At 72.4% G+C, this 44,775-nt stretch carries 40 protein-coding genes (1 of these 40 only partly in view); 20 read left to right on the plus strand and 20 right to left on the minus strand.

The genetic code is table 11. The features are described from left to right. The 3 genes in view from J2X36_RS13090 to J2X36_RS13100 are tightly spaced (each overlapping or abutting the next) and all read right to left on the minus strand, a layout consistent with a single transcriptional unit that may run on beyond the window. Positions 1-313, minus strand: the 5' portion of a protein-coding gene (locus J2X36_RS13090; protein ID WP_310350228.1) for a substrate-binding domain-containing protein. The gene continues 530 nt to the left of window position 1, outside the view; the window shows 313 of its 843 coding nt (coding positions 1-313); it begins with the start codon at positions 311-313; its stop codon lies beyond the left edge, outside the window. Beyond that, complete coding sequence (locus tag J2X36_RS13095) at positions 286-1,011, minus strand: ATP-binding cassette domain-containing protein (protein ID WP_310350231.1); 726 nt, start codon at positions 1,009-1,011, stop codon at positions 286-288. The genes J2X36_RS13090 and J2X36_RS13095 overlap by 28 nt, the downstream gene beginning before the upstream one ends. Next, complete coding sequence (locus J2X36_RS13100) at positions 1,008-1,703, minus strand: ABC transporter permease (protein ID WP_132254343.1); 696 nt, start codon at positions 1,701-1,703, stop codon at positions 1,008-1,010. Before J2X36_RS13100 ends, J2X36_RS13095 begins: the two co-directional genes overlap by 4 nt. 71 nt (positions 1,704-1,774) lie before the next feature. Between J2X36_RS13100 and J2X36_RS13105 the strand changes: the two genes are divergently transcribed. Beyond that, positions 1,775-2,761 (plus strand): helix-turn-helix transcriptional regulator, encoded by a 987-nt coding sequence (locus J2X36_RS13105; protein ID WP_310350234.1) that lies wholly within the window; start codon positions 1,775-1,777, stop codon positions 2,759-2,761. Positions 2,762-2,782: 21 nt separating this feature from the next. Here J2X36_RS13105 and glp read toward each other — a convergent pair whose 3' ends face one another. The 4 genes from glp to J2X36_RS13125 are packed head-to-tail and all read right to left on the minus strand — an operon-like array spanning position 2,783 to position 7,665. After that, positions 2,783-4,036, minus strand: a complete 1,254-nt coding sequence (glp, locus tag J2X36_RS13110) for a gephyrin-like molybdotransferase Glp (RefSeq protein WP_310350237.1) — start codon at positions 4,034-4,036, stop codon at positions 2,783-2,785. Beyond that, complete coding sequence (mobB, locus tag J2X36_RS13115; RefSeq protein ID WP_310350340.1) at positions 4,020-4,559, minus strand: molybdopterin-guanine dinucleotide biosynthesis protein B; 540 nt, start codon at positions 4,557-4,559, stop codon at positions 4,020-4,022. Before mobB ends, glp begins: the two co-directional genes overlap by 17 nt. A 14-nt stretch (positions 4,560-4,573) precedes the next feature. Further along, complete coding sequence (locus J2X36_RS13120; protein ID WP_310350240.1) at positions 4,574-6,565, minus strand: molybdopterin biosynthesis protein; 1,992 nt, start codon at positions 6,563-6,565, stop codon at positions 4,574-4,576. Next, entirely contained in the window at positions 6,562-7,665 is a 1,104-nt protein-coding gene (locus J2X36_RS13125) for a molybdopterin-binding protein (RefSeq protein ID WP_310350243.1), read from the minus strand. The genes J2X36_RS13120 and J2X36_RS13125 overlap by 4 nt, the downstream gene beginning before the upstream one ends. 198 nt (positions 7,666-7,863) lie before the next feature. On the opposite strand from J2X36_RS13125, the gene J2X36_RS13130 reads away from it, so the two are divergent. Then, positions 7,864-9,141, plus strand: a complete 1,278-nt coding sequence (locus J2X36_RS13130; RefSeq protein WP_310350246.1) for a c-type cytochrome — start codon at positions 7,864-7,866, stop codon at positions 9,139-9,141. 14 nt (positions 9,142-9,155) lie between these two features. Here the strand turns inward: J2X36_RS13130 and J2X36_RS13135 are convergent, their stop codons facing one another. After that, complete coding sequence (locus tag J2X36_RS13135) at positions 9,156-11,153, minus strand: 4Fe-4S binding protein (RefSeq protein ID WP_310350342.1); 1,998 nt, start codon at positions 11,151-11,153, stop codon at positions 9,156-9,158. A 159-nt stretch (positions 11,154-11,312) separates the two neighbouring features. Between J2X36_RS13135 and J2X36_RS13140 the strand changes: the two genes are divergently transcribed. The 12 genes from J2X36_RS13140 to J2X36_RS13195 all read left to right on the plus strand — a co-directional run bounded on the left by J2X36_RS13140 (position 11,313) and on the right by J2X36_RS13195 (position 21,402). Continuing rightward, positions 11,313-12,068 (plus strand): biotin/lipoate--protein ligase family protein, encoded by a 756-nt coding sequence (locus tag J2X36_RS13140; protein WP_310350248.1) that lies wholly within the window; start codon positions 11,313-11,315, stop codon positions 12,066-12,068. Continuing rightward, on the plus strand, positions 12,065-12,625 hold the full coding sequence (locus J2X36_RS13145) for a DUF6505 family protein (protein ID WP_310350251.1): 561 nt from the start codon (positions 12,065-12,067) through the stop codon (positions 12,623-12,625). The genes J2X36_RS13140 and J2X36_RS13145 overlap by 4 nt, the downstream gene beginning before the upstream one ends. Then, entirely contained in the window at positions 12,622-13,626 is a 1,005-nt protein-coding gene (locus J2X36_RS13150; protein WP_310350254.1) for a DUF6352 family protein, read from the plus strand. Before J2X36_RS13145 ends, J2X36_RS13150 begins: the two co-directional genes overlap by 4 nt. Before the next feature lie 20 nt (positions 13,627-13,646). Further along, positions 13,647-14,156, plus strand: a complete 510-nt coding sequence (locus tag J2X36_RS13155) for a DUF3305 domain-containing protein (RefSeq protein WP_310350257.1) — start codon at positions 13,647-13,649, stop codon at positions 14,154-14,156. Then, entirely contained in the window at positions 14,153-14,815 is a 663-nt protein-coding gene (locus J2X36_RS13160) for a DUF3306 domain-containing protein (RefSeq protein ID WP_310350260.1), read from the plus strand. Before J2X36_RS13155 ends, J2X36_RS13160 begins: the two co-directional genes overlap by 4 nt. Positions 14,816-14,958: 143 nt before the next feature. Continuing rightward, entirely contained in the window at positions 14,959-15,543 is a 585-nt protein-coding gene (locus tag J2X36_RS13165; protein WP_132254354.1) for a molecular chaperone, read from the plus strand. A 68-nt stretch (positions 15,544-15,611) separates the two neighbouring features. Continuing rightward, on the plus strand, positions 15,612-15,830 hold the full coding sequence (locus J2X36_RS13170) for a formate dehydrogenase (RefSeq protein ID WP_109891547.1): 219 nt from the start codon (positions 15,612-15,614) through the stop codon (positions 15,828-15,830). 7 nt (positions 15,831-15,837) lie between these two features. Then, complete coding sequence (locus J2X36_RS13175) at positions 15,838-18,780, plus strand: formate dehydrogenase subunit alpha (protein WP_310350265.1); 2,943 nt, start codon at positions 15,838-15,840, stop codon at positions 18,778-18,780. Between the two features lie 15 nt (positions 18,781-18,795). After that, positions 18,796-19,392 (plus strand): formate dehydrogenase FDH3 subunit beta, encoded by a 597-nt coding sequence (gene fdh3B, locus J2X36_RS13180; protein ID WP_109891549.1) that lies wholly within the window; start codon positions 18,796-18,798, stop codon positions 19,390-19,392. A 51-nt stretch (positions 19,393-19,443) separates the two neighbouring features. Then, positions 19,444-20,484 (plus strand): formate dehydrogenase subunit gamma, encoded by a 1,041-nt coding sequence (locus tag J2X36_RS13185; protein ID WP_310350269.1) that lies wholly within the window; start codon positions 19,444-19,446, stop codon positions 20,482-20,484. Between the two features lie 49 nt (positions 20,485-20,533). Further along, entirely contained in the window at positions 20,534-20,755 is a 222-nt protein-coding gene (locus J2X36_RS13190) for a hypothetical protein (RefSeq protein WP_132254357.1), read from the plus strand. Positions 20,756-20,796: 41 nt separating this feature from the next. Beyond that, on the plus strand, positions 20,797-21,402 hold the full coding sequence (locus tag J2X36_RS13195; protein WP_310350272.1) for a hypothetical protein: 606 nt from the start codon (positions 20,797-20,799) through the stop codon (positions 21,400-21,402). A 42-nt stretch (positions 21,403-21,444) separates the two neighbouring features. Here J2X36_RS13195 and J2X36_RS13200 read toward each other — a convergent pair whose 3' ends face one another. From J2X36_RS13200 to J2X36_RS13215, 4 genes are all read right to left on the minus strand, one after another. After that, positions 21,445-23,007, minus strand: coding sequence for a formyl transferase (locus tag J2X36_RS13200; RefSeq protein ID WP_310350275.1), 1,563 nt, complete (start codon positions 23,005-23,007; stop codon positions 21,445-21,447). Between the two features lie 104 nt (positions 23,008-23,111). Next, positions 23,112-24,278 (minus strand): acyltransferase, encoded by a 1,167-nt coding sequence (locus tag J2X36_RS13205; RefSeq protein ID WP_310350279.1) that lies wholly within the window; start codon positions 24,276-24,278, stop codon positions 23,112-23,114. Positions 24,279-24,334: 56 nt separating this feature from the next. After that, positions 24,335-25,609 (minus strand): cellulase family glycosylhydrolase, encoded by a 1,275-nt coding sequence (locus J2X36_RS13210; RefSeq protein WP_310350282.1) that lies wholly within the window; start codon positions 25,607-25,609, stop codon positions 24,335-24,337. Continuing rightward, positions 25,606-26,880 carry a VpsF family polysaccharide biosynthesis protein gene (locus J2X36_RS13215; RefSeq protein WP_132254362.1) on the minus strand — a complete coding sequence of 425 codons (1,275 nt, stop codon included), beginning with the start codon at positions 26,878-26,880 and terminating at the stop codon, positions 25,606-25,608. The genes J2X36_RS13210 and J2X36_RS13215 overlap by 4 nt, the downstream gene beginning before the upstream one ends. A gap of 231 nt (positions 26,881-27,111) precedes the next feature. Between J2X36_RS13215 and J2X36_RS13220 the strand changes: the two genes are divergently transcribed. From J2X36_RS13220 to J2X36_RS13230, 3 genes are read left to right on the plus strand one after another with little or no spacing between them, the layout of a single operon-like run. Then, complete coding sequence (locus J2X36_RS13220) at positions 27,112-28,272, plus strand: glycosyltransferase family 4 protein (protein ID WP_310350286.1); 1,161 nt, start codon at positions 27,112-27,114, stop codon at positions 28,270-28,272. Positions 28,273-28,307: 35 nt separating this feature from the next. After that, positions 28,308-30,212, plus strand: coding sequence for an asparagine synthase (glutamine-hydrolyzing) (gene asnB / locus J2X36_RS13225; protein WP_310350289.1), 1,905 nt, complete (start codon positions 28,308-28,310; stop codon positions 30,210-30,212). 1 nt (position 30,213) lies between these two features. After that, positions 30,214-31,287 carry a glycosyltransferase gene (locus J2X36_RS13230; RefSeq protein ID WP_310350292.1) on the plus strand — a complete coding sequence of 358 codons (1,074 nt, stop codon included), beginning with the start codon at positions 30,214-30,216 and terminating at the stop codon, positions 31,285-31,287. An 8-nt stretch (positions 31,288-31,295) separates the two neighbouring features. On the opposite strand, the gene J2X36_RS13235 is transcribed toward J2X36_RS13230, so the two are convergent. From J2X36_RS13235 to wecB, 4 genes are read right to left on the minus strand one after another with little or no spacing between them, the layout of a single operon-like run. Next, a complete protein-coding gene (locus tag J2X36_RS13235) occupies positions 31,296-32,774 on the minus strand; it encodes a lipopolysaccharide biosynthesis protein (RefSeq protein ID WP_310350295.1) in 1,479 nt (492 codons plus the stop codon). Continuing rightward, on the minus strand, positions 32,771-33,553 hold the full coding sequence (locus tag J2X36_RS13240) for a WecB/TagA/CpsF family glycosyltransferase (RefSeq protein WP_310350297.1): 783 nt from the start codon (positions 33,551-33,553) through the stop codon (positions 32,771-32,773). The genes J2X36_RS13235 and J2X36_RS13240 overlap by 4 nt, the downstream gene beginning before the upstream one ends. A 24-nt stretch (positions 33,554-33,577) precedes the next feature. Next, positions 33,578-34,846, minus strand: a complete 1,269-nt coding sequence (wecC, locus tag J2X36_RS13245) for a UDP-N-acetyl-D-mannosamine dehydrogenase (RefSeq protein WP_310350298.1) — start codon at positions 34,844-34,846, stop codon at positions 33,578-33,580. A gap of 46 nt (positions 34,847-34,892) precedes the next feature. After that, positions 34,893-36,104 (minus strand): non-hydrolyzing UDP-N-acetylglucosamine 2-epimerase, encoded by a 1,212-nt coding sequence (gene wecB / locus J2X36_RS13250; RefSeq protein WP_310350301.1) that lies wholly within the window; start codon positions 36,102-36,104, stop codon positions 34,893-34,895. A 157-nt stretch (positions 36,105-36,261) separates the two neighbouring features. On the opposite strand from wecB, the gene J2X36_RS13255 reads away from it, so the two are divergent. Beyond that, positions 36,262-38,328, plus strand: coding sequence for a heparinase II/III-family protein (locus tag J2X36_RS13255; RefSeq protein WP_310350304.1), 2,067 nt, complete (start codon positions 36,262-36,264; stop codon positions 38,326-38,328). A 291-nt stretch (positions 38,329-38,619) separates the two neighbouring features. Next, on the plus strand, positions 38,620-40,089 hold the full coding sequence (locus tag J2X36_RS13260; RefSeq protein ID WP_310350306.1) for a GumC family protein: 1,470 nt from the start codon (positions 38,620-38,622) through the stop codon (positions 40,087-40,089). A gap of 305 nt (positions 40,090-40,394) precedes the next feature. On the opposite strand, the gene J2X36_RS13265 is transcribed toward J2X36_RS13260, so the two are convergent. Continuing rightward, entirely contained in the window at positions 40,395-40,967 is a 573-nt protein-coding gene (locus J2X36_RS13265) for a DsbA family protein (RefSeq protein WP_310350309.1), read from the minus strand. Between the two features lie 129 nt (positions 40,968-41,096). Beyond that, the gene (locus tag J2X36_RS13270; RefSeq protein WP_310350312.1) at positions 41,097-42,197 is read right to left on the minus strand and encodes an NADH:flavin oxidoreductase; all 1,101 of its coding nucleotides are present in this window, start codon (positions 42,195-42,197) and stop codon (positions 41,097-41,099) included. A 111-nt stretch (positions 42,198-42,308) separates the two neighbouring features. Between J2X36_RS13270 and J2X36_RS13275 the strand changes: the two genes are divergently transcribed. After that, complete coding sequence (locus J2X36_RS13275; RefSeq protein WP_310350315.1) at positions 42,309-43,229, plus strand: LysR family transcriptional regulator; 921 nt, start codon at positions 42,309-42,311, stop codon at positions 43,227-43,229. 109 nt (positions 43,230-43,338) lie between these two features. Here the strand turns inward: J2X36_RS13275 and J2X36_RS13280 are convergent, their stop codons facing one another. Together J2X36_RS13280 and J2X36_RS13285 are read right to left on the minus strand one after the other, a co-directional pair. Then, positions 43,339-44,244, minus strand: coding sequence for an acyl-CoA acyltransferase (locus J2X36_RS13280; protein ID WP_310350318.1), 906 nt, complete (start codon positions 44,242-44,244; stop codon positions 43,339-43,341). A 27-nt stretch (positions 44,245-44,271) separates the two neighbouring features. Next, positions 44,272-44,541, minus strand: a complete 270-nt coding sequence (locus J2X36_RS13285; RefSeq protein ID WP_310350320.1) for a hypothetical protein — start codon at positions 44,539-44,541, stop codon at positions 44,272-44,274. Between the last annotated feature and the right edge of the window lie 234 nt (positions 44,542-44,775).

Genomic DNA, 44,775 nt, shown 5'->3' on the forward strand with positions numbered 1-44,775 from the left:
GCCGCTTCGTGCCGAAGCCCTCCGCGACGAACTTCTCCTCCGCCGCCCTGTCGTGGACGAACACGACGTCCGCGTCGCCGCGGCGGCCGACGTCGAGGGCCTGGCCGGTGCCCAAAGCCACGATCTTGACGCCGATGCCCGTCTTCTCGGTGAAGCGCGGCAGCAGGTGCTTGAACAGGCCCGACTGCTCGGTCGACGTGGTCGAGGCGACCGTGATCGTCTGCGGCTCGGCCCATGCCGGCCCGGCAAGTCCCGGCCCGGCGAGGAGGGCGGCGAGGCCGAGGCTCAGGAGGCTGCGGCGAAGGATGTCCATGGAAGTTCTCCCTTGAGATAGGCGCGGGCTTCCGCGGTGCGGGGCGAGAAGAGGACCTGGCGGGTCGGGCCGTGCTCGACGGCACGGCCCGCGGCGAGGACGAGCACGTCGTCGGCGAGCCGCGCGACCTGCCCGAGATTGTGCGAGACGAGGACGACCTTGGTGCCGCCTCGGGCCATCTCGGAGACGAGCGCCTCGATCGTCTCGGTCGCCGCCGGGTCGAGGCTCGCCGTGGGCTCGTCGAGGAGGAGGAGTTGCGGCTGCGTCGCCCAGGCACGGGCGAGGGCGAGGCGCTGCTGCTCGCCACCGGACAGCTTCGTCGCCGGGTCGCCGGCGCGCCCCTGCAGGCCGACCCGGGCCAGCGCCGCCTCGATGCGCGCCGCCCGCGCCGCCCGGCCGAGGCCCAGCGGGTCGAGGGCGAGGCCGATGTTGCGGGCCAGGCTCGCGCGCACCAGGGCCGGGCGCTGGAACACGAAGGCGCGCCGCGCCGAACCGTCCGCCCCGATGCGGATCGTGCCCGCGCTCGGCGCCAGCAGGCCGTCGATCAGGCGCAGCGTCACGCTCTTGCCGGCGCCGTTCGGCCCGATCACGGCGGTGATGCCGGCGCCCCCGATCGTCGCGTCGAGGCGATCGAGGATGGTCCGACCGCCGACGCGGTAGACGAGCCCGTCGAGGCGGATCGGAACGGACACCCTCATCCGTAGGCCCTCGCCGCGTAGCTCCGCAGGAGGGAGGCCGCCGCGTTCACGGCGACGACGAGGGCCATCAGGACGAGGCCGAGGGCGAGCGCGAGCGCGAGGTCGCCCTTCTGGGTCTCCAGCGAGATCGCCGTCGTCATGGTCCGGGTGAAGCCGTCGATGTTGCCGCCGACGACGAGCACGGCCCCGATCTCGGAGATCGCCCGCCCGAAGGCGGCGAGCACCGCCGTCAGCAGCGAGAAGCGCACGTCGAAGATCAGGATGCCCGCCCTGCGCCACGCGGAGAGGCGGAGCGAGCGCAACTGCTCGCCGAGATGCGCCTCCGCGTCGGCGACGATCTGCCGGGTGAGGGCGGCGATGAGCGGCGTCACCAGCACGCTCTGGGCGGCCACCATCGCGGCGGGGGTGAACAGCAGCCCGAAGGGCCCGAAGGGGCCGGAGCGCGAGAGCAGCAGGTAGATCACGAGCCCGACGATGACCGGCGGCAGGCCCATCGACGCGTTCATCAGGCCGACGACGCCCTGGCGTCCCGGGAAATGCGCGACGGCGACGAGGGCGCCGAGCGGGATGCCGACCGCGCAGCCGATCAGCACCGCCGAGACGCTCACCCGCAGCGACAGCCAAGCGATGGCCACGACCTCCCGGTCGAGGCTCGCGAGACGCGAGAAGGTGTCGGTCAGGGTCTCGTACATCGTCGATGCTGCGCGCTTCCCCTCCTCATGCTAACGGTGGCGCCGCGAATTCAATAGGAAAGCGCTTGCATATGTCGGCCGCCCTGCATCTCGCCGGGACGATCGGGCTGGGTCACGGCACGGTCCCGCTGGAGGCAGCCTTTCGGCTGCTCGACGCGCTCGCCGGGGAGAAGTCTCTGCAGGGGGCGGCCCGCCGCCTCGGGATCTCCTATCGCTGCGCCTGGGGACGGATCGGGACCATCGAGGCGGCGTGCGGGCAGGCCGTTGCGGTGAAGACGAAGGGGCACGGCTCGCTGCTCACCCCGTTCGGCAGCGCGCTCCTCGCCGCGATCGCCGACGCCTACGCCGAGACCGAAGCGGCGCTCGAGGAGGCCCGGCTGCGCCTCGACCGGCGGCTCGGCGCGCTCGCCGCCCCGCTCGCCGCGCCCCTGCGCCTCGCCGCGAGCCACGACACGCTCCTCACGGGCGTGCTCGCCGGCCGCCCCGACATCGAGACCTCGGTCGCGGGCAGCGCCGAGGCCCTGGCGAAGCTCGCGGCCGGCAGCGTCGACGCGGCGGGCTTCCATTTCGGCGCCCGCGAGGCCCGTCCGGATTCGCCCTTCGCGGCCCTCTTCGCGGACCCGGACCGCAGGATCGTGCCCCTCTTCCTGCGCGAGCAGGGGCTGATGCTCGCGCGCGGCAACCCGCTCGGCCTGTCCGGGATCGCCGACATCGCGGCCACGGGCGCGCGCTTCGTCAACCGGCAGCGGGGGGCCGGCACGCGGCTCTGGTTCGAGCGGCTCTGCCGCGAGGCGGCTGTCCCCGCCGAGGCGATCCGGGGCATCGAGACGGAGGAATTCACCCATCAGGCGGTCGCCGCGATCATCGCCTCGGGCGCGGCCGATGTCGGCATGGGCACCCGCGCCGTCGCCGCCCGCTTCGGCCTCGGCTTCCTGCCGCTCGGCGAGGAGACGTATTTCCTGGCGACCCGGGCGGGCTTCGAGCACCCGGCGCTCGCGCCCCTCGTCGAGGCGGTCCGGGAGCGGGCCGGGGACGAGCTCGGCTACGGGCCGGCCTGAGCCATCAGGGCGCGGCCGGTCTCACAGCAGCGCGGCGTGGGGATGGAACAGGATCGTGTCGCCCTCCGCGACGCCCCGCGCGTCGTCCGCGAGTTCGGCCAGGCCGTCGCTTCCCGTCAGCGAGGTGATCACGCCCGCCCCCTCGCGGGGAAACTTCACGGCCTCGACCGTCCCATCGGCCGCGCGGCGCAGGTTGACCCGCACGAATTCCCGCCGGCCCGTCTTCTTGCGGTAGGCGAAGGCGGCCCGCACGGGCAGGCCGAGGGGGCGCTCGTAGGTGGCGCCGCCGAGCCGGGCGAGGAGGGGGCGGACCACGAACAGGAGCGTCACGTAGACGGCGACCGGGTTGCCGGGCAGCCCCACGAACGGCGTCCCGCCGACGACGCCCATCGCCACGGGCCGGCCCGGCTTGATCGCGAGGCGCCAGAAGACGAGGCGTCCCGCCGCCTCGACGGCGGCCTTCACATGGTCCTCCTCGCCCGTCGAGACGCCGCCCGAGGTGAGGATGAGATCGTGATCCGCGGCCGCCCGCGCGATGTTCGCGATCAACGTCCCGCCCTCGTCGCGGAGGATCCCGAGATCATCGACCTCGACCCCGAGGCGCGTCAGCAGGGCGGCCAGCATGACCCGGTTCGAATCGTGGATCGCGCCGGGTCCCAGGGCCTCGCCCAGGGCGATCAGCTCGTTGCCGGTCGAGAACAGCGCCACCTTCAGGCGGCGCCGCACCCGGATCCCGGCATGACCCGTCGCGGCGGCGAGCGCCAGATCCTGCGGCGTCAGGCGCCTGCCCGCGGGAATCGCGACGGCGCCCCGGGCCAGATCCTCGCCGGCCGGCCGGCTGTTGGCGCCCCGCTTCAGGCCCGCCGGCAGCACGACGCCATCCCCCTCGAGCCGGACGTCCTCCTGCATGAACACGGTGTCGGCGTCGGCCGGCATCGGCGCCCCCGTGAAGATGCGGACGGCAGCGCCCGCGGCGCTGACGGCCTCGGCGGACGCGCCCGCCGCGAGGCGCCCGCGCAAGGGGAGCCGCGTCTCGCCGTCCGGGGCGAGATCGTCGTAGCGCACGGCGTAGCCGTCCACCGCCGAGTTCCGGAAGGGCGGCAGGTCGATCCGCGCCGTGACGTCTCCGGCGGCGATGCGCCCGTCGGCGAGGCCGAGGGGGATCGTCTCGGACGCCTCGATCGCGGGAAGGCGCTCGCCGATGAGGGCGACGGCGTCCTCGATCGTCATGAGCGGGCCGCCGAAGGCGAAGCAATCGTCAGTCAGCTGCGCCATGGGAGTCCAGCCTTTCCAGGACGCTGCCGATCGGCTCCGCCAGCCGCAGGACGAGCTCGGCGATGGCCTCGACATCGTCGAGCCGCGCGACGGGCCGCCCCGCATCGGGGAAGGGCGCGTCGCTCGCGACCGCGACGATGCGGGCATCGCCAGGGTGCAGGGGGGCCCGCCCGTTCGCCGCCCGGAAGATCTCGAGCTTCGGGTGGCTCTCGCGCTTGAAGCCCTCCACCAGCACGATGTCGCAGGGGCTGAGGCGCCGCAGCAGGGCGGCGAGGCTCGCCTCGGGCGCGTCGCCGAGCTCGTGGATCTGCGCCCAGCGCCGGGACGAGGCGATGATGACCTCGCTCGCCCCGACCTCGCGGTGAACGAAGGAATCCTTGCCCGGCCGGTCGATCTCGAAGGCGTGGTGGGCGTGCTTCAGGGTCGCGACGCGCAGGCCCCGGCCGGTCAGTGCCGGGATCAGCTTCGTCAGGAGCGTCGTCTTGCCGGCTCCGCTCCAGCCGGCGAGCCCGATCACGCGCATGTCCCGCTCCGCCATCACGCGCTCCCGTCCGTCGCGAAGCCGAGATCGCGCAGGGCCGCGCCCGTCTCGGGCTCGGCAAGGAGGGCGAGGAAGGCCGCCAGCGCAGGCTCGGCGGCCCGGTCCGTCCGGTAGGCGAGGTCGTAATGCTCCTCGGTCACGGGCAGGAAGCCGAGGCCGTAGGCGCGCGCCACGCCCTCGATCGCCACCCCACAATCGGCCCGGCCCTGCGCCACCGCCGCCGCGACGGCGTTGTGCGAGCGGGGCTGGTTCCAGTAGCCCGCCGGGCGGGCGCCTTTCAGGAGGCCGTCGATCAGGAGGCGCGTGCCCGAGCCGGTGTTGCGGTTGACCATCACGGCGGTGTCGTCCTCGGCAAGGGCCGCAACGGCGTCCTCGGCGGAAAGCCCGGCGAAGCGGGGATCGCCCTCGCGGAACAAGACCCCCTGCATCCGCCGCCAGCCCGGCGCGAGGCTCATGCCGGGCGCGAGGAAGGGCGCGTTGTAGCGGCCGCTCGCGGGATCGAGGAGGTGCATCGCGGCGAGGTCGCACTCGCCCCGCTTCAGAGCCGCGAGCCCTCCGGCCGAGCCGACCCAGATCGTCCGGGCGCGATAGCCCCGCTCCGCGAGGAGGCCGACGACGCGGTCGAGCCCGAGGCAGTGGCTGCCGACGATGGTGAGGTCGGGCGGCTTCACGCCCGCGCCGAGGCGGGTCACGGTCACGGCCTCGCCCGCCTCGAGCCCGGCGCGGTTCGCCGCCACGGGGAAGAACCCGTCGGCCTGCGAGAAGGCGGTGACCGAGCCCGACCCCTTCGGCAGGGGCAGCGCGACCAAGCCGTCCCCGGCCCGCGCCAGCGAGGCCATCACGAATTCCATGCGGCCGAGCTCGGACGGGACCCGCTGCGGGACGCGGGCCGCGACGCTCGCCTCCTCGCGCGGCGCCAAGCCGGCGAGCGCGCGCACCAGCGGCACCACGAATTCGTGGAAGGTGAACATCGCGGAGGTGGGGAAGCCCGGCAGCACCACGATCGCCTTGGTGCCGATTGCCGCGAGGCAGAGCGGCTTGCCGGGCTTCAGCGCGACGCCGTGGACGAGGATACCGGGTTCGCCGAGGCGCGAGAGGATGCGGTGCGAGACGTCGCCCGCACCCTTGGAGGTGCCGCCGGAGAGGACGACGAGATCGGCCTCATCGAGGCTCCGCCGGATCGCGTCCGCGAGCTGCGCCTCGTCGTCCGGCACGATGCCGCCCGCCATCGGGAGGCCGCCATTCTCGGTCACGGAGGCCGCGACGATGGCCCCGTTCGAATCGTAGATCGCGGCCGGCCTCAGGGGCTCGCCGGGCGCCACCAGCTCGTCCCCGGTGGAGAGCACGGCGACGCGCGGGCGCCGCACCACGGGCACGCGATCGAGCCCGCAGGCGGCGAGCATGCCGATCTCGCGCGCGGTCATGGTAACGCCCCGGCGCAGCACGGTCTCGCCCAGAGCCATGTCGGCGCCGGCATAGCCGACGAACTGGCCGGGGGCCGAGGCCCTGGCGATCTCGATGGACGGGCCATCCGCGGCCTCGACGAACTCCGTCGTCTCGACCATCAGGATCGCGTCCGCGCCGCGCGGGATGACGCCGCCGGTGGCGATCGGCGTTGCCGTGCCGGCCGCGACGGCGAGGTTCGGCGCGGTGCCGCAGGCCAGGATCTCGGCATTGAGGCGCAGCCGCACCGGGCTGCCGTCCCGCGCCGCCTCGGTATCGGCGGCGCGCACGGCGAAGCCGTCGACGAGGGAGCGGTCGAAGGGCGGCACGTCGATCGGGGAGGCGACGTCCTCGGCAAGCACACGCCCGAGGGCTTCGGCAAGCGGCACGCACTCGGCCGGGAGGGCGGTGTGGGGCACGGCCGCGCGGAACCGGGCGACCGCCTCCTCCCGGGACAGCACGCTCAGGAACTGCTCCTGGCGCGCGACCTGGGACAGGCGCTTCAGGAACGCGGCTCGGGTCTCGCTCTGCGGCGCGTCACTCACAGCGGCATGATCTCGACGGAGGTCCCCTCCGGATAGCCCTCCCGCTCGGGCGGGACCAGGATCGCGCCTCGTGCCAGGAGAAGCCGGTGCAGGGCAAGCTCGGCCGAGCCGAGCGGATCGACCCCGCCCGCCCCCTCGGCGACGAACACGATCTCGGAGAGCCCGATCGCGGAGGAGACCTTGCGCAGGAGAGGCGCGGCGCGCGCCGGCTCGGGCACTGCGCCGGTGAGGGCGCGCAGGAGCGGGCGTGCGAGGACGAGGAAGGCGGCGAGCATCGCCTCGGGCGCACCGGGCAGGAGCAGAACGGGCCGCCCCTCCGCGCGGCCGAAGCCCGCGCTCTCGCCGGGGCGGAGCGCAAGCCCGTGCGCGGCAAGCCGGCCCGCCCGCGCGAGCGAGGCCGCGGCGTGATCCTCCCGGCCGAAGCCGGTGCCGCCGACGACGAGGCAGAGATCGGCCGTCTCCGCCACCAGCGCGGCGTCGAGAGCCTCGGGTCCTCGTGCAGGAGCGACGATCCCCGACACGGCGGCGCCTGCCCGCTCGACGAGGCTGCGGAGCGTTGCCGCGCGGGCCTCGCCGCCCGACCTCGCGAGCACGATCGCCACGCGCGGCAGCCGAACCCTCACGGGGTCGGAGGCGGCCTTTGCCAGCGCGTGGACCGGGCGGATGCGTTGGCCGGCCGCGAGGATCAGGCTGCCGGCCTCAAGGTCGCCGGCCGCGAGCCGCGTCCCCGCACCGGCCGGCGCGTCCGCGACGATCTCGGCGATGGGTGCCGAAGCCTCGATCGCCTCGGGCGGCAGCACCGTGTCGGTCCCGTCCGGCAGGGTCTCGCCGGCCTCGACCCAGGCCGGGGGCGCAGCGAGGGCGACCGGCGCGTAGGCCGAGGCGCCGACCGCGTCGTCGGCTCGCACGGCCCATCCGTCGCGCAGAGCGGTGCGCCGCGCCGGGCGGTCGGCCGCGGCCGGAACGTCCTCGGCGGCGACGCGGCCGACCGCGTCCGCCAGGGGAAGCGTCGTCGGCGCGACCGGCTCGACGCCGCGCAGCAGGATTCCCAGTCCCTCGGACAGCGGCATCAGGGCCGAGGAGGCCGTTCGCTCCGTCATGGCCGGCCCGAGCGATCGAACTCGCCCGCCCCGCGATGAGACCCGCACATGGTCCTGTTCCCGGCTGCGGCTGTGGGTCCCTCACGTCGCCGATCGCGGCGCCGTGATCAAGGCCCTGCGCCGATCCGGCACGGGAGACAGCCGGAATGGCCGCGTCTATGGTCGCCCGTCCCCGTTGCCAGCCGCCGCGAAGGAACCGTGAGACGCGTCGCAGCCCTCCTCGCCCTGACGCTCCTCACCGGCGCGCCCGCCCAGGCGCAGCTGCGCGGGCACGGCGGCCCGGTCCGCGCACTCGCGGTCTCGCAGGACGGGCGCGTCGCCGTGTCCGGCAGCTTCGACCAATCCGCGATCCTGTGGGCGATCGAGGAGGGCACGGCGCGGCGGGTGATGCGCTTCCACGAGGGTGCGGTGAACGCGGTGCTCGCCCTCGCGGACGGCCGTCTCGTCACCGGCGGCGAGGATGGGAAGATCGCCCTCTGGCAGCCCGGAGCGGCCCAACCCGCCGCGATCTTTGCTGAACACCAAGGCCCCGTCGTCGGGCTCGCCGTCTCGCCGGACGGGACCCGGCTCGCCTCCGCCTCGTGGGACGGCACCGCGCGCCTGCGCCCGCTCGGCGGCGGGACGGCCCAGGTCTTCGAGGGCCACAAGGGCAACGTCAACGGCGTCGCCTTCACGAAGGACGGCCGCCTCGCCACGGCGGGCTACGACGCCACCCTGCGGATCTGGCCGATCGAGGGCTCGGACCCGCCCCGCATCGTCACCGTGCCGACGCCCCTCAACGCGCTCGTCGTCGCGCCCGACGGGGAGATCGCGGCGGGCGGCGCCGACAGCACGGTCCGGCTGTTCTCGGCGGACGGGGCGGAGCGCGCCACGGTCGAGATCGGCCCGAGCCCGGTCATCGCGCTGGCGCTCTCGCCGGACGGCGGCCGCATCGCGGCGGCGACGGTCGTGGGGGCCGTGGCCGTGATCGACCGCCGGGCGGCAAGACCCCTGTTCAACCTCGTGGGGCCCGGCCTGCCGGTCTGGTCGCTCGCCTTCCGCTCCGATGCCGAACTCGTCACCGGGGGCGGCGACCGGCTGATCCGGCGCTGGGACATGCGGACCGGCGAGCCGATCGGGGGCTTGGCGATGGCCCGGCCGCACGACGACCTCGCGGCCTTTGCCGGGGACCGGGGCGCCGAGGTGTTCCGCGCCTGCGCCGCCTGCCACAGCCTGACGCCGGACGGGGGCAACCGCGCCGGGCCGACCCTGAGCGGCGTGTTCGGCCGGCGCATCGCCACCGCGGCGGGCTACAATTTCTCCGAACCGCTCAAGAAGCTCGATATCGTCTGGAACGCGGAGACCATCGCGCGGCTCTTCGAGATCGGCCCCGCCCGCTTTACGCCGGGGACGAAGATGCCCGAGCAGACGGTCAACAGCGCGGCCGACCGAGAGGCGCTGGTCCGCTTCCTGGAGCGGGCCACCGCGGCGCCCTGAGGCGCCGACCTGCCTTAGACCGGCTGCCCGTCCCGCGCCGCGCGCTCGCGCAGGTAATCCTCGCTGGTCCGCGTCGGGGCGCGCTCGGGCCCGGCATGCGGGTCGAAGCCTTCGTTGAGCGCGGCCTCCACGCGGCAATCCTCGCACATCATCAGCGAGCGGACCCGGGCCTCGCCGGCGGGGCCGGCGAACATCCAGTGGCTGCCGCGCAGCTTCTCGATCACCCGCTCGATGGTGCTGCGCGTGCCGAAGCCCTTGCCGCAGGTGATGCAGTCGAAGGGCTCCTCCTGCTTCACGATCCGGCGCGGCTCGGCCCAGGCCGCGAAATCGATCCGGGGCTGGAGCGTGATCACGTCCTCCGGGCAGGTCGCGGCGCAGAGGCCGCACTGCACGCAGAGGCTCTCCTCGAAGGCGAGCAGGGGCCGGTCCGCGCTGTCCGAGAGAGCACTCGTCGGGCAGGCTCCGACGCAGGCGAGGCAGAGCGTGCAGGCCTCCGTGCGGAACGCGAGCCCGCCGAAGGGCGCACCGGCCGCGAGCGGCACCGCGTCGACGGGGCTCGGCGCCGCGACCTGCAGCTCCCGGAAGCTCGTGCGGAGCACGCCGCGCTTGTCGCCGGCCGGCAGGAAGCCCGCTGGCCTCGGCGCGGGCGTGCCCAGGGAGACCGCGCGCAGGGCCTCTCCGAGGGTGTCCGGATCGTCCGTCTCGATCGTCGAGACGAGGCCCCCTCCGGCCGGGTCGTAGCCGAGCGCGTGGAGAACGCTGTTCGTGAGGTCGAGGGTGCGGTGCAGGCTCGCGATATCGTGCTTCGGCCGGGCGCGCAGGAGGAGGCGCGCGCCGACCGCCCCGTAGGCGAAGAGCGCCGCGAACACTTCGGGGCCGATCTGCGTCACCTCGTTCACGCGCACGGGCAGGACATGGGCGGGGAGGCCCTCCCCGTAGCGCGACAGGGCGTGGATCAGAGGCTCGCCATGGTCGCCGTCGTGGAACAGAACGACCGCCTCGCTGCCCCCCGCCGCCCGGTACGCGCTCGTCAGGGTGCGCAGGCGCCGCAGAAGGGAATCGGCCGGCGGCAGGGCGTAGGAGGCCGCGCCTGTCGGGCAGAGCGCGGCGCAGGAGCCGCAGCCCGCGCAGATATAGGGGTCGATGGCGACGTGGTCGCCGTTCGGGCTGATGGCCCCGGTCGGGCAGACCTCGAGGCAGCGGGTGCAGCCGGTGATGCGCGAGCGCGAATGCGCGCAGAGATCGGCCCGGAAGTCGATGAAGCGCGCCTTGTCGAAGGTGCCGACGAGGTGCGAGGCCTCGAACAGGAGGGCCTCGACCGCCTTCGGGTCGCGCGGGTCCGCCCGCAGGTAGCCGCTGCGGGTCTCGTGAGCGGGAAACAGCGGCACCCCGCCGGTCAGGTCGATGACGAGGTCGCAGGTCGAGGTCGCGCCGTTGCGGGCCGCGCCGAAGGCGAGGGCCGCCCGGGAGGACGGCACCGGCAGCGCGTAATCGTCGATCCGCAGCTCGAAGGCGCCGAGGTGGCCCTTCGCCGACGAGATCGTGCCGCGGAGGATCGGGAAATCCGCCCGCAGGGGCGGCGCCACCGATTCCGGCCGGGACAGGAGCACGGTGATGTCGAGGTGGTCGGCGAGCCGCCGAGCCGCCTCGATCGCCGTCTCGTCGCGGCCGTAGACGAGGGCGACGCCCGCGCTCTCCATGCTGACCAGCGGTGCCTCGGGCTGCGGCTCGGCCGCGGCTGCCAGAAGGGCGGCCATCTTCGGGCCGGCGATGGGCCCTTCAGCCGACCAGCCGGCCATCTCGCGGATGTTGGCGAAGGCGACGCGGTCGGCGGCGCCGGCCTCCTCGGCGATCTCCTCGAAGAGCGGCGCCTGGAACGTGCACGACACGGTGACCGGGCCGCCGGCCTCGATGGCCTGCCGGTACCGGTCGAGGTCGCGCCCGCAGAGCTGGTCCGCCGTCGCGAGCGTGCCGCCGCAGCCCTTGCCGAGCGCAGCCCCATCGAGCGACATCGTCTTCTCGCAGGAACAGGCGATCACCGAACGGTCGGACACTGTGTCATCCCCGAATCCGGAGGCCCGTGGCCTCCGCGCGCTTGCAGCGGCTTCTTATACTCGAATAGGTCCAAACTGCGATTGAACAGATGGGCGCAAGGCTTGCGCGACGCCACGATGACGAACCACGCCGCGATGTCACAGGGGAGGGGGCTCGACCTGCCGCCGCTATTCTCGGACGTCGCCATCGATGCGGCCGAGCGCGTCCACGCCGAGGCCTGCCGGCTCGCGAGCGCCGAGGCCGCCGGCACCATCGTGCACGCGCTCGACGGGGATTACCCGGCCTTCGCCGTGGTGCTGGCGCCCGAGGAGCCACTGGCCGGCGCGCGCCGCGCCTTCCTCGCCGGCATGGTGGCGCTGGGCGAGGCTGTCGGGGCGCACGCGCCGCCGGAGCGGGCCGTGCGCTTCGCGTGGCCCGACGCGATCCTCTTCAACGAGGCGCGGATCGGCGGCGGGCGCCTCGCCTGGCCGGCGGATTGTCCAGAAGACGCGATCCCGGACTGGCTCGTCTTCTCCTGCATGCTGATCGGCTCGAAGCGCGCCGCGGGCGATCCGGGCCTGACACCGGAGACGACCTCGCTGGAGGAGGAGGGGTTCGAGGTCGAGGATCGGGCGGTCTTCGTCGAGGGCTTCGCGCGCTATCTCATGCGGGCCTTCGAGACGTGGTCCGATCGCGGCTTCGGCGTGCTCGCGCACGCCTACCGCGAGGAACTGATCCCGAACCTGTCGGGCGCCGACCAGCGCATCGATCCCGCGGGCGACCTTCTGACCGAAGACCCGGCCTTGCTCGGCGGCTGGCGACGGGACGGCCTCGCCGCGGGCCTGCGCACGCCGACCTGGCTCGAGCCCGCGACCGGGAGGCCCCGCCTGTGAGCCCGATCAAGCTGCCGCGAACGCTCCGCCTCGACCCGTCGGACACCTTCGTCTTCGCGCATCCCGCCGAGCCCGGCGAGTGGGCGGTCACCGGCTCCTTCCTGTTCTTCGACGCGGATCCCGAGGCCCTGCCGCCGAAGGAGCGGGCGGCGTTCCGCTCGGGCTTTCTCGGCGTGACCTCGTTCGGCTTCTCGACCCTCGTCGTCGTGAGCGAGGCGAGCGAGGCCGAGCGCGAGGCGGCCGTCGCCGCCCTCGCACGCCACATCCGGGAGAAGCTCGGCGCGCCGAGCGAGGCCGCCGCGCGCGCGGCGGCCGAGGAGGAGATCGCGGTGGCGGCCTCCCTCTGCGGGCCGGCCATCGGCACGGTGATCGCGCTCAACCGCAGCGTCGAGGGCGGCGAGCTGAAGGAGCGTTTCCGGACGCTGCAGCGGCGGGAGGGCGTGCCCGGCGCCGACCGGCTGCACGCGCATTCGCGCGCCTTCACCTTCGTCGAGACCGATGACGAGCCCGAGGAGAGCGTCGACCTCGTGCGCCTGATGGGGACGGATCCGCGATGACCGAATTCTGGGTGTCCAGCGGCCACCATCTCGCCGGCCGCACGGAGGCCGGCGGCCTCGCCGTGACGGACGAGCTTCTCCTCGCCTATCTCGCGCGGCCGGAACTGGTGCCGCCGCCGGAGGCCTGCCCTGCGGAGCGGGCGCTGCACGCCGCCCTCCTCGCCGATCCGCGCCGTCCCGTGGCGGCCGCGGAGGTGGCTTCGCTCGCCGACGCGGACGCCGTGGAGAACTGGCAGGTGGTCCTCGCCTTCCGCGACAGGCTCCTGAGGGCGCGCTCGATCGAGGCGGCCTATCTCGACCTCGTCCGGAACGGGCTCGCCGGGACGCCGGGCCTGTTCCTGAACCAGCTCGTCCACCTCATCCTGAGGAACGCGCTGGACGGCTGCGAGGACCCCTACACCCTGCGCGGGGCCGAACTCTTCTTCCGGCCGCAGCGGGTCTCGCTCTCGGGCGAGGCGACCGTGCTGGCCGATGCCGAGATCATCGAGGCGCGGGAGGCCGGCGCCTCGGCCTCGCCGCTGATGGCGATGTTCGGTGCCGAGCCGGCGGCCGAGCTCGACGTGATGACCGACGAGAACGCCTGGACCTACTGGAGCCGGTCCGACGCCTTCACCATGGCCCTCAACATCTCGGAGAACCCGCGCAGCCGCGACGGGCTCGCCCGGGCGATCGAGGCGTGGCTGCGCCATCTCCTGGCGCTCGAGGCGAAGGTCGAGCCGCTCGCCCGGATCGAGGAGCGGGACTGGCGCTGGTTCGTCGGCCTCGACGCGGAGGCGACCCGGATCGGCAACGCGCTCTGGCGCGGCGAGGCCGTCGAGCCGGAAGCCCTGACCCGGGTCGTCGCGTTGTTCCGCATGACGATCGCCGACACGGCGCGGATGGAGCGGGACGTCGCCGGCCACCCCATCTATCTTCTGCTCGCCATGAGCCCGGACAAGCGCGTGACCCTGAAGCCCCAGAACCTGGTCGCCGGTCTGCCCCTCGCCGGCGCGGTCGTCTGAGGCATGGGGGAGGAGGCCTGATGCCGAAGGATCGTTTCGCCGTCGGCGTGATCGTCGCCCGGCGCAAGCTCAAGAGCCCCTGGGCCGATCATCAGTGGCTGCCGGTCGCCGCCCTGCCGGACGTGCCGGAGACCGAGCCCTGGACCCTCCTCGCCTCCGCCGAGGGCGAGGACAGGTTCTATGCGGGCGCCCACGAGGTCGGCCTGCACATCAGCGAGACCGGGCATTACCGCGACAATCTCGTCTCCGGGCGGCCCTCGCTCTGGGTCGCCCTGCGGCACGTCGCGGGCGACGCCTACGAGGTCGCCGCGGTCACCGCCGACCCCTACGAGGGCGAGGCGATGGCCGAGGGCATCGGCGAGATCGTCGAGCCCGTGGCGATGCCGGAGGCGATCCAGGCCGTCGTCGCGGAGTTCGTGGCGGCCTTCCACATCGAGCGGACCTTCGAGAAGCGCAAGCGCGACCGGGCCGACCCGGAGGCTCTGGCGCGCGGCGCCGTCGGCGGCCAGCGCGGAGGAGGCACCGAATGAGCGGCGCGGACTTCCTCGCGCGCTGGTCGCGTCGCAAGCGGGAGACGCGCACCGAGCCCGTCGTGCCGAGACCCGAGGATTCGCCGCCGGACGCGGCTGCAGCGCCCGCGCCGGCCGAGGAGGCCGCGCTGACCGAGGAGGAGATCGCCGCGCTGCCCTCGCTCGACACGTTGACGGCCGGGACGGACCTTGCGCCGTTCCTGCGCAAGGGCGTGCCGGCGCTGCTCCGCAAGGCCGCCCTGCGGCGGATGTGGTCCCTCGACCCCGCGATCCGCGACTACGTCAGCGAGGCACGGGAATACGCCTACGACTGGAACGTCGCGGGCGGCGTCCCGGGCACCGGCCCCCTGCTGCCGACCGACGACGTGAAGGCCATGCTCGGCCGGATCTTCGGGGACAGGCCGGATGGCGAGCCCGACGCGCCACCGGCGCCGGCCGGCGAGGCCGGGCTGCCCGATCCTGGAATGGATGATTCGGCGCCCGATCCCGAGGGCGAAGCGGCTCCGCCCGCAGCGATTGCATCCGATAACGCGGTCGATCGCACGTTGCTGCCCGAGCACGCGCAAGCCCCCGCGGAGCCCATCGAAGACTCGACTGTGAGACAGAATCCGCAATCTCTCACGCGGGTGCGACGCCATGGGGGTGCGATTCCGATTTGAACTGCTCAAAAGTGAGATTGCGGGCCGTTCGAACGCGTTTATAATGTGCACAATGAATTCGGTCCGCGGGGAGCGCCTGCGGGTTGAGGAGCAAGATGCTGTCGGGTGCGTTGGGTCAGGGCGTTGCCGAAGGGGGAATCGGCATGGCTGCAACGGTCGACGAGATCGATCTGCTCCGCTCGCGCCAATACGACCTCCTCGCCACGCTGGTCGGCCGCGTCCCCTGTGCCCGGGTGCTGGGGCAGGTCGGCGGGCTCTCTGGCGACGGGACCACGCTCGGCCGTGCGCTGGGCCGGCTCGGGGCCGCGGCGCGGGAGGCCGATCCGCGGGCGATCGAGCGGGACCATTTCGAGACCTTCATCGGGGTCGGGCGGGGCCGCCTCCTTCCTTACGCCTCCTACTACCTGACCGGCTTCCTGAACGAGCGCCCGCTCGCCCGGGTGCGCGAGGACTTCGCGGCGCTCGGGATCGAGCGGAGCGAGTCCACGAGCGAGCCGGAGGATCACGTCGCGATCCTCCTCGAGGTGATGGCGGGTCTCGCCTCCGGGCGGGTCGAGGCGGAGCCCGGCGCCGAGGCGCGTTTCTTCGCGCGCCACCTGCAGCCGTGGGCGCCCCGCCTCTTCGCGGATCTCGCGGAGCAGGCGGACACGGAATTCTACCGGGCTCTGGGCGAGCTCGGCCGGATCTTCCTGGAGATCGAGGCCGAAGCCTTCGCCATGGATGCCTGAGCGCGCGCCGGGAACGAGCCGGCCTGCGCGAGTGATGAGACGATGAGAGACAGTCGGGAGTGACGAGAATGGCCCAGGAGAAGAAAGGCGAGATCGGTCGCCGCCAGTTCTTCCGCACGCTCGGCGGCGGCTCGGCCGTCGCGGCGGCGGGCCTGCTGTCGCCGATCTCGACGAACGAGGCCCAGGCCTACGATCCAGGGTCCGAGGAGACCAAGGCGCGGTATCGGGAGACCGACCACGTCAAGGCCTTCTACCGGACGAACGGCTACGAGACGCTGAAGAAGTGAGATCGCGATGCTGATCAAGCGCAAGAGCGGCGAGGCGAGCCGCACGAAACATCAGGCCGTCGCCGCCGGTCTCGCCGCAGGGGTCCTCGACCGCCGCGCCTTCCTGCGGAAGTCCGGCCTCGCGGCGGGCGGCCTCGCCGCCGCGGGCTCGATCCAGCTCGGCGCGGTGCGCCGGGCGCAAGCCGCGGGCTCGGCCGTGAGCGGGGCCGAGGTGACGATCAAGAAGAACATCTGCACCCACTGCTCGGTCGGCTGCACGGTGACGGCCGAGGTGGTCAACGGCGTCTGGGTCGGCCAGGAGCCGTCCTACGCGAGCCCGATCAACCGCGGCACGCACTGCGCCAAGGGCGCGGCGATCCGCGAGCTCGTTCACGGCGAGCGCCGGCTCAAGTACCCGATGAAGCTCGTCGGCGGCCAGTGGACCAAGGTCTCCTGGGAGCAGGCGATCGACGAGATCGGCGACAAGATCACGGCCATCCGCGAGAAGTCGGGCTCCGATTCCGTCTACTGGCTCGGCTCGGCCAAGTTCACGAACGAGGCTTCCTACCTGTTCCGCAAGCTCGGCGCCTTCTGGGGCACGAACTCGGTCGACCACCAGGCGCGCATCTGCCACTCGACCACGGTGGCGGGCGTGGCCAACACCTGGGGCTACGGCGCCCAGACCAACTCCTACAACGACATCCGCAATGCCAAGACCATGATCATCATGGGCGGCAATCCGGCGGAGGCGCACCCGATCTCCATGCAGCACGTGCTGTCGGGCAAGGAGATCAACCGCGCGAACATGATCGTCATCGATCCGCGCTTCACCCGCACCGCCGCGCACGCCACCGAGTACGTGCGCATCCGCTCCGGCACCGACATCCCGGTGATCTGGGGCATGCTCTGGCACATCTTCCAGAACGGCTGGGAGGACAAGGAATTCATCCGCCAGCGCGTCTACGCGATGGACGACGTCCGCAAGGAAGTCGCCAAGTGGACGCCGGACGAGGTCGAGCGCGTCTCCGGCGTGCCGGGCGAGCAGCTCCGCCGCGTCGCCGAGATCTTCTCCAAGGAGAAGCCCGCGACCCTGATCTGGTGCATGGGCGCGACCCAGCACACGGTCGGCACCGCGAACGTGCGCGCCTTCTGCATCCTGTGCCTCGCCACCGGCAATGTCGGCAAGCCGGGCACGGGCGCCAACATCTTCCGCGGCCACACCAACGTGCAGGGCGCCACCGATCTCGGACTCGATGTGACGACGCTGCCGCTCTATTACGGCCTCGTCGAGGGCGCCTGGAAGCACTGGGCCCGGGTCTGGGACGTCGAGTACGAGTGGCTGCAGTCGCGCTTCGATGAGATTCCGGCCAAGGGCGGCCGCAAGGCCCGCACCCGCAAGGAGAACATGGAGGCGCCGGGCATCACCTCGACGCGCTGGTTCGATGCGGTGAACCTGCCCGACGACCAGATCGACCAGAGGAGCCCGATCAAGGCGATGATGGTGTTCGGCCACGGCGGCAACACCGTCACCCGCCTGCCGGACGCCATCGCCGGCATGAACAAGCTCGAGCTGCTCGTCGTCGCCGACCCGCACCCGACCACCTTCGCGGCGCTCGATGCGCGGCAGGACAACACCTACCTGCTGCCCATCTGCACGACGCTTGAGTGCGACGGCTCGCGCACCGCCTCGAACCGCTCGATCCAGTGGGGCGAGACGATCGTGAAGCCGGCCTTCGAGTCGAAATCCGACTACGAGGTCATCTACCGGCTCGCGACGAAGCTCGGCTTCGCCGACAAGATGTTCAAGGGCATCAAGGTCGAGAACGGCGTTCCGTCTGCCGAGGACGTCCTGCGCGAGATCAACCGCGGCGGCTGGTCGACGGGCTATTGCGGGCAGAGCCCCGAGCGCCTCAAGGCGCACATGAAGAACCAGCACAAGTTCGACCTCGTGACGCTGCGCGCGCCCAAGGACGATCCGGAGGTCGGCGGCGACTATTACGGTCTGCCCTGGCCCTGCTGGGGCAAGCCGGAGATCCGCCACCCCGGCTCCCACATCCTCTACAACACCAACCTGCACGTGAAGGACGGCGGCGGCTGCTTCCGCGCCCGCTTCGGCGTGGAGCGCAACGGCCAGACGCTGCTCGCCGAGGATTCCTTCAGCAAGGGCTCGGACCTGACCGACGGGTATCCCGAGTTCACGATGGGCGTCTTCAAGAAGCTCGGCTGGGACAAGGACCTGACGGCCGAGGAGATGGCCGTGATCACCAAGATCGGCGGCAACAACATCGACGCGGTGAGCTGGGCGACCGACCTGTCGGGCGGAATCCAGCGTGTCTGCCTCGATCACGGCGTCGTGCCCTACGGCAACGGCAAGGCCCGGGCGAATGCCTGGAACCTGCCGGACCCGGTGCCGGTCCACCGCGAGCCGATCTACACGCCGCGGCCCGACCTCGTGGCGAAGTATCCGACCCGGCCGGACGACCGGCAGTTCCGCATGCCCAATATCGGCTTCTCGGTGCAGAAGGCCGCGGTGGACCGGGAGGTCGCCAAGAACTTCCCGATCATCCTGACCTCGGGCCGGCTCGTCGAGTACGAGGGCGGCGGCGAGGAGACGCGCTCGAACCCGTGGCTCGCCGAGCTCCAGCAGGAGATGTTCGTCGAGATCAACACGAAGGACGCGGCCGACCGCGGCATCAAGGACGGCCAGTGGGTTTGGGTGTCGGGTCCCGAGGACGGCACGCAGACCAAGGTGAAGGCGCTCGTGACGGACCGCGTCGGCAAGGGCGTGGCCTTCATGCCCTTCCACTTCTCCGGCTGGTACCAGGGCAAGGACATGCGCCAGTACTACCCGGCGGGCACCGACCCGGTGGTCCTCGGCGAGAGCGTGAACACCATCACCACCTACGGTTTCGATCCTGTGACCGGCATGCAGGAGCCGAAAGCCACCCTCTGTCAGATCCGGGCGGCGTAAGAGGACGACATCGCCATGGCACGCATGAAGTTTCTCTGCGACGCGGACCGCTGCATCGAGTGCAACGCCTGCGTCACCGCCTGCAAGAACGAGCACGAAGTGCCGTGGGGCATCAACCGCCGCCGCGTGGTGACGCTCAACGACGGCAAGCCGGGCGAACGCTCGGTCTCGATGGCCTGCATGCACTGCACGGACGCGCCCTGCGCCTCCGTCTGCCCCGTCAACTGCTTCTACACCACGGCGGACGCCGTGGTGCTGCACTCCAAGGACCTCTGCATCGGCTGCGGCTACTGCTTCTACGCCTGCCCCTTCGGAGCGCCGCAATATCCGCGCGTCGGCAATTTCGGCTCGCGCGGCAAGATGGACAAGTGCACCTACTGCGCGGGCGGCCCCGAGCCCGACCTCTCGACCATCGAGTACGAGAAGTACGGCTCGAACCGCCTCGCCGAGGGCAAGCTGCCGCTCTGCGCCGAGATGTGCTCGACCAAGGCGCTGCTGGCCGGCGACGGCGAGATGATCGCCCAGATCTACAAGGAGCGCGTGATCAAGCGCGGCTACGGCTCGGGCGCGTGGGGCTGGAAGACGGCCTATCGCGAGACCGTGGCCATCTGACCGGTCGATCCGGCCGGTCTCACAGCGCGAGGACGAGGGAAGGGTAGGGCAATGCGGCGGCAAACGACGCGGATCAGGACATTCGTCGCGGCAACGATGCTCGCGGGCCTCGCGGGCACCGCCGCTCTGCCGGCGCTCGCGCAGCAATCGGCTCCGCCGACGACGACCCCGACGACGGCGCCGAACCCGACCGCGGATTCGGTCAATGAGGACATGCTGTTCAAGCAGGGTCCGAAGATCGGCGGCCGCATCTCGATTCCCGATCAGAAGGCGGCGAACCTGATCCAGCCGCAGGGGCGGGAATGGCGCGGCTTCCACGAGACCTGGATGCCCTGGATCGGCGCCGCCGCCATCCTCGGCATGGTCGCGCTTCTGGGGCTGTTCTACTTCACCCGCGGCCGCATCCGCATGGAGCACAGCGAGGAATCGGGCCGCAAGATCCTGCGCTTCAACGGGTTCGAGCGGTTCACGCACTGGATGACGGCGACCTGCTTCATCATCCTGGCGCTGTCGGGCCTGAACTACATCTTCGGCAAGCGCCTGCTGATGCCGGTGATCGGGCCGGACGCCTTCGCCACGCTCTCGCAATGGGCGAAGTACGCGCACGTCTACCTCGCATGGCCCTTCATGCTCGGCATCGTCTTCATGTTCGTCGTCTGGCTGCGGGACAACATCCCGAACCGGATCGACCTGCAGTGGATCAAGGCGGGCGGCGGCTTCATCGGTAAGGGCCACCCCCATGCCGAGCGCTTCAATGCCGGCCAGAAGGTCGTGTTCTGGATGGTGGCGGGCTTCGGCACCGCGATGGGCGTCACGGGCCTGATGATGCTGTTCCCCTTCGCGGCGACCGACATCAACGGGATGCAGATCATGCAGGGCATCCACTCGCTGATCGGGGTCGCGTTCATCGCGGCGATCCTGGCGCACATCTACATCGGCTCGCTCGGCATGGAGGGCGCCTACGACGCGATGGGCAGCGGCAAGGTCGATCTGGCCTGGGCGCGCGCGCACCACGACCTCTGGGTCGAGAAGGAGCAGGCCCGCACCGCGAGCGGCCCGCAATTGCGGACCCATCACGCGCCGGCCGAGTAACCGAGACGGGCATTCGCATGCCGGCCTGAGGCCGGGACGGGAGACCACCATGAAAGCGTTCGCTGTCGCCGTCATCTGCGCCGTGGCGATCGGCATCGCCGCCTCGTACATCCTGTCGAGCAGCCAGCGCTTCGCGTGGCAGGCTTTCTCGACCTCGTCGGCCCGGGTGTCGCAGCCCGGCACGAACCTCGTCGGTCCGCGCTGGACCGGCGACGCGACGGGTCCGCACGACGCGGTGGCGGGCGAGACCACGGCGCCGAAGCGCTCCTGAGCGTTGGCGGCCTCACGGAACGAACAAGAAGGACGGAGACGATGAAGGGCCTGCACCTCGCCACTCTCGCGGCCGCCGCGATCCTCGTGCCCGCAGCCGCGTCGGCGCAGGCCGGGTCGGGCAAGCCGGCGAATCTGTGCCAGGAACTCGTCGCCTACGTGCATCCGCCCGCACCCGCGCAGGCGCCGGCCGCGCCGGCGGCCGGTCAGCCGGCTGCGGGGCAGCCAAATTCGGGGCAGCCAAGTGCGGGCCAGCCGACATCCGCCGTGCAGGCACCGGCTCCGGGCCAGCAATCCGGGGGCCCCTCGGCAGCCGCGGGCGAGACGCAGCAGAAATCCGGCATGAGCGGCCCCGTGGCCCAGAACGGGCCCGGCGCCTCCGGCCCGCAGGGCGCCGCGCAGGCCGATGCCAAGGCGACGGCTCCGCAAGCGGCCGCCCCGGCGACGCCCGCCGCGCCGGCCGCCCCGCCGCCGCCCCTGAAGCCGACGCCGGAGATGATCGAGCGGGTCGACGCGGCCGCGCGCGACAACAGCATCGCGGCCTGCCGCGACGCCGCCCGGGCCATGCGGGTCGCCGGCATCCCGATGCCCGCGCCGCTCCTCGCGCTTTCGGCCCTCGACCCGAAATTCTTCACGCCCGCCCAGTAAGGCCAGAGCCGCGGCGGGCGGCCCCCTGACGGCGCGGGCCGCTCACCGCACCACGTCGATCACCTCGTAGCCGTGCCCGAAATTGAGGGTGTGCAACCCCAGCCCCTCGACCGGGGCACGGGGCTCGATCGTCGTGACCCGCGTCTGCGCATAGGCGTCCGCCGAGAGGGTCTCGACGGTGCAGAGCGAGAGCGCACCGCCGTAGCTCCGCGAGCAATCCTGCGCCGGCCGCCACAGCTTCCCGCCGAGGCGGAAGAGATTTCCGGCGGGCCGCGCCGAGGTCGCGTCGATGAGGGCGGGATCGATCGGGGCGGGCCGCCAGGGGCCGGCAAGGTCGGGAGCCGTGTAGAGGCGGAGCGTGTCGTTGCGCGAGCCGTGGCGCTCGCGCACCGCGGCGAACATCCACCAGACGCCGTCCTGGCAGTGGAGGGTCGCGTCGGAGGCGTCGACGCCGTCCACCAGCACGGCGACCTTCTCCCAGATGTCCGGCACGCGCACGGCCCGGTAGAGGCAGATCTGGCGGCTGTTGCAGCTCTCCGGCACCATCCAATGGGCGCCGGCATGCTCGATCACGTGGGGGTAGGAGAGGTGGTGCGCCTCCTCCAGCACGGGCCGAACCTGCGAGATCCGGCCCGCCTCGTCGAGGGTGCCGACCGAGATCAGCCCCTTGCGCGTGCCGAACGGGAATTCCTCCATGATCACGTAGGTCGTCCCCCCGGCGGCGAGCAGGAAGGGATCGGCGTAGAAGCGCTGCCCGTCATCCGGCAGGAAGGCGTAGCCCGCCTCCGGCAGCTTGAGGGTCCGGGCGAGGAGATCCGCGTCCCGGGTGCGGCGGGCGCCGACCCGCCAGCGGGGCGCCTCGCGGCTGAGCTTCGTCAGCGTTCGCGCGATCTTGGTCCGCACGGCCCGCGCGGCGAAGGCCGCGAGGTCGGCCGGGACGACGGCGCGCCCGGCGGGCGCATCGTGTGGCCCAGCATCCGCCGTGCCCTCCCGCACCGCCCTGAGGCAGAGGCCGAGCAGCACGCCGAAGGCATTGTCGAGCCGCTCCGTGAGGACGGGGCGACCGGCGATCTCCGGACGCGCAGTCTCCGCGCGGGCGGCACCGTCGATCGAGAGGCTGAGGCGCGCCGGCTGCATCACGCGGTCGAGCAGCACGTCCTCGTCGGCGCTGCCGTCGTAGAGCGGGCGCAAGCTCGGCCGATCCGCTTGCGCCGGAACACCGGACAGGTCGAGCACCAGATCGGCGGGCTCAGCGGGCGAGGCGAGGGGGCAGACGCGCCGGATCGCGTCGGCCGAGACGGGTTCGGCGGCCCGCTCGCCGCGCAGGCGGAAGACGAGCCGCTCGAGATCGAGAAGGAGGCTCAGCCCGGCGGGGAGGGGGCGGCCCCGCGCCGACAGGTCGAGGGCGACACGATACCGGCCGGTCGCCGCGATCTCGTCGAGGAGCCAGAGGTGCCAGCGCCAGAGCCGACGGGGATCGAGGCGGATGACGAGCCGCGCCGCCGGTGCCGCGTCGGCCGCCTCACCCGGAGCTTCGTCCTGCACCACGCTCCGATCCGCGCGCCCGTGCCCGGCATCCTCCCCGCCCGTCCCGCCATCCGCCATCGTCCGTCCCCTCGGGTGCCCCCCGCCTCGGTCCGCCGCCGCGGCATCGGGGAACCCTCGTTCGAAGCTTGGGCCGCCACCCGCCGCCATCTCAGCCGAATCCGTCACGCGGCCCCCCGGTTGAGGGCCGGCCCCGATGCGGAATGATCGAGGGGATTTTCCTGCGCGCTCACATGCGAGCCGAAACGTCGCCTGAGGGCGAAGAACGGGCGCTCGACGAGGCGATAGGAGAGCTCGGCGAAGGCGAAGGAGAGCATCCAGCCGACGGCCATCGCCGCCGCGAAGCGCCAGCCCGCGCCGGGCAGGAGCGCCTCGCCGGCGGCCAGGCCCGCGAGGTGCCAGAGGTAGAGCGCGTAGCTGAGGCGCCCGATGCGGAGGGCGACCGGCCCGTCGAGAAGCGCCTTCAGCCGGGACCAGCCCGGCGCGACGGTGCCCGCGAGCACGAGCGGCACGAGCGCGATCTCCTGGATCGTGTAGCGCAGGGTGTTCCGGAACAGCTCGTCGCGGATCAGGAAGCTCGCGAGGATCGCGCCGGCCCCCGCGGCGACGATCGCGGGCCGCGTGGCGGCGGCCACGAAGCGCGCGCCGGAGGGCGAGCGCCACGCGAGCGCGGTCACCGCCCCGAACAGGATCGCGTCGATCCGGCACTCGGTTGCCATGCCCGTATAGGCGGTGGCGATCTCGGGATGCCGGAGGCAGACGAGGACGCGCACGACGAGCGAGAGGGCGCAGAGCGCGAGCAGGCCGGGAATGGCGACGGCGCGGCGCCGGAGCAGCAGGGGCAGGAGGAGCGGGTAGACGAGGTAGAAATGCTCCTCGACGGCGAGCGACCAGAGCTGCCCGCCCAGCCCCTGCATCAGCTCCTTGTGGAAGATCGACAGGTAGTTGGCGAGGTAGGCGAGCGCCCCGATCACCCCGAGCGGGTGCAGCGCGTGGCCCCCGGCCACCCAGACCGCGCCGGTGATCGCGATGAAGACGACGAGGGGCGGGTAGAGCCGCAGGAAGCGGCGCATGTAGAACGCGCCCGTCGCGATGCCGCCCGTGCGCGACCGCTCCTCGAGAAGGAGGCTCGTGATCAGGAAGCCGCTGACGAAGAAGAAGATCGTCACCCCGAACACGCCCGGGATCACGTTCTGAAGCCCGGAATGCGAGGCCATCACGAGGAGGATGCTGACGGCGCGGAACCCGTCGAGCCCCGGGATGCGCAGGCCCGTCTCGCCGCCCGCGCGCGGGCCGGCGCGGTTGTGGCCTTCGGGGCGGGTCGAGGGCATGGACGCGGTTCCTGCGCGGGACCCCGGCGGCCGACCGTGCGGGGCAGGGGGGCGGGTCATCGCGGCGCCCCCGCGCCCGCCTGCGGATCGGTCCTGAGGCCGAGGGCGCGCAAGGTCGTGCGGTCGAGGACCGAGCCGCCATCCTCGGCGACGAGCGACATGCCGCCGTAGCCGCCTAGCGCCCAGAAGGCCCAGCCGAACGAGCGCTGGTCGGCGAGGTCGCGGATGTCGCGCAGCCACGTCTCGTAGGAGAGCGGGTCGGAGGCGCGATAGGGCCCGTAGGTCCGGGTCGCGCCGAACTCGCCGAGAAAGATGCGGTCGCCGGGAATCGCGTTGCGGCGCGCCCACTCGCCGACCTGATCGAAGGCCTGCGCGATCCGGGACCGGTCGAACCCCTCGGCCAGATAGGCGCGCACCTGCGCCTGGGCCTGCGCCAGGGCCGCGCGGCGCCGGGTGGGATCGAGGCTCGCGTCGCCCTCGACGTTGCCGCGCACCACGTCGAGGACGATCGGCGCCGGCACGCTGGCGGCCGGATAGGGCATCTCGGAGAGGTAGCGCCACATCTCGGAGCCCTTGGAGTCCGAGACGACGCCCTGGTGGGTGAACGGGTAGGGCTCGTAGAAGTGGAAGGAGTAGAGGACGCGGCTCCCGCGGAACGGCGCGGGGTCGAGGGCGATGAGCCCGAACCGGTCGCCGCCATGCGCTCCCGTCAGCACGACGAGGAGGTCCGGCGCCTCCCCGCGGATCGTGGCGTGAAGGCGCTCGCACATCGTCTGCCAGCGCCGGACCGACGAGGAATCGTAGCCGTAGGGCGGCTCGTTCATGGGCTCGAAGGCGACGGCGGCGCTGCCGAGCCCGCCGAGCAGGCGCGCGGTGCGGCGGACGAGCTCGACGTAGCGCAGGAAGATCGGGTCCTCCGTCGAGCGCAGCCAATTCACCGGGTCGTAGCGGGGCACCTGCGTGTTCGGGTGGAGATCGACCACCACGGCGAGGCCGGCCGAGAGGAACCGCCGCACGGTCGCCGTCAGCCGCGCGTCGAGGGCGTCGCGCGCGGCTCCTTCGAGCTGAAGGAAGGGGCCGGGATCGAGGGTGAGACGGACGAAGTCGAAGCCCGCGGCGGCGACGTTGCGGATCACCGCGTCCGACAGCGCGTAGGATTCGCCCGAGAAGGGCTCGGCCGCGTAGCGCGTGCGGTCCGCCGGGTCGAGGCGGCCCCAGTTCAGCATCGTGTGGACGCCGACTCCGCGCCGGAAGCCCGTCCCGGGAGAGGCCGCGCCAACGGCCGGCGCGAAGCCCGCGAGGAGGGCGAGGGCGAGGAGAAGCGCCCTCATGGCCGCAAGCCCGCTGCGCCGGGGCGGAGCCGCGGGGCCGCGGCGGGGTGGAAGGCGATGGCCAGCGACAGGATCAGGAAGACCGACGGCGTCTTGCTCGACAGGCCGTTGTTGCTGAGCGCGGCCGCGAAGAAGATCACCGTCCCGAGGATCGCGCTGCCCTGGGCGCCCCGCAGGATCGTCACGACGAGGCGCCCGAGCATCAGGGCGAAGAAGCCCGCGCCGATGAGCCCGAACTGGACGATGAGCACGACGACGGAGCTCTCGATATAGGGCAGCTTGAACTGCTCGAAGGCGAGCTTGCGCACGGCCTCGATGTCGCCGCCGAGGAGAAGCTCGTTCCACGAGAGGTAGGAGAGCACGCCGTAGACGTCGACGCGCGCCCTCGCATTGCCGTCCGCCATGCCCTCCGAGAACCGGTCGAGCGCCCCGGCCGCGACGAGGGCGCCGAGGAGGACCGGGCCGACGAGCAGCACGCCGAGGATGACGAGGACGCGGCGCTCCTGGCGGCGCCCGGCCGGCAGGCCGGCGCCGATGCCGGCGACGAGGAGGGCGACGGCGCCGAGGCTCGCGAGCAGCGTGGCGGTGCGCGCGCCCGACGCGACGCAGCCCACGAGCAGCAGCGCGCAGGCGGCGAACCGGAGCCGCCGGGACCAGGGTGTGGCTGCGGCGAAGCCGATCCCGGCCGCGCACCACATGCCGAGCTCGAGCGGGTGCGAGGACAGGCCGGTCGGCCGGAACACCGCCTCGCTCTCGACGAAGGGCATCAGCCGGAACCGGAGCACGAATTCGACGATGGCGAGGGCCGCGCAGGCGAGCAGGTAGCAGACGAGGGCTTGCCCGATGCCCCGCCGCCAGGGCGCGGGGAAGACGAACATCAGCGCGAGCGTCGCCAGGGTGACGTAGGTGTCGAGCACGTAGCCGACCGAGGCGCTGCGCCCCGTCACCGTGGCGAAGGCGAGCAGGCCGGTGCAGGCCGCGCAGAAGGCGAGGAGCGCCCGCACCACCCGCAGCTCCCAGGCCGTCAGGTCGATGCGCTGCGTGAGGAGGCTCGCCGCCCCGACCGCGAGGAAGCCCCAGAAGGTGGGGTGGATCTTCTCGACGATCGAGCCGCCGTCGCCCGTGTAGCTCATCACGAGGTCGACGAGCAGCGGGTTCAGGGCCACGCGCGCCAGCACGAGCACCGCGAAGGCCAGGAACAGGGCCGACAATAGCGGGGTCGCCCGCGCTGCCGAGGGCAGGACACCGGCCGGGCCGATGGCGGTCACCATCTCTCCCTCACGCTCACGCGCCATTCTCGTTTCGCCCGCTAACACGAGGGAAACATGAAGAGGTTAAGATGTGCCGATTATCCACAATCCCGAACCTTCCTCGCCAGATGGCGATTGCTGTGCTCTAATCTGGAGTGCTGCACTCCGCACCTGCGGACAGCACATTCCGTCCGCTGAACGCGACGATTGTCTTGCCTGGCCGTCGCATCCCCTGAGCCGGAGATCCCTCCCATGCCGCCGTCCGGCCAAGCGACCGGTCCTCTGCGCGTGCTCTGCGTGACGCCGACCGGGCCGGACGGGCGGGGCGGCATCGACCGGCTCTACAGCTACCTGCGCATCGGCGAGGCTCCCTGCTGGTCGGGCATCGACCTGCGGTTCGTCGCCTCCCGCGGGCCGGTCGAGGGCGCGCTCTGGCCGCTCGCCTTCCCGAGGCATCTCGCCGGCATCGCGTGGCGCCTCGCGCGGTTTCGTCCCCACATCGTGCACCTCAACTTCGCCAATCGCGGCAGCGCGTGGCGAAAAGTCGTGATCCTGCATCTCGCCAAGCTCTTTGGCGCGCGCGTGGCCGCCCATCTCCACGACGCGGTGCCGGAGGCCGGCATCCGGAGCGGGAGCGTCGAGGGGCGCCTGTTCCTCGCGATCTGCCGGGGCGCCGACCGCCTCCTCGTGCTCGGGCGCCCGACCGCCGATCTCGTCGCCCGCCACGGCGTGGCACCGGAGCGGATCCGCGTCCTCCTCAACGGCACCCCGGATTTCGCCGACGCCGCCCCCCTGCCGAAGGGCGGGGCGGCGGGAGGCCCCGTCGAGATCCTGCTCGCCGGCCGGCTCGGCCCGCGCAAGGGCGCGGCCATCCTCATCGAGGCCCTGGCGCTGCTGGCCGCCCGCGGCGTCGACGGCTGGCATTGCACGATCGCGGGGGACGGCGACGTCGAGACCTACGCATCGCTCGCGCGCGAGCGGGGCCTCGAAGACCGCATCCGCTTCACGGGATGGCTCGACTCGCCCGCCGTGCACGATCTGATGCGCCGGGCCGACATCGTGGCGCTGCCCTCGCTCGTGGAGGCGCTGCCGCTCAGCCTCATCGAGGGGGCCTGCGCGGGCGCGGCGCTCCTGGCGACCGACATCAGCAACACGTCCGAGATCGTCGTCGACGGGGTGAACGGTCACCTCCTGCCGCGCGACCCAGCCGCCTTCGCCGACGCGATCGCGGGCTGCCTGTCCGACCGCGCGCGGCTCGGCCGCCTGCAGGTCGCCGCCCGCCGCCATTTTCTCGACGCCTTCACGATCGAGGCGTTCGAGACGGACCTGTGCCGGATCTACACGGATCTCGCCGGGAGGGCCGGCACGCGCGGTGCAGCGTCGGCGGAACTTGCGGTCGGCGAGCGCGCCTGAGGGAGCGGGTCGCCCCACTTCGGGACGGGCAGGGCATGTGCGGCATCGTGGGCTGGATCGTCGAGGCGGCGCGCGCCCCCGGAGAGGGGGCGCTGGCGGCGCTCGCCGAGGACATCCGCCACCGCGGACCGGACGGGTCCGGCTTCTGGCGGTCCGCGACGGCGGACGGCCGGCACGAGGTCGCCTTCGGCCATCGCCGGCTGTCGATCATCGATCTCGGCGGCGGCCACCAGCCGATGTCCTCGGCCGATGATGCGGTCACCGTCACCTTCAACGGCGAGATCTACAATTACGTGGAGCTGCGCGAGGAGCTACGCGCCCGCGGGCACGCCTTCCGCACCGAATCCGACACCGAGGTCCTGATCGAGGCCTACCGGGCCTGGGGCGAGGATTGCGTCGCGCGGTTCCGCGGCATGTTCGCCTTCGCCCTGTTCGACCGGGCGCGCCAGAGCGTGCTCATCGCCCGCGACGCCTTCGGCAAGAAGCCGCTCTTCCTCGCCGAATCGCCGGGGCGCATCGCCTTCGCCTCCGAGATCCCGGCGCTGCTGGGCCTGCCGGGAACGGATCGCACCCTCGACTGGGACGCCCTCGACGCCTACCTCGTCGACCGCTACGTGCCGGGCCCGGCGACCTTCTTCTCCGGCATCCGCAAGCTGCCGCCGGGCTGCCTCGGGATCTGGGCGAAGGGGCGGCTCGACGTGCGCCGCTACTTCACGCCCCCCTTCGCCGAGACGGCGCCCGACATCACGGATTTCGGCGAGGCCGTGCGCCTGTTCGAGGCGGCCTTCGACGAGGCGGTGCGCATCCGCATGCGCAGCGACGCGCCCTTCGGCGCCTTCCTGTCCGGCGGCCTCGATTCCTCGGCCGTCGTCGCCACGATGGCGCGCCACGCCCGCGGCCGCCTGCGGACCTTCTCGGTCGGCTTCGCCGAGGCCGCCTATTCCGAACTCGACCACGCGCGCGCCGTCGCCGACCTGTTCGACACCGACCACACCGCCTGCGTGATCACGCCCGAGGACTTCGCGGAGGCGTGGCCCGACGCGCTCGCCCATCGCGGCGCGCCGGTCACCGAGACCTCCGACATCCCGATCCTGCTGCTCGCCCGCGCGGCGAGCGCCAGCGTGAAGATGGTGCTGACGGGCGAAGGCTCGGACGAGTTGCTCGCGGGCTACCCGAAGCACCGGGCCGAGCGCTGGCTCGCCCTCTACCAGTCGCTGGTGCCGGGCGTGGTGCACGACAGGCTCGTCCACCCGGCGGTCGGCGCCATGCCCTACGGCGCGCGCCGCGTGAAGGTGCTCGCCAACGCCCTGGCCGAGCGCGACCGGGCGGCCCGGATGCGGCGCTGGTTCGGCGGCGTCTCCTCGGCGGAGCGCCTGGCCCTGACCGGCCGGGCCGATCCGGCCGCGATCGACGACTTTCCCTTCTCGATCGCGCGGGGCTCCGGCGTGCGCCGCACGCAATTCTACGACCAGACCTCCTACCTGCCGGACAACCTCCTGGAGCGCGGCGACCGCATGATGATGGCCGCCGGCATCGAGGGCCGCATGCCCTTCATGGATGTCGAGCTCGCCCGTCTCGTCGCGCGCTTCCCCGACCGGTTCCTCGTCGGCCACCCGAAGGGCAAGGCGGTGCTGCGGGCCGCCACCGCCCGGATGCTGCCGGCCACGATCCTCAACCGCAGGAAGGTCGGCTTCACCGTGCCGACCGGCCTCTGGTTCCGCGGCCCTTTACGCGCGCGCCTGGAGGACCTGCTCCTGTCCGGCGCCTCCGAGACTCGGCGCATCCTCCGCCCGGCCGAGATCGACCGCCTCGTGGCCGAGCACCTGGAGGGCCGCAGCGACCATCAGAAGGTCCTGTGGTCGCTCGCGAATCTCGAGCTGTTCCTGCGCACCTTCAAGCCCGGCCTAGGCGCCGGCCAGGCCCAGAGCCGGGTCGCCTGAGGTGGGGCGGGTCCGCTCCGTCGCGATCTACGTCCCCTGCCTGCAGACCGGCGGCGCCGAGCGCGTCGCGGCGGTGCTCGCGAGCGGCCTCCACGAAGCCGGCGTCGCGACCACGCTGATCGTCGACGCGGAGCGCGCGGGCAATGCCGGTTTCGTGGCGCCGGGCGTCGAGGTCGTCGTCCTTGGGGGCGGCCACGTCGCCAATGTCGGCCGCCTCGCGCGGCGCCTGCGGGCGACCAAGCCCGACATCGCGCTCGCCATCGACGCGCCCGCGAGCGTGAAGCTTGCAGCCGCCAAGCTCTTGGCGCCGGGCCGGACGCGCATCGTCCTGTCCTATCACGGCCATCCCGGTATCGTGCGCGGGCGGATCGGCGGCGCGGCCTTTCCCCTGGCCGGGCCGCTGACGCGCCTCTCCGCCCGCACGGTCTGCGTCTCGGAGGGGCTCCGGCAGCGCCTCGTCGCGGAGTGGCGCGCCGACGCGGGCAAGCTGGCCTGCATCCCGAATCCGATCCCGGTCGAGCGCGCGCAGGCGGCCGCCGATGCGGGCGCCCTCGCGGCGCGCCCCCTCATGATCCTCGCCGTGGGGCGGCTCGTGCCCGAGAAGGGCTACGACAGCCTGATCCGGGCGCTGGCGCTGCTGCCGGAGACGGTGCGCCTGACGATCCTGGGGGACGGGCCGGAGCGGCCCTCGCTGGAGCGCGCGGCGGCCGAGGCGGGGGTAGCCGGGCGGGTGAGCCTGCCGGGCTTCGCCGAGCCCTGGCCGGCCTACGGGCAGGCGCGCGTCCTCGCCCTGTCCTCGACGAGCGAATCCTTCGGCAACGTGGTCGTCGAGGCGCTCGCCTCGGGCCTTCCCGTCGTCGCCACCGATTGCGGCGGCCCGGGCGAGATCCTGGAGCGCGGCCGCTACGGGACGCTCGTCCCGGTCGGCGACGCGGCGGCGCTGGCGGCCGGCCTGCGGGCGGCGCTCGCCGATCCGGGCGACCCGGGTCCGCGGATCGCCCGGGCGGCGACCTACGCGGTGTCCCGCGTGGTCGCGCGCTACCTCGACCTGTTCGAGGCGGTGCTCGCCCGCTAGCCCGATCCTTACGGCTTCTGCAGGATCGGCTTCAGCATCGGTTCCCGGGGACGCGGCGCCACGGAGGCCCAGGGCGTCTCGATCGTCCGGCGCAACGAGACGCCGATCAGGGTCAACGCGGCGGCGTAGACCGCGATGAAGGCCAGGGTGCTCGCCACGAGCACGACGAGCGGGCCGGCCGGCTCGCTGAAGCCGCGCAAAGTGTAGAGCGCGCAGGAGGCGCAGGCATTGGCGAGGACGATCCGGGCGAGCATGCCCCAGGGCATCCGCACGGGCAGGATGCGGGAGGTGATCACGGCCGTGGTCAGGGCCGCGAAGCAGGCGCCCACGGCGAAGGAGATCCCGGCCCCCACGATGCCGAACCGCGGCACGAGCAGGAAACAGGCGACGAGGCCGAAGATCGCGGGCGGCAGCATGGCCACGGGCTGCAGCCAGGTCCGCTTGGCGAGGTGGAAGGCGTTGTCGAAGATGAAGTACTTCACGAGCAGCGCCAGCGAGCCGAAGGCGATCCAGGGCAGGAGGAGCGCGGCCTCGGCGTGGTAATCCGCCGGCAGGGCGATCGTGAGCAGCGGGTCGGTCAGCAGGATCAGGCCCATCACGATGGCGCTGCCGACCGTGACCAGCGTGGCGAGGAGGCCCGCCTGCGCGGTCGCGGCGGCCTCCGGACCCTCGTGCTCGTAGATCTTCACGAGGTGGGGAAAGGCGTAGTTGTTCAGCGGGCCGATGAACAGCTCGATCGGCTGGCGGCCGAGCGAGTAGGCGGCGGCGAGCACCGCGACCGCGTGGGGGCCGAGCAGGAAATCCACGATGTAGCGGTCGAAATAGCCCAGCGCGTAGACGAGGACCTGCGCCACCGCGATCGGCAGCCCGAAGGCGAGGGCGGCCCCGTAGCCGCGGCGGGCGCGCCGCGGGCGCGGGACATGGCCAAGCGCCTGCCAGAGGCCGACGAGGCCCGCCGTCGCCGTCGCGGCGGCGAGCGCGAGGGAGGCGTTCAGGAAGTCCGGCGGCAGGAGCAGCATCGCGGCGCCGGTGGCGGCGAAGGTGCCGCCCGCGCGCAAAGCCTCGACGGCGGCATAGGCCGAGTGCTTGCGCTGCACCTGGAGCAGCATCAGCGAGAGCCGAAGGGGCGCGAAGGCGAGGATCATCGCGGCGACCGACACGGTGAAGGCGAGGGATTGCTCCTGCCGCAGCAGGCCGCTCGCGCCCGCCAGCAGGAAGGCGAGGCCCGTCGTCGCGAAGGTGAGCGCGAGCAGGCGCCCGAGCCGGTACGGGCGCATGGTGGCGCTCGCGCCCTCGCTCCGAAGCGCGAAGACCCGCACCCAGTTGCACAGGGCCATGTCGAAGATCTCGCCGGTGGTGACGACGAGGACGAACAGGCCGTACTCGCCCATCGGCATCAGCCGGGTGAGGACGAGGAGCAGCAGGAACATCAGCGCCCGCGGCGCGAGGTTCGCCAGGAAGTAGAGCGCGTAGGCCGAGCGGGTCATCGCTCGCGCCCCCGCCCGAGCGGCCCCGGTTCCTGCGGGGCGACAAGGCGGCGGGCGGCCGCGCCGAGGAGGAGCCCGGCGAAGACGGCGTTGGTCTTGAGATAGCGGCCGGCGAGCCGGCGCGGCTCCTGGGCGAGCCGGTAGAACCATTCGGCGCCGAGCGCCTGGACGCTGCGCGGCGCCCGCTGCACGCGGCCGGCGACCACGTCGAAGGAGCCGCCCACCCCCATCAGGAAGGGCAGGTTCAGCGCGTCCCGGTGCCGGCGCATGAAGCGCTCCTTGTGCGGGGTCGGCAGCGCGATGAACAGGCAATGGGCGCCGCTCGCCCCGATCTGCCGGCAGATCTCGGTCTCCTGCTCGGGGCGGAAATAGCCGTGCTGGTAGCCCGCGAGGTCGAGGCCCGGGTGGCGCTGCGTCAGGGCCCGCGCCGTGTCGGCGACGACGTCGGGCTTCGCGCCGAGGAGATAGGGGCGCAGGCCCTGCTCGGCGCAGAGGGCGATCAGGCTCTCGAAGAGGTCGATGCCGGCCACGCGGGAGACCTTGCGGTGGCCGAGGAGGCGCAGCGCCAGCGCGATCCCGGCCCCGTCGATGCCGATGAGGTCGCTCTCGCGGATGTCGCGGTCGAGCTCGGGGTCGCGGCGGGCATTGACGAGCTTGGCGACGTTGAGCGCGACGTGCTGGCAGCGGGGCGCCTCGCCCCGCATCGCGGCGAGCGCCCGCCCGACCGTCTCGTCGTGGCTCAGGATGTCGACCGGCAGTCCGAGGAGTTCGACGCGCATCGGCTCAACCTCTCGCAATCTCTCTCAGGCCGCTTCGAGCGGCTGGGCGAGGAGCCCCACGGCGTCGACCACGATCTTCGCGCTCACCGCCCCGCGGTTCAGGTTGCGGAACCGGTCATGCGCGACGAGGATCGCGACCACGTCGGCCTCGGCGACGGCGTCCTGCAACGCCATCAGCTCGACATCGGTTCGGTCGGCGAGGCTGTCGGGCAGCTCGGGCACGTGCGGCTCCACGATCATCAGCCGGCCGAGGCGGCGCTCGGCGAGGTCGCAGGCGATGTGCAGGGCCGGGCTCTCGCGCAGGTCGTCGACGTTCGGCTTGTAGGTGAGGCCGAGCAGCGCGATCTTCGGCTCCCGGAAGCGCGAGGCGATGCCGGCGATCTTGTCGGCGAGGAAGCGCGGCTTGCCGTCGTTCACCTCGCGGGAGGCGCGGATGAGCGGCGTCTGCTGCGGCAGCGCCTCGTGGATGAACCAGGGGTCGACCGGGATGCAATGGCCGCCGACGCCGGCGCCCGGCGCCAGGATGTTCACGCGCGGGTGGAGGTTGGCGAGGCGGATCACCGACCAGACGTCGAGGCCGAGCGCGTCGCAGACGAGCGAGAGCTCGTTGGCGAAGGCCACGTTCACGTCGCGATAGGCGTTCTCGACGAGCTTCGACAATTCGGCGGTCGGCGCCGTGGTCAGGCGCTGCGGCCCGGTCGCGAACACGCTGTAGAGGTCGCGCGCGGCGAGCGCACTGCGATGGTCGAGGCCGCCATAGGTGCGCGGATTTTCGATCAGCTCGCGCAGGGTGTGCCCGGGCAGGATCCGCTCCGGGCTGTAGGCGAGCAGGATGTCGGAGCTCTCCGGATCCGTGTCGGGGAAGGTGAGGTCGGGGCGCAGGCCGCGCAGCTGCTCGGCGGCACCCTGAGTGGTGCCGACGGGGCAGGTCGATTCGATGATGATGAGGTCGCCCCGCTTCAGGACGGGCGCGATCGAGGCCAGGGCCGAGCGGACGGCGGTGAGGTCCGCGGTCTTGTCGTCGCGGATCGGGGTCGGCACCGCGATCAGGAAGGCGTCGGCCGGCTCCGGCTGCGTCGTCGCCCGCAGGTTGCCGGCGGTGACGACCGCGCGGAGCACGATGTCGAGGTCGGGCTCGATGAAGTGGGCCTTGCCGGATTGGATGCGCTCGACCGCGTCGGCGCGGATGTCGACGCCGATCACGCTGAGCCCACGCGAGGCGAAGGTCGCCGCGGTCGGCAGGCCGACATAGCCGAGGCCGATCACCGAGATGGTCTGGCGGGTGCGCGTCATGGGAGATCGGCTCCGGTGGGCTGGAGAATGGCTGTGTCGGGAGGGGTCAGGCGATGCGCTGGATGCGCTGGGTCGTGGCGACGAACTCCCGCGAGACGCGAAGGTTCGGACGGAATGCCGGAGCGGTTTCCGCTTGGTTGACGAGATCGGCGACGATGCGCGCGCTGGCATGCCCGTCGCCGAACGGGCTCGCGCCGGACGCCATCGCGGCATAGGCGGAGGCATCGTCGAGGAGGCGGGTCACGCTCGCCACGATGGTGCGGGGCTCGGTCCCGACGAGCCGGGCGACGCCCGCCTCGACCGCCTCGGCGCGCTCGCTCGTATCGCGCATCACGAGGACGGGCTTGCGCAGCACCGGCGCCTCCTCCTGCACCCCGCCGGAATCGGTGAGGATCAGCGCGGCGCGGGTCATCAGGTAAACGAAGTCGGGGTAGTCGAGGGGCTCGATCAGCCTGATCCCGGGATTGTCGCCGAGATGCTCGAAGACCGGCCCACGCACGTTCGGGTTGAGATGGACGGGGTAGACGACCTGGATCCCCGGCCGGCGCGCCAGCTCGCCGAGCGCCTTGCAGATGTTGAGGAAGCCCTCGCCGAAGCTCTCGCGCCGGTGCCCGGTGACGAGGACGAGCCGCGCCTTGGGGTCGATCCAGCCGAAGCGCTCCTCGAGGCGGTCCCGCATCGCCCCGGGCTGGCGCACGAAGTCCGCCATGCGCAGGAGCGCGTCGATGCCCGTATTGCCGGTGACGAGGATGCGGTCGGCCGGGTAGCCCTCGCTGAGGAGGGCGGCGCGCGCCCGGCTCGTCGGGGCGTAGTGCCGGTCGGCGACGATCGCGGTGACCCGGCGGTTCGCCTCCTCGGGCCAGGGGCTCTGGAGGTTGCCGGTGCGCAGGCCCGCCTCGACATGGCCGACCGGGATGCGCCGGAAGAAGGCGGCCATCGCCGCGGCGGTGCTCGTCGCGGTGTCGCCCTGCACGAGGACGTAATCCGGCTTCCACTCGGCCAGGATGCGGTCGAGGCCGGTCATCACCCGGGCGAACACGTCGGTCAGGCTCTGGTCGGCCCGCATCACGTCGAGATCGTCGTCGGGCCGGATGTCGAAGGTCGAGAGCACGCTGTCGAGCATGCTCCGGTGCTGTCCCGTCGAGCAGACCCGCGACAGGATGCCGGGCGTCTGCTGAAGCATGGCGACGACGGGAGCCATCTTGATCGCCTCGGGGCGCGTGCCGAACACCGACAGGATCTTCATGGACTTGCTCATTCCCGACTCAGCACGATCTTGGACGGCTCATCTTTGCGGTTGTAGCGAGAGCAAGATGGGAACCACGGGTTTCGGCGGCAAAACTGTTTTGTTTTGACACTCTTGCGATCCCGTTCACGCGATCTCCGCAATTTGACGGCTCAATCCGGGACACGGCATGGACCAGGCTGATAGCGCATCGCGCACAACCGAGACGCGCGCAAGCGCACAGAGCCACGCAGCGCGGGCATCCCGGAGCGCGGGCGACGCCCGCCTCGCGCGGCTGGCGTGGTATCTCGGCCGCCTGCGCTCGATGGGTCCCGCCGAGATCGTCCACCGCGTCGGCGAGGCGGCGCGCAGGCGGGCCTGGGCCCGGCGGCCGATCGGCTGGGAGACGCGCGCGCCGGGCGATCCCGCGCCGCTGCCCGACTTTCCCGAGCTTCGGCGGGCGCTCGCGCAATCCGCGGGGCTGCCGGGCGTGCGCCGCAGCCTCGCCGCGATCGAGGCGGGACGGTTCCACTATTTCGGCCGCGACTGGCCGGCACCAGATTTCACCGGGCCGGAGGCCGGCGCGGGCTTCTGGTTTCACGATCCGGTGACGGGCGCGGCCTGGCCCGGGGCCGGCGTGCCGGCCCACCGCGTCGACGTGCGCGCGACGGTCGAGGCGCCCGACGGCAGCGGCCGCCCCGGCGACGTCAAGTTCGTCTGGGAGCCGGCCCGCCTCCAGATGCTCCACCCGCTCGCCGCCGCCTGCGCCGCGGGGGAGGCCCGTGCCGGCGAGGCGGCGCGGGCGATCGTGACGAGCTTCACCCGGGCGAACCCGCCCTATGGCGGCGTCCACTGGTTCTCCGGCATCGAGATGACGCTCCGGCTCGTCAGCCTGCTGCTCGTGGCGGCCGCGTCCGGGCCGGAGGGGTTGCCGCCGGAGGAGCGCGCCGCCTTCCGCAGGCTCGTCGCGGCCCATGCGGAGGCCATCGCGGCCTTCCCCTCGCTCCACTCCTCGGCCAACAACCACCGCATCGCGGAGGGGCTGGGGCTCCTCGTCGCCGGGCTCCTGCTGCAGGGCGCCGCCGAGGCCGCGTCCTGGGAGGCGGAGGGGCGGGCCATCCTCGAGGGGGAGGGCGAGCGCCAGATCCTGCCGGACGGCGTCGGGGCCGAGCAATCCCTGACCTACCAGGCCTGGACGATGGAGATGCTCGGCCTCGGCTTCGTGCTGGCGCGCGCCGCCGGGCGCCCGCTCGCGCCCGCGCTCCTGGCGCGGCTCGCCGCCGGGGCCGGGTTCCTGCGCGCGATGCTCGACGGGGCGGGGCGCAACCCGGCGATCGGGGACGACGACGAGGGGCGGATCCTCAGCGACGGGCTCGGCCGCGAGCCCCGCTACGTCGCCTCCGTCACCGCGGCGATCGCCGGCCTCGCCGGCCGTCCGGACCTCGCCCCGCCGGCCCGCGACCCGCACCCGCGCGACGCGGTGTTCGGCGCGCCGCCCGCTCCCCGCCCCGTCGCGAAGGGGCGGCAGACCTTCCGGCAGGGCGGCTACACGGCCGTCCACGCGCGCATCGCCGGGCGCGCCTGCCACCTCGTCTTCGACCACGGGCCGATCGGCTACCTGACGCTCGCCGCGCACGGCCACGCGGACGCCCTCGGCATCTGGCTGTCGATCGACGGCCGCCCCGTGCTGATCGACGCGGGCACCCACCTCTACCATGCCGGGGGAGCCGGCCGCGTCGCGATGCGCGAGAGCCTCGCCCACAACACGCTGAGCGTGGCGGGGGCCTCCCACAGCCTCGCCTCCGCGGGCTTCCACTGGGCGAGCCGCGCCGACGCGCGCCTCGTCGCCGAGACGGAGGGAGAGGCGTGGTCGGTCACCGGCGCGCACGAGGGCTACGCCCGGCGCTTCGGCGTCGCGCACCGGCGCCGCGTCGCGCGCGACCCGACCGGGTTCCTGATCGCGGACCGGCTGGACGGGGGCCGCGGCGGCCTCCCGGTCGAGATCCGGTTCCTCGTCCACCCGGATCTCGCGGCCAGCCTGCAGGATGGCGTCCTCGCCCTCGGCGACGCCTCCGGCCTCCTGTGCCAAATCGTGCCACCGTCCGGCTTTGAGACGCGGCTCACGGCGGCCACCGCGCCGGGAGCGGCCGTCTACGCGCCCCGCTTCGGACACCTCGCCACGGCCCACAGCCTCGTCCTGTCCGGTACACTCGGCGCCGCGGACGCACACACCCGGATCAGCATCGGTGCAAGCTGACGGGCGGATGCGCGAAGACCTCGGGCAGACGTCCGGCGTGATGAACAGTCGATGAAGGAGGAGGAGCGAATGCGAGTCCAGGATTCACTGCCGCGAAACCGGACGAGGCTTAACCCTGTCTGATCTTCGACACCGGAATTCGACCCGACGCCTCTGTTCAATGGTCCTCGCCTTGCAAATCTCTCCTCCGGCAGCACGGCTTCGTCCCGCTCGTCCCGAGCCGGGACAGGGCGGGGCGCCGCGTCTGGCCGGCGGAGCGAGGTCGCGATGGTTCGGTTGGAGAGATTCGCGTTGAACGATCCGCACTTCGCCTTCCAGCCCGCCCCCGCAGCCGTCATCGACCTGCGCGGCATCGTCGCGACGTTCCGGCGGCGCTGGCGCTGGATCGCGGGCTCGGTCTTCGCGCTCACCTTCGCAGCGCTCGGCGCCGCCCTGACCATGCCGCCGCGCTACGACGCGACGGCCAAGATCCTGCTCGACCCCCGCAACCTCCAGGTCTTCCAGAACGACATCAACCCGACCGCCGGCACCGGCGAGGAGGCGACCCTCATCAGCGAGAGCCAGCTCCAGGTGGTGCGCTCGACGAGCGTCCTGACGAGCGTCGTCCAGTCCGAGAAGCTCGCCGCCGATCCCGAATTCGGGTCGCCCCGCCAGGGGCTGCTGGCGACCTTCAGGAACCAGCTCCTCGGTTCGCCCGACAAGGACAAGGACCGGGAGGCGGAGACGCCGGAATCGCGCGCCTTGCGCGCCCTCGACCGGGCGGTCTCGGTGCGCCGGCCGGACAAGACCTTCGTCATCGAGATCGGCATCTCGACGGAATCGGCCGAGAAATCGGCGCGCATCGCCAACGCCGTCGCCGACGCGTTCCTGAAGGAGCTGACGCGCACCCGCACCGACGAGGTCGAGCGGGCGAGCGGCGCCCTCGAAGCCCGGCTCGGCGAGTTGCGCGAGCGGCTGCAGGTGAGCGAGGCGGCCGTCGAGCGCTACCGGCGCAACCACGACCTCGTCGGCGCCTCGGGCCGGCTCGTCGGCGAGCAGCAGCTCACCGATCTCACGAACCAGGTCGCCCGCGCGCGCAGCCGCACGGCGGAGACGGCGGCGCGCGTGGAGCAGATCCAGAAGGTCCGGCGCTCGGGCGACGTGCAGGACGCGACGGTGGAGGCCGTCCAGTCGCCCGCCATCGCCGCCCTGCGCGCGACCCTCGCCGAGGCCAAGCGCGCCGAGGCCGACGCCGCGCTCGTCTACGGACCCCGCCATCCGGCCAATGCCGGCATGGCCCAGCGCGTGCGCGCGGCCCGGCAGCAACTGGACGACGAGCTCGGCCGCATCGCCCGCACCGCCACCACCGATTACGACCGCGCCCGCGCGGCGGAGGCCAATCTCGACCAGCGCATCAACGCCCTCAAGAAGGAGGCGGCGAAGGCGAACGAGGCCCAGGTCCAATTGCGGGAGCTCGAGCGCGAGGCCGCCTCGAACCGCGGCGTTTACGAGGCCTTCCTGAACCGGGCCAAGGACCTGCAGCAGCGCTACTACCTCGACACGACGAATGCGCGCACGATCAAGCAGGCGACGCCCCCCGTCGCCAAGGCCGGCATCTCGAAGCTCGCCATCATCGCGGGCGGCCTCGTCGTCGGCCTGCTTCTCGGATTGGCGCTTGCCCTGCTGCGCGAGCAGTTCGACCCGCCGGCCTACGAGACGCGGGCTCTGAGCGTGTGGCGCGAGCCGGAGCCGCGCTACCTGCCGAGTTCCCGGACGCGCTGAGGCGGGCAGCGGGACGGGGCGCGAAAGGGGCGATCCGGCTGTCGCCGGCGCATTCTAGGGCGAGGCGGAGTTCGGTTTGCGGGAGGCGACGCGCTGTCTCGGACGATCGGGGGGATTTCGGATCTCTGAGATCGGAAGGACCGCCGTCGCGGTCCCAATCCGTCGCTCAGTACGGTCGACCCTCGACTCTCCTCGGACCTTGAAATGTGCACGCTGCGATGGCCGGGATCGCTCCAGAGCACGGCTTGATGAGAGCTTCAGTCGTGACTTTCACGCGAGCGATTCGCTCGACGGAACCGTTCGCGCTAGGAGGCTTGCCGCAGGATTTCGGCTCGCAGGATTTCGGGCTGCGGGGTGCCCGAGAACAGCCGGTTGCCGACAGCAACCGAGGGGACGGCACGGATGCCCGCCTCTCGCGCCACGCGCAAAGCCGCATCGTGGCGCTCCCCGGAGAGCGGCGAGGCCAGCACGCCATCAAGGCCGAGCGGGTCGAGGCCGAGATCCTGCACGATCGCCTTGAGCACGTCGGTGTCGCCGATGTCGCGATCCTGCTGAAAGAAGGCGCGCAGAACCGCATCGACGTAAGCGTCGCCCCGACCGTGCTCGACGGCGTATTGAAGTCCGAGGAATGCCTTGCGGGTGTAGGGCTGCGGCGAGACGGTCGGCAGGCGGATCGCGATGCCCATCCGCTCGGCCGCGGGGTAGACGCCCTGCTTCCATGCCGTGGGCAGATACGCGTCCTCCGGCCGCAACGTCGGGGTCGGGTAGGGGCGCAACTCGAACGGCATCCAGACAAGGTCGACCTCGAGCCCCTCGGAAGCGGCTCGGATGACGTGCTCCCCCAAGAGGCAGTAGGGGCAGACGAAGTCGATCCACACGCGAAGGGTCGCTCGGGAAGCTGTCCGTGCGGCGGTGCTGGCGTCCTGGCTCATATCCCTCGGTCCATCTCCTCGCGCGGCGGGCAACGGGGCCATCGGAACAAGGCGGCAGCCCGCTCCTCGGATCCTTCAGGCCGCAAGCTCGGTCGGCTTGATGTTGGCAATCGGCCCCAGGATGGCGTGGTCGAAGCCCGCCAGTTCCTGGGCTGCCTGGATGCGGTTCGGGAAATCGGGATTGGCGAGCGCGGCCTTGCCGAGCGCCACGATGTCCGCGCCGGCAGCCAGGACCTCCTGCGCCCGCGCCCGGTCCTGCACGCCGCCATTGGCGATCAGCGGGACCTGCGGCGCGTAGCGGCGAGCAAGTGCGACAAGGCTGTCAGGGCCACCCTTGAACGCGGGCTCCCACGCCCTGTGCTCGGTGACGTGGAGGTAGCTGATTCCGGCCTCTGCGAGCGTGCCGAAGATGACCTCGGCATCCTGCTCACGGCCCGGCCATTTATGGGCGTAGTCGTTGACCTTGCCCTGCGAGATCCGGACCCCCACCGGCACGCCCGGACCGGCCTTCGCCCGCACTGCCTCGACGATGGCGGTCACGAACGTGGTGCGCTGGCGGGTGTCGCCGCCCCACCGGTCGCGGCGACGATTGGCATAGTCGGTCAGGAACTGGTCGATCAGGTAGCCGTTCGCGCCGTGGATCTCGATGCCGTCGAACCCGGCCGCAACCGCGCGTGCGGCCGAGGCGGCGAAGCCCTCGATTGCGTCGGCGATCTGCTCCTCGTTCATGGCCTCAGGCGCCGGATAGGCGCCCTTGCCGTAGTAGAACTCCATCTGCTCACCCTTGGGCTGCACGGCCGAAGGTCCGATGCTGGTCTCCCGGAAGCGGTTGCCCTGGCTGATCGCACCCGCGTGCATCAACTGCGCGAAGATGTGCGCCCCGTGCCGGTGGGCCGCCTCGACGACCGGCCGCCACGCCTGCTCCTGGGCCTCGTCGGTGATGCCGGGCTGGTGCAGGTAGCCCTGCGAGAACGCCCGATCCGTGTAGATGCCCTCGGTGATCAGCAGGCCGAAACCGCCTCGGGCGAAGCGCTCGTAGTAGCGCGCCATCGTCTCCGTGGCCGTGCCCTCGTCGGACGCGCTCACGCGCGTCATCGGCGCGACCGCGAGGCGGTTCCCGAGCGTCACGCCGTTTATATCGAACGTGGTGAAAAGGCCCGTCGCGTCCGTGCTCATGTCCGGCCTCCAAGCTACCGTCGCCGCTCTGTCGATAGCGAGGTAGCGGATGGCGCGGCCTTGCAGTAGCCGAGGTGAGCAATAAGGATCTTATCGTTCAGTGTTATGCCGATGAACCTGTCAGACGTGGCCCTGTTCCGCGCGATCGTCGCGACCGGCAGCCTTTCGGCCGCCGGGCGGCAGGAGGGCCTGTCGCCGATGGCGGTCAGTCGCCGGTTGGCCGCGCTCGAACAGGAAGTCGGTGTTCGCCTGCTCCACCGCACCACCCGATCGGTCGCGCTGACGGCGGATGGCGAGACGTTCCTGCCGCTCGCCCGGACGATGCTGGAGGCGAGAGACGCCGTTGCGGCAGCCTTCTCCGAGCAGCACGAGGGATTGAGCGGCGTTCTGCGCGTGACGGCCCCGAACCGGATCGGTCGCGCTGTGGTCGTGCCGCTGGTGGTCCGACTGATGGCGGAGAACCCGCTGCTACAGGTTGACCTGACCTTCGCGGACGGGATCGTGGATCTCGCGGCGTCCGGGATCGACGTGGCGCTCAGGGTCGCAACGTTGCAGGCGTCGGAACTCGTCGCCGTGCGGCTGGTGGACAATCCGCGCATCCTCTGCGCAGCCCCGAGCTATCTCGCGACGCATCGGTCACCCGAACGGTTGAGCGACCTCGACGCCCACGCCTGCCTGACGCTCCACGCCATGGATGCGTGGCCCTTCCAGCAGGCAGGGCAACCGATTGCCAAGCGCATCAAGGGGCGGCTCGCCGCCAACAGCGTCGACACGGTGCACGCCGCCTGCATTGCCGGGGCAGGAATTGCGCTGCTGACCTATTGGGACGTGGCGCAGGAGCTTGCCGACAGCACCCTCGCGGCCATCACCCTGGCCGACGCGGAGCCCGAGCAGTTGGCCATCTGGGCGGTGCTGCCGACCCGCCAGCACATGCCGGCACGAGTCCGTCAGTTCATCCACGCCTTGAAGAGCGAACTGAGACGGCTCCCACTCGGGATCTCCGAACGATCGCAGGCCGGTCCGGGGGCCTGATCCTCCGCGTCCCCTGACGATCCGGACGCTCATCCCGTAAGCGTCACACGTCCGCCGCCCACCCCCGTCCGACCTCAGATGCCGGGCAGCGAGCGTCGGGTGTCGACCGCTAATCCCGCTTCAGCCAGAAGGCCTCACCGAGGATCGCCGCCTCCGTGAAGGCGAGGTCGCCGGGATGGGGGACGTCGGCGCCCTTGGCGTATTTGGGCATGCGATCCGGCAGGTAGGGACCGACGAGGCCGGGCACGGGGGCCGGCGCGTCGACCATCGCGAGGAGAAGGCCCTTGCCCAGGAGGAAGCGGCCGAGGGCGCGCCCGAAGCGGCGGAGGTCGCCGGCATCCGCGCAATAGAGCAGGTAGGCCACCGTGACCCGGTGGCCGGCGATGCGGCGGCGCTGGAACACGAAGGGGTGGGCGCGCCCCTCCGCCACGCACCAGACCGTCAGGCAGCCCATCCGCGCATGCGTCTCCATGACGTGCGCGTCCCCCGCCGCGACGGCGGCGCCGGCGGGCGGCGCCCCCTCGACGAGGCGCACCCGAGGGGCCGCGCCGCGGGTCAGCAGCGGCACGGCGACCTGGAGGCCGGCAATGTAGCGGCGGAAGCCCTGCGCCTCGATCGTCGGGCGGGTCGGGGGCGCCGGGGAGATGTTGATGTAGGTGACGGCCCTGTCGCGGGTCGCCGAGGCTACGAGGAGCGAGGCGTAGCCGCGGTGGCTCTCCTCGACGTACCAGCTCGACAGGTTGCAGCGCATCGGGCGCCCGGGGATCGCGCCGAACACCATCAGGAGCACGCCGACGAGATTGCCGCCGAGGTCGAGCACGTAGCCCGAATGCGGGCAGCCGGACTCGGCGCTGTAGGCGAGGAGGCGCGCGAGCGCCGCGTCCCACTCGGCCACGGAGCGGCCCGGGAAGCCACGGACGAGGAGGGGGCCGAGTGCCTCCCGGTCGGCCTCGACGATCCGGCGGCAGCGCAGGCGCGCGGCCGTGCCGGGGGTCGGGCTCGGATCTGCCGTCATCGGCTCGGCCATCGCGCGGGGGGCGCGTCAGGCCGCGCGGCTGAGGAGGGGCAGCAGGGCGCCGCGGAGGGCCTCCATCTGCGCCTCGGTCTCGGCCTGCGCCCGGGCGGCGTCGGGCGCCAGGAGCGTGCGCAGGCGCGCGATCTCGAGCTCGAGGCGGTCGTTCTCGGCGACGAGGAGCGCGACCTTCTCCTCCGCGACGCGGGCGCGCGCCAGCGCCTCGTTGCGCTCCTGCTCGCGGACCTGGACCCGGTCGCGCCAGAGCCGCGTCGCGACGTTCTCAGGTTCCTCGCTCATGGCACGCTCCGGACGCCGACGAATCGAGGCGGCAGCGTCGCACGGTAGGGTTCATGAAACGTAACGGGGACGGCCCTGCGTTGCAGAACCGTCCCCGCCTTGGTCGGGGCCGCCCCGGCGTGCCGGGGCGGCGGATGTCGGCTCAGGCGTGGGCGAGGGCGCCGGCCGGGAGGGCGGCCTCGTTCGCCGCGTGGTGCTTCTTGAGCATGGGCCGGAGCACCGCCACCGCGAGGG

Origin of the sequence: Methylobacterium sp. BE186 (assembly GCF_031457035.1) — a bacterium.
GTDB lineage: Bacteria > Pseudomonadota > Alphaproteobacteria > Rhizobiales > Beijerinckiaceae > Methylobacterium > Methylobacterium segetis.

Bases quoted from the DNA above. Each gene is read 5' to 3' on its own strand.
- J2X36_RS13095 (WP_310350231.1), bottom strand. From the start codon at position 1,011: ATGAGGGTGTCCGTTCCGATCCGCCTCGACGGGCTCGTCTACCGCGTC.
- J2X36_RS13100 (WP_132254343.1), bottom strand. From the start codon at position 1,703: ATGTACGAGACCCTGACCGACACCTTCTCGCGTCTCGCGAGCCTCGAC.
- J2X36_RS13105 (WP_310350234.1), top strand. From the start codon at position 1,775: ATGTCGGCCGCCCTGCATCTCGCCGGGACGATCGGGCTGGGTCACGGC.
- glp (WP_310350237.1), bottom strand. From the start codon at position 4,036: ATGGCGCAGCTGACTGACGATTGCTTCGCCTTCGGCGGCCCGCTCATG.
- mobB (WP_310350340.1), bottom strand. From the start codon at position 4,559: ATGCGCGTGATCGGGCTCGCCGGCTGGAGCGGAGCCGGCAAGACGACG.
- J2X36_RS13125 (WP_310350243.1), bottom strand. From the start codon at position 7,665: ATGACGGAGCGAACGGCCTCCTCGGCCCTGATGCCGCTGTCCGAGGGA.
- J2X36_RS13135 (WP_310350342.1), bottom strand. From the start codon at position 11,153: ATGTCGCTCGATGGGGCTGCGCTCGGCAAGGGCTGCGGCGGCACGCTC.
- J2X36_RS13140 (WP_310350248.1), top strand. From the start codon at position 11,313: ATGACGAACCACGCCGCGATGTCACAGGGGAGGGGGCTCGACCTGCCG.
- J2X36_RS13150 (WP_310350254.1), top strand. From the start codon at position 12,622: ATGACCGAATTCTGGGTGTCCAGCGGCCACCATCTCGCCGGCCGCACG.
- J2X36_RS13155 (WP_310350257.1), top strand. From the start codon at position 13,647: ATGCCGAAGGATCGTTTCGCCGTCGGCGTGATCGTCGCCCGGCGCAAG.
- J2X36_RS13160 (WP_310350260.1), top strand. From the start codon at position 14,153: ATGAGCGGCGCGGACTTCCTCGCGCGCTGGTCGCGTCGCAAGCGGGAG.
- J2X36_RS13165 (WP_132254354.1), top strand. From the start codon at position 14,959: ATGGCTGCAACGGTCGACGAGATCGATCTGCTCCGCTCGCGCCAATAC.
- J2X36_RS13170 (WP_109891547.1), top strand. From the start codon at position 15,612: ATGGCCCAGGAGAAGAAAGGCGAGATCGGTCGCCGCCAGTTCTTCCGC.
- J2X36_RS13175 (WP_310350265.1), top strand. From the start codon at position 15,838: ATGCTGATCAAGCGCAAGAGCGGCGAGGCGAGCCGCACGAAACATCAG.
- fdh3B (WP_109891549.1), top strand. From the start codon at position 18,796: ATGGCACGCATGAAGTTTCTCTGCGACGCGGACCGCTGCATCGAGTGC.
- J2X36_RS13185 (WP_310350269.1), top strand. From the start codon at position 19,444: ATGCGGCGGCAAACGACGCGGATCAGGACATTCGTCGCGGCAACGATG.
- J2X36_RS13190 (WP_132254357.1), top strand. From the start codon at position 20,534: ATGAAAGCGTTCGCTGTCGCCGTCATCTGCGCCGTGGCGATCGGCATC.
- J2X36_RS13195 (WP_310350272.1), top strand. From the start codon at position 20,797: ATGAAGGGCCTGCACCTCGCCACTCTCGCGGCCGCCGCGATCCTCGTG.
- J2X36_RS13200 (WP_310350275.1), bottom strand. From the start codon at position 23,007: ATGGCGGATGGCGGGACGGGCGGGGAGGATGCCGGGCACGGGCGCGCG.
- J2X36_RS13205 (WP_310350279.1), bottom strand. From the start codon at position 24,278: ATGCCCTCGACCCGCCCCGAAGGCCACAACCGCGCCGGCCCGCGCGCG.
- J2X36_RS13210 (WP_310350282.1), bottom strand. From the start codon at position 25,609: ATGAGGGCGCTTCTCCTCGCCCTCGCCCTCCTCGCGGGCTTCGCGCCG.
- J2X36_RS13215 (WP_132254362.1), bottom strand. From the start codon at position 26,880: ATGGTGACCGCCATCGGCCCGGCCGGTGTCCTGCCCTCGGCAGCGCGG.
- J2X36_RS13220 (WP_310350286.1), top strand. From the start codon at position 27,112: ATGCCGCCGTCCGGCCAAGCGACCGGTCCTCTGCGCGTGCTCTGCGTG.
- asnB (WP_310350289.1), top strand. From the start codon at position 28,308: ATGTGCGGCATCGTGGGCTGGATCGTCGAGGCGGCGCGCGCCCCCGGA.
- J2X36_RS13235 (WP_310350295.1), bottom strand. From the start codon at position 32,774: ATGACCCGCTCGGCCTACGCGCTCTACTTCCTGGCGAACCTCGCGCCG.
- J2X36_RS13240 (WP_310350297.1), bottom strand. From the start codon at position 33,553: ATGCGCGTCGAACTCCTCGGACTGCCGGTCGACATCCTGAGCCACGAC.
- wecC (WP_310350298.1), bottom strand. From the start codon at position 34,846: ATGACGCGCACCCGCCAGACCATCTCGGTGATCGGCCTCGGCTATGTC.
- wecB (WP_310350301.1), bottom strand. From the start codon at position 36,104: ATGAGCAAGTCCATGAAGATCCTGTCGGTGTTCGGCACGCGCCCCGAG.
- J2X36_RS13255 (WP_310350304.1), top strand. From the start codon at position 36,262: ATGGACCAGGCTGATAGCGCATCGCGCACAACCGAGACGCGCGCAAGC.
- J2X36_RS13270 (WP_310350312.1), bottom strand. From the start codon at position 42,197: ATGAGCACGGACGCGACGGGCCTTTTCACCACGTTCGATATAAACGGC.
- J2X36_RS13275 (WP_310350315.1), top strand. From the start codon at position 42,309: ATGAACCTGTCAGACGTGGCCCTGTTCCGCGCGATCGTCGCGACCGGC.
- J2X36_RS13280 (WP_310350318.1), bottom strand. From the start codon at position 44,244: ATGACGGCAGATCCGAGCCCGACCCCCGGCACGGCCGCGCGCCTGCGC.
- J2X36_RS13285 (WP_310350320.1), bottom strand. From the start codon at position 44,541: ATGAGCGAGGAACCTGAGAACGTCGCGACGCGGCTCTGGCGCGACCGG.